Origin of the sequence: Janthinobacterium sp. PSRC1-1 (assembly GCF_049897525.1) — a bacterium.
In the GTDB taxonomy this organism is placed as follows: Bacteria; Pseudomonadota; Gammaproteobacteria; order Burkholderiales; family Burkholderiaceae_D; genus Janthinobacterium; species Janthinobacterium tructae.
This window is the reverse complement of sequence record NZ_JAFCWK010000012.1, coordinates 114416-169537: the sequence shown is the minus strand read 5'-3', so window position 1 is coordinate 169537 and position 55122 is coordinate 114416. Positions and strand designations below refer to the sequence as shown.

Below are 55122 nucleotides of genomic sequence, written 5' to 3'. Positions count from 1 at the left end.
ACAAATTGATCGCGCGCGTGCGTGAACTTGGCGCCAACGTGCAATGGATATTGGAAACCCATGTTCATGCCGACCATCTGACGGCGGCACCTTATCTGAAGGAACAACTCGGCGGCCAGATTGGCATCGGCATGCACATCACGACGGTGCAGCAAGTGTTCGGCAAACTGTTCAATGCCGGTGCCGACATGGCGCGCGATGGCAGCCAATTCGATCACTTGTTCGCGGACAATGAAACGTTTGCGATCGGCTCCTTAGAATGCCGCACGCTGCACACGCCAGGCCATACGCCGGCCTGCATGACCTATGTCGTAGGCGATGACTCAATGGCGTTTGTCGGCGATACCCTGTTCATGCCCGACTACGGCACCGCGCGCTGCGATTTCCCCGGTGGCGATGCGCATACGCTGTTTCACTCGATTAACAAGGTACTGAGCTTGCCGTCTGACACCTTGCTGTACATGTGTCACGACTACCTGCCCGGCGGGCGCGAAGTGCAATTCGTCAGCAGCGTTGCCGACGAGCGCGCCCACAACATTCACGTACGCAACGGCATTAGCGAAGCCGGGTTCGTGGCGATGCGCAAAAAGCGTGACGCGACACTTGACATGCCGACGCTGATCCTGCCGGCGGTGCAGGTGAACATGCGCGCCGGCCACTTGCCCGAACCGGAAGACAACGGCGTGCGCTATCTGAAAATTCCGCTCAACGCAGCCTGAACCATCCTATAAAAAATACACGGAGACAACATGGATATTCGCCCACTCGTGCCGGGACTGGCGGTCGCACCGCAGATCGCCGCAGCCGAACTCATAGAATTAAAGCAGGCAGGCTATCGCGCCATCATCTGCAATCGCCCCGACGGCGAAGGCGCCGATCAGCCGCTCTTTGCCGAGATTGCTTATGCGGCGAAAGCCGTCGGCATCGAAGCGCATTATCTGCCGGCCGAATCGGGCAAGGTGAGCGATGAGCAAGGTGTCGCGTTTGGGCAATTGTTCGACAGTTTGCCCAAGCCGGTGCTGGCGTACTGTCGCACCGGTATGCGCTCGACGACGATGTGGGCTCTGTCGCAAGCCAATTCGCAAGCGTTGCCGGCCCTCCTGGAGTCGGCGAAAAATGCCGGCTTCGACCTGAAGGGCGTGATCCGCCGCATCGTCAATCTTGGCCGCACGCCGGTCGAAGTCGCCGAAGCAAAGCATGTGGTGGTAATCATCGGCGGCGGCGCTGCCGGCATCGCGGCCGCAGCCAGCCTGCTGGCGCGCTGGCCCGGGCTCGACATCGCCATCATCGATCCGGCCGACATCCATTACTATCAGCCCGGCTGGACGCTGGTGGGCGCCGGCGTGTTCGATGCCGCCAGCACGGCGCGCACGATGGCGTCCCTGATTCCGCGCGGCGTGCATTGGATCAAGTCTGCCGTGGCCGCGTTCGAACCGGAACGCAATGCCGTGATCCTTGACGGTTGCCGCGTCGTCAAATACCAGCAACTGGTGGTGTGTCCTGGCCTGAAGCTGAACTGGAGTGCGATCGAAGGCTTGTCAGAGACGTTGGGACGCAATGGCGTCACATCGAACTATCTGTACCATCTGGCGCCATACACGTGGGAACTGGTGCAACAATTGAAAGGCGGGCACGCAATTTTTACGCAGCCGCCTATGCCGATCAAATGCGCCGGTGCGCCGCAAAAGGCCATGTATCTGTCAGCTGACCATTGGAAGCGCAGCGGCGTGCTGGAGCAGATCGAGATCGAGTTTTACAACGCCGGCGCGGTGCTGTTCGGCGTCCCCGCCTATGTGCCGGCGCTGATGGAATACGTGCGCGGCTATGACATCAAGCTCAATTTTGGCCACACATTGACCAGTGTCGATGGCGCGCGCAAGACCGCCACCTTCAGCCGCGCCACCCCTGATGGCAGCAAGGAGGTCGTGACGCGCGAATTCGACCTGCTGCATGTGGTACCGCAACAGGTCGCGCCGGATTTCATTCGCGTCAGTCCCCTGGCCGATGCCGCCGGTTGGATCGATATCGATCCGGCCACGCTGCGCCACAAGGTCTACGAGAATATCCACGCGCTGGGCGATGCCGGCAACTCCAGCAATGCCAAGACCGCCGCAGCGGCGCGCAAGCAAGCGCCGGTGGTGGCGCACAATGTGCTCGCTGCGCTGGGCAAGATCAAGGGTAGCGCGCAGTACGACGGCTATGGCTCGTGCCCGCTCACGGTGGAGCGCGGCAAGATTGTGCTGGCCGAATTCACTTATGGCGGCAAGGTCGCACCCAGCTTTCCCTCCTGGCTCATCGATGGCACCAAGCCATCGCGTCTGGCGTGGCTGCTGAAGGAGCGTATTCTGCCGCCGCTGTACTGGAAAGCCATGCTCAAGGGACGCGAGTGGATGGCCAAGCCGGAACTGGAGGATCTGTAGTCATGACAACGATACTGCTGCTAGGTTTTACCGTCGGTATCATTCTGGCACTAACTGGCGCCGGCGGCGGCATTCTTGCCGTACCGCTGCTGGTGTTCGGCGCAGGTCTCAGTATGGCAGAGGCCGGACCTATCGGCCTTCTGGCCGTTGGCCTGGCGGCGCTGCTTGGCGCCATCATGGGATTGAAGGCCGGCACCGTGCGTTACAAGGCGGCGCTGCTGATCTCGGTGACGGGAATACTGTTTTCTCCGCTGGGGCTATGGCTGGCCCAACGCATGCCTAACCGGCCTTTGACCATAGTGTTTGCCTTCGTGCTGCTGTTCGTCGCTTGGCGCGTGTTTCAGAAATCGATGCCAAGCACCGGACAAGATCAAACAGCCCAACGTATTCCTCCATGTCAGATCGATTCGAGCAAAGGCAAGTTGATCTGGACTGCTCCGTGCGCGCGCGCGCTAGCCCTGGCCGGCGTGGCCGCAGGTGGTCTGTCAGGCCTGTTGGGTGTCGGCGGCGGCTTCGTCATGGTGCCGGCGCTGCAGCGCTACACGAACCTGGCGACCCAATCGATACTGGCCACGTCTCTGGCGGTCATCGCGCTCGTGTCAATGTCAGGGGTCGTGGCCAGCACGCTGTCTGGTCACTTGCAATGGACGATCGCACTGCCCTTTTCGGGCGGCGCACTGGCGGGCATGATCGCCGGTCGCCTGGTCGCGGCAAGGCTGTCCGGTTCGCTCTTGCAAAAGGGCTTCGCAATCGTCTCGGCACTGGTCGCGGTAGCGCTGCTGATCAAGGCCCTGCGTTGAGCCGCGGAGGGCGGCGCTGGCGCCCCGGGCGTTCCAACTATTCCCTCCTCAATGTAATCAGAAAGGTTCGCATGACTTACACAAAAAAATTCCAGCAGCTCGCCGATTCCGCACGTGAACGGGCTATTGAAGTATCGCCGTGTGATGTCGATAAACTGATGGCTAACGGTGCCATTGCACTTGATATACGCGACAAGGAAGAGCACGACATCGACCATATTGCGGGCTCGCTCAACATCAGCCGGGGCAAGCTCGAAATGAACATCGAGCAGGCAATACCTGATCTTGATGCCGTCATCCTTTGTTATTGCAATGCTTACAATCGGGGAGCATTGTCCGCAGATACACTGCGCGCCATGGGTTACCGCAATGTACGCCTCATTGCAGGCGGGTTGAAGGCTTATCGCGCCAGGGATTGATATTGCAGGCTATCTATCGTTGAACAGCGTTACCACGCATGGCGCGCGAGTGCGTGGCAACGCATTTCAACCGATTTTAGCTACGCGCATCCTTAGGTTTGTCGCCTTTTGGCCAGTCCTTGGCCTTGCCTGGATAGACCGGGCGCACTTGCTTGGTGAAGTACTCGCTGACATCGAGCGCTTCCTGATCGCTCAGGCTGCCGCCCTGCCCTAATGGCATGTTGTACTTGACGAAGGCTGCGGCGGTATAGGTGCGGGCCATGCCGGCGCCATCGTTGAACGAGTCCTTGCCCCACACCGGTGGAAAGACATAGCCGCCAGCGCCATTCGGCAGGCCCTGTCCCTCGGCACCATGGCAGCTGGCGCACTTGGCGGCATACACTTGCTTGCCTTGCGCGCCATCGGGCTTGAGCTTCTGGTCGAACGAACCGAAGCCGCGCCCCTTTACATTGACGCCGGTTGGCACCCCCGTCGATATCCACTGCATGTAGGCGAGGATATCGTTCATCTCGTTCGAGGCGATCGGCAGCGGCTTGCCATTCAACGAACGCTCGAAGCAATCATTGACGCGCTCTTGCAGCGAAATGAGCTTGCCGCTGCGCGCGCGGTATTCCGGAAAAACACCCCAGATGCCGACCCACGGCGAGGCGTTCGGTGTGGCGCCGCCAGCCAGATGGCAACTGGTACAATTGAGACCGTTGCCGACATTGTTCGGCAGGCGCTGACGTGTCTCTGTCAGCAGCAGTTTGCCGTGCTTGATAGCATCCCCCTTGGGGCCAGACGGGATGCTGGCATCGAGCGGCGGATTGAAATCGGCGCCTTGCGCATGAGAGTTGCCGATGACAAAAACCGCGGCGCAGATTGTTGCAAGGATTTGCGCCCCCCACAGCGGCCGGTCAACCTTGCTCGACATGTATTTTTTTGACATCACTATCTCCTGTATTTTTTTAATTCTTGTGAACTGCCTGCTCGCAATGTTTACGCCGCCGAGAATTCCTCGAAGGCGGCCAAGGCGTTTGCCGAATTCATCGCGGATGGACCTCCGCCCATGTAGATTGCCATTCCCAAAGCCTCTTCGAGTTCAGCCTTTGTGGTGCCAAGCCTGACAAGTGCCTGCACATGAAAGCCAGTGCAGGCGTCGCAATGGGCTGCCACGCCCAAAGTCAATGCAATGAGCTCTTTGGTTTTCCGGGAGAGGGCACCGTCACGCGACGCCGCCCTCGCCAATTCGCCAAAACCCTTCATCACATCAGGAATATCGTTGCGCAATGTGCTCAGTTGTTTCGATATGGCAGTAGTCAGTTCACCGTAGGCGTTCGGATTTGTTGTCATTTTATGTACCTTGTTGGTGGGGTTATCGTTTGATCCCGTAAGTGCTTATCCCGAACGGTAAATATGCAGGGCAAAATCGGAAGATTCCGGTAGCCAAAGGGATGACACCGATCCATCCCCATGGGCCAATCAGGCCCAACAACACTGCGGCGATCAGGGACAGGCCCGCCACAATGCGAATTGTGCGATCAACACTTCCAATGTTTCTTTTCACGATAGTTCCTTCTGAGTAGGTAAATTGGGCGAGTGAGAAAATCGCTGAATACTGCACACGGTAGTAATGTTCACGTAAGCGGTTTGCGCGCAACCATGCCGAGTAAAGCCGAGCGGCCTACGTGCTGGATACCTTCCTTGAGTTCTTCTTCGTATTCGCACAATTCCACGATTTGGAGGATGGAGAACGCTACACGCATCATGTCGGCGGTATATAAGTGATCGAGTAGGCCCGGGCCGCCGGTTTTGTATTCCAGCTGCTTTGGCGTATAGCCCTGGATGATCAGGTAACCGCCGGGCTTGAGCGTGCCGATCATGTTGGCAAACATGCGGCGCCGCATTTCTGGCCCTGCAAATTGCACAAATATTGCGGCAACCACATCGTATGCCTCATGCTGCCAATCCCACGCGTCACAATCGGAGACGCGCAGATTAACGGTGACGTCGTGATGACGCGCAAGCTCCGCAGCCTTCGACACGCCTACTGGAGAGACATCGAAGGCATCGACTTGCAGGCCTTGTTTGGCCAGCCAGATGCTGTTCCGACCTTCACCATCGGCGACTGCCAGTGCCGTTTTACCCGCTTCCAGCAAACAGCGATGCGCCGCCAGGTAGGCGCTCGGCTCAGTGCCAAATAGGAAATCGGCACGGCGAAAGCGCTTGTCCCAGATTTGTGCTGCATCATTGAAAGAATTGTCATCCGTCATGTGGACATCCCTAAATTTCGTTCACGGGTACGGCAAGGTCAATCGGCTGCAGTTCAGCCCCCCCCCCCCCCGTTCGCGTCGACACGGTCACAACGGTGCTGGCGCAAAGCGCGGAAGAGATGCAATGTCATCTTTTGCTCAAGCAGTTTGCTTTCGGCGGGTTGGCAGGCGCTCCAGCAATTCAAATACCACCATGCCAGCAAGCATTGCGGCGAAAAAAATGAGGGGCTTGGCGCCACCGCTGAGCAGTGACGCCAGCGCCGGTCCAGGGCAATAGCCTGCCAGTCCCCAGCCGGCGCCGAAGGCGAGGCCGCCCCATATCAGACGGCGGTCGATGTGCGACGCCGTCGGTACGCGCATGATGGCGCCGGTCAGTGCCCGTGTGCGCCCTTCTGCCCAGCGAAACGCCACCAGCCCGACAACGATGGCGCCGCCCATGACCAGAGCCAGCGAAGGATCCCAGCGTCCTGCCAGGTCGAGAAAGCCGACGACCTTGGCTGGATTGGTCATGCCGGAGAGAATCAAACCGAAGCCAAAAACGATCCCTGCAATAAGTGCCGTGATGCTATGCATAGTGCGCTCCTTATCCAATGACGTGACGAACGATGAAAACGGTGAGGAAGCCGGCCACCATGAAGGCTCCGGTCGCTACCAGAGAGCGCGGCGACCTTCGCGACAGGCCACAAACCCCGTGGCCGCTGGTGCAACCTGAGCCATAACGCGTACCGATGCCGACCAATAAACCGGCCGCGACCAGTGTTATGGCTCCCGCGTCCACTTGAACCGTGGGCAGCGGCGCAAAGAGGCCATACACTAGTGGTGCGCCAACCAGACCGAGCAGAAATGCGATGCGCCACGCCAGGTCGCCAGTCGGCCATTGCAGCAAACCGCCGAGGATGCCGCTGATCCCGGCAATACGGCCGTTGAAAAGTAAAAACATTGCTGCTGCCAAGCCGATCAGCATGCCGCCGGCCAGGGAGGTCCAAGGCGTGAAATTGACCCAATCGATCATCATGATGTTGCTCCCGTTGCTTTTTCACAATAGAGTTGATATAGCACCTGCATGACAGCCTTTGCCTCGCTACTGGCAATGCTGTAGAAAATCTGTTTCCCTTCGCGCTGCGTGGTCACCAGCGCTTCATCGCGCAACACGCCAAGCTGCTGAGAAAGGGTTGGCTGTTGTATACCGAGGACATTTTCAAGCTCACGTACACAGTGAGGCCCCTGCGTCAGCTGGCAGAGGAGAAGCAGCCGGTCCGGATTCGCGAGGACCTTCAGTATGCCGCATGCCTGAGTTGCCGCCGCACGCATAGCTTGCAAATCAAACCCATTTTCCAAGTCGCTCATAGATTAAATATAGAAATTAGACAGAACTTATATTATATGAAAAAATATAATATGTATAGTTATATTATTTGTCGCCTTAAACTAGTAATCGTGCCGTTGAAGATATAGCTTCAGAATCAACTTTTAGGGTAGGCCGGCTACCCTGGAGGAGCAGCCCAATGTCGTAAAGTTGCGCGAGCTGTCCCAGTGGTCGGAAGGCCAAGTCTGGTGCAGCTCTAAGCATGGCGCAGGCGGGCTCGATCGGCTTGCTGGCGGTCGGCCTGGCGGCGGCCCTGGGCGCGTTGATGGGCCTGAAGTCCGGGACGGTACGCTACAAGGCGGCGATGCTTATTGCCGGCGCGGGCACCATCTGCTCCCCTTCTGGCCTGTGGATGGCGCAGCGCAGTCCGAATCGGCCGATACTGCGGCGTCCGGCAAACGCGCGCCGCCCTGCCAGCTCGACGCCAGGCGCGGAAAATTGCATTGGACGGCCCCTTGCGCCAGGGCGCTGGCGCTGTCTATCAAGGCCATCTGATGGCGCCCATCAGAATACCTAGCGCTCAGCCGCTGCGACCGACATGGTCAATTGCTCTAGGTGGGCGACGCCCACAGGATCGTCCATGTGGTTAAATAGGTGCCTCCCAGCAACTAACCAATTTTTAACTTCGTGCCGTGCTACAGTTCGATAGCAGGACAGAAACGCGCGTAGATGATCCATCTGTCCTTCTAGGCACGTGCAATGGTTTCGGTCACAGCAACGATAGCTACATAGAGTATTTAGAATCGATATGAGTTGAAGTGACGGAGATTTCGACAATTCTGGCGTACAACCTAGCGCCAGAGGCTTAACCCGATTTTCCGTTACACTGCGCCTCAGACCCCAGATTGCGAGGATGCGTAATTTCAGCCCATGCCCGCCCTTTTTTAGCCGTAGTCATGAATGATCGTGCCGATGATGAATGTCGGGATAATGGGGATGCACATGGCGCAAAGGCAAATGTCGATGGGCGTGCACATGCGGCTCCTTGCCGTCCCAACTGTCGTCATGTGTGTGCTGGTGATGGGCATCGTGGCTGTGCGCATGGGTGTGGGACATCGGCTCATGCTCATGATCGTGCTCGTGATTTTCCGTTAAATGCAGCCAAATACCTGCTGCCATCAGCGCGGCGGCTAGCCAGAACAGCAGTCCGGGAATATCGCCCAGCATGAACAAGGAGATGACCGCGCCGACAAATGGCGCTGCGGAGAAGTAAGCACCCGTGCGTGCCGTCCCCAGATACCGTAGAGCCAGCACAAACATGACAAGACTCAATCCATAGCCGCAAAAACCGACCAATCCTGCGCTCAAAGTGACAGCAGCGCTGGGCAAGTTATAACCCAGGGCCAGAGCGATGGCCAGGTTGACGGAACCGGCTACCAAGCCCTTCAAGGCGGCAATCTGCAAAGCGTCGCTGGCCGACACCTTGCGCGTCAGGTTATTGTCGATGCCCCAGCACAGGCAGGCGCCGACAATGGCGATCGCGCCCCAAGGCACACCAAGCTTGGGCACTTGCTCCCACGACAGCAGGATGCCGGCGGAGACAATCAGCAGCATGCCTATGAAAATGCGGCGGTCGAAATTTTCCTTGAAGACGAACCAGGCAAGCATCGCCGTGAGCACGCCCTCGATATTGAGCAGTAACGATGCCGATGAGGCAGGCGTGAGCGTCAGGCCAAACATCAGCAAGACCGGCCCCGCAATCCCGCCGAAGGCGATCGCCCCCGCAAGCCAGGGTAGATCCGCTCCCGTGAGCGTGGCGGGTTTGTCCTGATTGTTGCGGGTGAGCACCGCGCGCACCAGGAAGCAGGCCAGCAGGCCCAGTCCGCTGCCCAGATACAGTATGCCGGCCAGGGTCACCGGGGCGACCTGCCCTACCAGCGTTTTGGCAAATGGCGTGCTGGCGCCAAACAGGGCTGCCGCCAGTAAGGCGTACACGACGCCCTGATGCACACCCGCCCCAGGTGAAGATGATGAAGATGCCATGCCATGCTTTCATAACGTATTTTTTAACTTGGGTGCCAGTATGCACGATCTGGCACACGCTGCCAGCGCGCCCCTCATTGCGGCCCGGTGAGGGGCCGCATGGTCGTTTACTTGGCGACCAGCTCGGCCTTGACTGTGTTCTTGTCCGCGAAGGTGATGCTGGCCTGGGCTCGGGTGCCCGCGGCCAACGGCGCCGCCGTCTTGCCAACCATTGTATTGTCGGCGCCAGGCTGCAAGACAACGTCGGTCTTGGTACCACCCGAGATAATCGTCAACACACCCGTCGCGCCGGCCGTCGCATAGTTCTTTCCCGCGCTTTTGGCATACACCGTGGCTCCCGTCTTACCGCCCTTTAGTTCGAGCTTGATCTGCGCTGGCGCCTCATCATGGTCGTGGTCGGTGTGCGCCCACGCACCAGATGCGGCGGAAACGAGCAACAAGGCAGCCAACGTCAACATAACTTTTTTCATGCAATTCTCCATGGATGCGGCGATTTTGGTCGGCCTCGCCGCGACAAGCCGTCGTACATGTACGCGGCTCCGTGTTTTCAGCGCTGCGCACAGGAAACAAGCGGTACTACTTACTTTTTGTAAATGTCCGCGTAGAAACCGCTGGAGCGCAGCACAAGGGTCACCGGCTCGGCCGATTTGTTTTTCCAGTACCAGCCGTGTACGCCCGTAAATGGTGCGATCAGCGAGCCACTGGAACTGCTTACACCTTTATCGGCGATAAAGCTCTCGAACTCGTCCTCGCGCGCGTTGACTGGCTCGCCATGGAAATCATGATTGACCACGGCGCCACCCTTCGTTTCCCAGGAATAAATCAGCGTTGCTCCCTTGGCCAGGTGAGTTTTGACTTCTAGTCCCTTGCCGGGCGCCAGCGTAATTTCTTGCTCGTCCGAGCGATATGGCACCGTTTGCTTGGCGGCAATCGTGAGTGCGCGTTCCTCGCCGGGCGCAGATACTTGCGATCCTTGTGGCGCGGGTGCGCTATCGGCGGCCGCCGTTGCCGGGCGATGCAAGCTGGTCAAGCCCAGCGCCTTGCCGATTCCTGTCGGATCGATGCCATATTCGGCAGGCAGGACCGCGACGGTCAAAATGAGGCCGGCGACGAGGGCCGCCAGTCCGGTACCGCGCAGCAGTTCTTTTTTAGCTACCGAAATGCCGCCGTTCATTGGGATGGATGTCATGGGTAGTGTTCCTATTTGCTGAGAAAGCCGGTGAATTGAAAGCCAGCCAGAATGAATCCGGCCGTCATCAGGACGAAATTGCCGGTGGCGGCATGCCGTACAAAGCTGGTGGTGCTGCGCCAGTAGCGCATGGCGATCAGGATCATGCTCAGAGCGAGCAACTGGCCGATCTCCACACCGACATTGAAGGCAATCATGTTCGGCACCAGGCCATCGGCGGACAGGGCAAAGTCCTGCAGCTTGGTGGCTAGGCCGAGACCATGGAAGAAACCGAAGATCAGCACAGCCGCCCGCTTGTTCGGCTGCACCCCAACGACGCTCTTGAAACCGCCCAGGTTATCGAAAGCGCGGTACACGATGGACAAGCCGATAATTGCATCGACAAAATAAGCATTGATGTGCCAGCCGTTGATCACGCCCAGCAGCAAGGTAGTGCTGTGGCCAATGGCAAACAGCGTCACGTACAGGCCAATATCCTTCATGCGATACAAGAAGAAGATTACGCCGCACAAAAACAGCAAATGATCGTAGCCGGTGACCATGTGCTTGGCCCCCAGATAGATGTAAGGCAGGATTTGCATGCCACTGCTGGCCTGCAGAAAACCTTTGTCCGACTCGGAAACACCGTGCGCCGCCGCGATGGCGGCGCACAGCCACAGCAAGGTGCCGGTCAGCCAGCTCCACCGGGCGCCAAGGCCCGGCTTGTTCGTCATCAATTTCACGTAGTGCTCCTGTTAAAAGCCATGGCGTCGGGCGACGCCTGGAAAAATGCCTTATTCATGCTCCATATCCCAGACTACATGCGCATCGACCAAGACCCCGTAATACGCACGCGCCGCAGCGATACGCGCTGCCAGGGCATTTTGCTCGGCAGTGGTTGCCTGGCGCCGCGCCGTCAATAGCGTAGGCAAATCGGTCTCGCCCAAGGTGTAGGCGCGTTGCAGCAGTCGAGCGTTGTCGCGCATGTCCGCCGCGCCCGCTTCGGCCACCTGCCAGCCTTCCTGTGCGCCTTGCGCGGAAGCCATCGCCACGGCGATGAGCCCGTCAAGAGCACGTCGCTTCAGCGCGACTTCATGCTGGGACACCGCCATCGCTTGGGCGGCTCGCCCATCGCGCCCGGCCCGCTGCGCTCCAGGCAAGGGGATGCTGAACATGATGCCGGTGATGCGCTCACGTCCACCCACTTCCGATGCCGTGTACAGGCCAACGGTTGGGTCTGGCGTGCGTTCGGCGCGCATGCGCGCGCTGACGGCTTGTGCCTTGAGCAATTGCGCCTCGGTAATTTTGAGTTCATCACTCTGTGCCAGGATCCGTTCACGCCAGAACGTAGGCGACTCGGCAAGCGGCAGCGAGGATGGCAAGGTGGCTAACACGCGGGGGAAGCCCGGAAAACGCGCATGCAGGCGCGCCCACGCAACAGCAGCCGCCGTTTTGGCTTCAATACCGAGGCGTTGCTGGTCGGCCAGGTCGCCACGCGCCAGGCCGGCATCGAGTGCGGCGGCATCGCCAGCCTTGACGCGCTTGTTAACTGCTGCCAAATTGTCGCTGGCCGCCTGCTGGTGCTCAGCTGCCAATACCAGTGCCTGCTCCGCGTGCGCCCAGTCCAACCACAGCCCCAGCAGTTCTCGGGCGGTCTCGTGCAAGGCCTCGCCATAGCGTGCGTCACCCTCGTCCAGCAGCGCCTGGCTGATGCGACGATCGGCACTGGCCTTGGCCGGCAGGCGCAGCGTGCGTTCTATGCCCGCATTCCACTCCTTATAATGGGGGCCGGCTTCCACGGTACGCCGCTGGGCCGTGACCTTGGCGGTCCACTCATAAGGCGAGTCTTGCGCAAGCGCGGCATCCTGGCGTAACATCTCGCGCCCGGCACGGGCGGCGGCCACCTCCGGATCCTGATCCAGCAAGGGACGGACTATCGCTGTTGGCGGCAATCCGGGCGCAGGCGGGAGAGGAGCGGCTTGGACCGCACCAGTTGCCAGCGCAATGAGTAATCCATACTTCATAGCAGCTCCCCCGCTTCGGTAATGGGGGTGAGCCAATAGCGCACACCGCCGCCCTGCAAGACTTGGCGCAGCATAGTCAGCACCTTTTCCCGATGCGCTTCCGGCAAAAGTGCATCGATGCGCGTCATTTTGGCTAGGCCAAGCACTTGCTCGGTGGCGCTGAGCCGGTCGTGCGCCAGGCCGTGCGCGGCGGCCGCCGTACTGGTAAAAAGCGAAATTTCACTGCTCATCAGCAGCGTGTCGAGCACGCGCTCTTCCAGCGCCGGAGAACACAGCAAGGTTAAACACAGTTCAGTCATGGGGTTTCTCCTGCTTCGCCACGGCGAAGCGCAAATAAAGAATGGGCAACAACAGCAGAGTCAAGGCAGTCGCCGTGATCAAGCCGCCTATCACCACAATGGCCAAGGGGCGCTGGATTTCCGAGCCCGGCCCGCTGGCGAACAGCAGCGGGATCAGACCAAAGGCCGTAATCGAGGCGGTCATCATCACGGGGCGCAGGCGGCGGCGCGCCCCCTGCACCACAAGCTCTGCCATGGCCATGCCTTCGGCACGCAGCTGATTGAAGTAACTGACCAGAACGATTCCATTGAGCACCGTAATACCCAGCAAGGCGATAAAGCCCACCGATGCCGGCACGGACAGATACTCACCCGTGGCCCACAAGGCAACGATGCCGCCCACCAAGGCGAACGGGATGATCGACAGAATCAGCAGCGCCTGGCGTACCGAGCGGAAGGTGGAAAACAACACGATAAAGATCAGTCCCAAGGCCACCGGAACGACCACGCCCAGGCGCGCGGCCGCACGCTGCTGGTTCTCGAACTGGCCGCCCCAGGTGATGCGGTAGCCGGTCGGCAAGGCAAGGGTCTTGGCGACGCTGGCCTTGGCCTCGTTGACGAAGCCCACCAGGTCGCGCCCGCTGACATTGGCAATCACCACGCTGTAGCGGCTGCCCATCTCGCGGTCGATCTTGACCGGTCCTTCGGCGCGTTCCAGCTTCGCCACAGTGCTGAGCGGCACGCTGCTGCCATCCTTGGCGGTGATGCGTACGGCGGCGAAATCCGTCGGCGACAGGCGGATGGACTCGTCGGCGCGCAAGACGATCGGTGTTCGGCGGTTGCCCTCGACCGCATGCCCGGCCTGCTGGCCTTCGATCTGCACCCGCAACGCATCCTGGATTTCCTCGACGCTCAAGCCCAGCCGGCCCGCCTGCAGGCGGTCGACCGCCACCCGCAGGTATTGCACGCCATCGTTTTGCACCGTGTACACATCCTGATTGCCCGGTATGGTTTTCAGCACGCTTTCCACCTGCGACGCGAATTGGTTTAGTTGCGCCAGGTCGGGACCGAAGATTTTCACGGCGATATCGCCGCGCACGCCAATAATCATCTCGCTCACGCGCATTTCGATCGGTTGCGTAAAACTGTATTTAATGCCCGGCAGCTGGTCGAGTACCTTGCGGATCTCGTCCATCAGCGCTTCCTTGCCCTTCATCCGCCATTCGCCGCGTGGCTTGAGCAAGAGATAGGTGTCGGTTTGATTCAAACCCATCGGGTCGAGGCCGATCTCGTCAGAGCCCGCACGCGCCACCACGCCCGTCACTTCCGGCAGCGCCTGCATCAGGGCCTGATGAATCTTGAGGTCCAGTGCAGCGCTTTGCTCCAGGCTGACGGAAGGCAGCTTTTCGATGCCGACAATCAGGTCGCCCTCATCCATGGTTGGCATGAACGTCTTGCCCACCTGTGTGTAGAGCAAGCCCGCGCCGAGTAGCATGACTGCGGCGCCGATAGCAACCACCCGTTGCCGGCGCATGCTCCAGGCCAGCACGGGTTCGTACCAGATCAGCAGCTTGCGCGGCAACCAGGGTTCCTGATGCGCTACGTCGCGTAGCAGATACGAGGCCAGCACGGGAATGACGGTCAACGACAGCAGCAGCGAGCCTGCCAGTGCAAAGACGATGGCCAGGGCGACCGGGGCAAAGAATTTGCCTTCCAGATCCTGCAAGGTCAGCAGCGGCAAAAAGACCGTGATAATGATGACGATGCCGGAAGTGACCGGGACGGCCACTTCGCGCACCGCCCGGTATATCGTATGCAGGCGCGGCAACTTGCCCGCCGTCGGGTCGTGCGCCAGCCTTTGGACGATGTTTTCCACCACCACCACAGCCGCATCGACCAGCATGCCGATGGCAATGGCCAAGCCGCCCAGACTCATCAGATTGGCCGACATATTGAAGCCGCGCATGAGAATGAAGGTGATCAGCGCCGCCAGCGGCAAGACCAGTGCTACTGTGAGAGCCGCGCGCATGTTTCCGAGGAACAGGACCAGGAGGACGACGACAATCACCGTTGCCTCCAGCAGCGCCGACGAGACGGCGCCCACGGCTTTCGAAACGAGCTCGGCCCGGTCATAGAAAACATTCAGGGTGACGCCCTTGGGCAAGGTCGGCTGGATCTCGCCGAGCTTCTTGCGCACACCCTCAACCACTTGCTGCGCATTGGCGCCGGCAAGACCCAGCACCAGTCCCTGCACCGCCTCCCCTTTGCCGCTCTGGGTGACGACGCCATAGCGTGTCAGCGAGCCGATACGCACGTCGGCCAGTGCGCCCACGCGTAGCGGCGCCCCGTTTTGCACCGTGACGACGACCGCGCGCAGATCATCGAGGCTGGTGATGCTGCCCTCGCTACGCACGAGTAGTACTTCATCGCCTTCACCCAGGCGTCCGGCACCGTCGTTGCGGTTGTTGGCACGGATGGCCTCGCTCAACTGCGCCAGGGTGACACCGCCTGCCGCCATGGCCAGTGGATTGGGCACGACCTCGAAGGCGCGCACGACACCGCCCAGGGCATTCACATCGGCCACGCCGGGCACCGTGCGCAAGGCGGGCCGGATCACCCAGTCGAGCAAGCTGCGGCGCTCGGCCAGGGAAAGACCGCCGCCCTCGATGGTAAACATGAACATTTCCCCGAGCGGCGTGGTAACCGGCGCCATGCCGCCGCTGATGCCACTCGGCAAGCTGTCCGTGATGCCGGCCAGCCGCTCACTGACTTGCTGGCGTGCCCAGAAGATATCGGTGCCGTCCTGAAAGTCGATGGTTACGTCGGCTAGGCCGTATTTCGTCACCGACCGCAGGACCTTGGTCTTCGGAATGCCCAGCATTTCAACTTCAACCGGCACCGCAATACGGCTTTCCACCTCTTCCGGCGTCATGCCGGGGGCTTTCATGATGATCTTGACCTGTGTACTGGAAACATCAGGAAAGGCATCGATGGGCAGCTGCTTGAACGCATACCACCCGGCGCCGCCCAGCATCAGCGCTGCGAGCAGGACAAACAGGCGTTGCGAGAGGCATGCCTGGATCAGGCGGGCGAGCATCAGCTGCCCCCTTTCTCGCCCAGCCAGGAGCCTTTCAGGGCCACAACACCGGAGACGGCAATTTTCTCACCGGCCTTGAGCATGCCGGACACCCGCACGCGCTGCCCTGCGCTACTGACGACGGCGACCGGACGCGCTTCAAAACCGTCCTTGGAGTGCACAAATACATAGGCTTGCTTGCCGTCGTGCGCCAGCGCGGCCAGTGGCACGTCCCAGGCGGCCGTATTGGCGCCCAGTGGCAATTGCACTGTGACCATTTCGCCGGGCCGCAAGCCGCTGGTGCCGGCATCGAGTTCCGCGCGGATGGCGACCGTCTGGCTGCCTGGCGCGACGACGGGGCTGATACTGACGATGCGTGCCTTGCTGTTGCGCCCCTCGACCTGCAGGGTACCGCCTACGCGCCAGGCCGCAGATTGCGCTGCGGGCGCCTGGATTTCCAGTGCCAGGCGATCGAGTTGCGTCAGATGCAGCAAGGCTGTGGCAGGATCGATGCGCTGGCCTGGTTTGACTTCGATCTGGGTCACGATGCCGGCCTGGGTGGCCGTCAGCGTCACTCCATCCTCCAGCTTGCCGCTGGCAATAATGCGCTCAATTGCCTGCGCCGGCAGACCGGCCAGGCGCAGCGCAGCTTTAGCCTGCCGCAATGTCGCTTCGCTGTCCTGCAGCGCCGTCTGCGCTTCCTGTACGCGGCGCTGGGCGATGATGCCTTCATCGAACAAGGCGCGTTCGCGCTGCGCAGTCTGGCGGGCCAGGCCGGCCCGGCTCGCAGCTTGCAGCAATTGCAATTGCAAAGGCCCGAGTTCCTGGCTCACCAGGCGCAGCAATGGTGCGCCGCGCTTGACTACCTGGTTCGGTTGTACGTACAACTGCACCGCCAGGCCCGTCACAGGCGAGCTGACAATCTGTTCGCCACTGGCGGGCAACGTGACTTGTGCAGGCAGGCTCAGCACGACCAACTCGGCATCGCGCTGCAATGCCCGCACTTGAATATCGAGGGCTTTCATCTGCTGTTCCGTGACAGCAAATTTGGCCGAACGCTCCGCAGCGGACGACGGAAGGCACAATGCCAGCGCAAGCGCCAGACATAGGGGCGAGAGTATTTCTCTTGTTTTCATGATTCTTTCCTGAATGAGACAGACAGGGCTACCGGGTAATCGAGGCCATGGCCCGCAGGCCAGGCACGCCAACGCTCCCCAGACGCGCCAGAGTGGCGGCTGTGAAGGAAGGCAGCAAAAGGTAAAAGATGCAACGAGGACAGAGACGCACGGCGCATCAGGGCGCGCGTCTACTCCGGCAGATGCTGGATGGGGAGCGCAGGCTCCCCGTCTTGCAGACGGAGTTAGGCTGTCAGCGCGTCGCTACAAGGCGGGCGGAACGGTGGGTCGTACGACGGCAGCGGCAAACGCAGGGTGACAAATTGCGGCGGGACATTGGCGTCCGCAGCCAGCATGGAAAAACCACCGAAGGCGGTATCCGGGAAAAACTGAAGGTGGTCGACGGCGTGCAAGGCCTGGTGTCCGGACTTGCTGGGCACCTCATTGTTGCGATTATCATGATCGCCGTCGTCGCTGTGGCCCAGGTGAGCGTGCTCATGCTCACCGGCATCCTGGTCAAGTTGGCCGATATGCGCCATCTCATGTGCCAGGCGAACGCTGCTCCCCGTCCATGCGCCACTATTCGTCATGAACATGACGAACAGAAAAAAAGCGAGGTAATGGGAGAGTGACTTGCGCATGCCGCGAATGTATCACGCCTGCGACGACTTTGCGAGGCCTACTTATCGGTGAAAAAGTTCACCAAAAGTATTAAGGAAGCGTCCCAGAAGATGGGAAATAATCACCCTAAGCTATTTTAGAGCGACTCAGTGCCAGCTAAGTCAGCGTACGTAGTCTCTCCATTGCGCAAATACCTGCGTTCTTTTTGGAGAAGCACTATGCATCGCTACAGCAAACTTTCCCTACTGGTTGCCACCATAACCACTGCGGGCACCGTCGCCTATGGTGCCCAAGGTGGTATGGAAAACGAAGCAATGGCCATTACAAAGGCCAAAATCCCGCTTGCACAAGCTGTCACCACTGCCGAGCAACACGCCAACGGCAAGGCTACACGCGCCGAGTATGAGAACTCGAAGCAAGGATGGGTCTATGACGTGGAAGTCGTCAGTGGGGCCAAGGTCTTTGATGTCAAGGTCGACGCTGACAAGGGCACGGTCATTTCGTCCGCTGAAGACAAAGCGGATCGCGATGACGATCACGACAAACAAGACTGACTACACGCCAGTACGATCGGGGCATCCCCGTGTGGAGATCCGACCACGGGGATGCTATCGGAGACTGCAATTACGCACTATTTCTCTAGCCGAATGCCCCAGAACACCCAAGCACGCTGCTGCTAACCTTAGCCACCTTTTTCGCTGAGTATGCCATTTGAGGGCTACCGGCCATCATCGGGTTCGGTGGATACGTAAATGATTGCATCTATGACTGAGCTAAGTTTGTCTGGCAATACTTGTATCAAAACCCATACGCTTTGGACGGAGATAACTCTATGAATGCGCTGGCTACACATCCCACATCAAATTGGCTAAACAAAGTCCCCGACGTTACCCTCACGTTCTGGATCATCAAGATTATGTCCACGACGGTCGGAGAAACCGGAGCCGACTTTCTGGCCGTCAACGCAGGCTTCGGCCAAGGCGTAACCCACGCAATAATGGGTGCACTGTTGGCTATTGCCCTATTCATGCAGTTACGCACGCGCCGCTACACACCCTGGATTTACTGGCTCACAGTTGTTCTGGTCAGTGTAGTTGGTACCCTGATTACTGACCTGCTCACCGATGGACTAGGCGTGAGCCTGTATGTCAGCACGTCAGCATTTGCCGTGGCGCTGGCAGGGATTTTTGCGGTTTGGTTTTGGGTGGAACGTACTTTGTCCATCCATGAAATTTTCACACGGCGCAGGGAGTTGTTTTACTGGTCTGCCATCCTCTGCACGTTTGCACTGGGTACGGCGGCAGGTGACTTGGCGACCGAAGCGCTCGGTCTGGGCTTCACATGGGGGGCGATGTCATTCGGCATATTGATCGCTATCACCTATGCGGTATGGCGAATGGGCGGCAACGCCGTTCTGACCTTCTGGATAGGCTACATCCTGACTCGCCCCTTCGGTGCCGCACTTGGCGACCTGCTGACGCAGGCCAAGGCCTATGGGGGCCTCGGCATGGGTGCCATGTGGACCAGTGCTCTATTCCTGACCGTGATCGTGATACTGGTGGTCGTCGCGCAGTTTAGCGTTGGCAATCGCATGAATACACAAGCCGTCGAATAAAGTCTATCTAATAACTCAAGGAAAAAACATGCGCCATTTGCATTCGATGACTCACTCCGTTGCCACTCTATCTGCCATCGCCCTCTTGGCCCTTGCTAATGGCTGCTCAAAGTCCACCAGCACCGGTACGGCAGGCCCTGTTTCATTTAAAACAAGTCAGGCTACTTCTGCACCGCAGGCAAAGACTGCATCCAAGCTGGGGAATCTGTCAGCGTTTCGAACCATCGCCGCAGAGGTTGTGGCCAACGTCGATAAAGGCGATCTGCCAGCTGCTAAAACGCGGATCAAGGAGTTGGAGGTCGCATGGGACTCGGCGGAAGCAGGCTTGAAGCCACGTGCAGCGGCTGACTGGCATATGCTCGACAAAGCCATTGACCGCGCCCTTGGCGCCCTACGTGCAGATGCGCCCAGTCAAATTGACTGCAAAAAGGCTTTAGCTGACCTGTCGACCATTTTTGATTCCCTCCAAGCCAAGCCCTAACTAGCAAAAAGGAATTGATGTGAATATTTCAACAGAAAAAGCACTAGGCAAAGTCCCAGAAGTGACGCTCGCTTTCTGGATCATCAAGATTGCAGCCACCACGCTCGGCGAAACAGGTGGAGATGCTGTTTCGATGTCAATGAATTTGGGCTACTTGATTGGTACGGCTATTTTCTCAGTCATATTTCTGGCGGCGGTCTTTGCGCAAATTAAGGCCAAGACCTTTCAGCCCTTTCTTTACTGGACCACTATCATTGCAACTACCACAGTCGGCACGACGCTGGCTGATTTTGCAGACCGATCCCTCGGTATTGGGTATGCTGGTGGCTCTACCTTGCTTATAGCTTTATTGTTCGGTTCCCTGTCTATATGGCATCGAACGCTAGGCTCAGTTTCGGTCAGCACGGTCAGCTCACCGAAGGCCGAGATGTTCTATTGGGTAACTATCATGTTTTCTCAGACCCTGGGAACGGCACTGGGCGATTGGACAGCGGATTCAGCAGGCTTGGGCTACACCGGCGCCGCCATAGTGTTCAGCGCGTTGTTGGCCCTAGTCGTTGCAGCTTACTATTGGACAAATGTGTCGCGGACCGTGCTTTTTTGGGCAGCATTCATTTTGACCCGCCCTCTCGGAGCCGTAGTGGGGGATTTTCTGGATAAGCCGCTCAGTGCAGGCGGTCTGGCCCTGAGTCGTTACTCAGCATCAGCAGCACTATTCGCCTTCATTTTGGCTAGCATTTTGCTATTCAAGCAAAGGGCTGCCAGAACGGCGCATTGAATTATCGGTATCAGTAGGAGAAATAATGCGAGTATTGCTGGTCGAAGACGACACCATGATTGGTGAAGCTATCCAAGGGGCGCTAAAAGACGCCTCCTATGCGGCCGACTGGGTAAAAAACGGTCAAACTGCTCTTACGACACTGGGTTGTCAGCACTATGACCTGGTGCTACTCGACCTTGGACTGCCCGGCAAGGATGGGCTGGAGGTGTTGTCCAACATCCGCGCCAAGGACAACCCCGTTCCACTGCTCATCATCACCGCCCGTGACGGCCTTGACGATCGACTGCGCGGTTTGGATGGCGGGGCCGATGACTATGTGCTCAAGCCCTTTGAAATGGCCGAACTACTAGCCCGCATGCGCGCCGTGCTACGACGCAAAGGAGGAAGCGCAACACCTCTGCTAAGCAACGGTGTTGTCTCGCTCGATCCGGCCACGCGAGAGGCTGCAGTCACCGATAGTGCACCTGTGCAACTATCCAACCGTGAGTTCTCCTTGTTGCAAGCCTTGCTGGCACGTCCCGGTGCAATTCTTTCCCGCAGTGATCTGGAAGATCGTATCTACGGATGGGGTGACGAGGTGGAAAGCAACGCCGTCGAATTCCTGATCCATGCACTGCGGCGCAAGCTGGGTGGCGAAATCATCAAAAATGTCAGGGGGGTAGGATGGATGGTTTCAAAAAACGCTTGAACGAGTCAGTCCAGTTCAAGCTGTCGTTTTCGCTGTCGCTGGCCATTTTGCTCATCGCATTGGTAGCAGGCATATTTTCTTTCCTATCAGCATTCGACGAAGCCCACGAGTTGCAAGACGACATGCTGCACCAGGTTGCGGCGCTGTTTGATCGACAACACCTACCGCCTGTACATCTTGGAGACAACGGACGTGCCAAAGACAGCGATGAAGAATCCCGCGTTATCGTCCAATATTTAGTAGATGACAGCAAGGCGGCCGAAAAAGGAGCGGAGAGAGCACCGCTGCCACTACCAATCACGCTACGCGATGGTCTGCATACCATTGAAGTCAATGGCGAGCCGTTCCGTGTGTTGGTTAAAACAACGTCCAACGGCAGGCGACTCAGCGTGGCGCAAGAAACCGGCGTTAGAGATGAAATTGCGCGCGACAGCGCCTTGCGTACCTTAATGCCGTTACTGATTTTGGTTCCAATCCTGCTTTTGATCGTAGCTGATCTTGTGCGCAAAATGTTCCGACCGATCGCTTCTTTGTCGGTGGAAATCGACCAACGCGCCGAACAGGAGTTGCACCCAATCGAAGAAAAGCATCTTCCTGCTGAAGTGCGCCCGTTTGTGGTGGCGATCAACCGTCTACTTGCCCGCGTTGAGCAATCAATGGAAAGCCAGCGCCGGTTTGTCGCGGATGCGGCGCATGAGCTTCGGTCCCCGTTGACAGCCTTGTCGCTGCAAGCGGAGCGACTGGATCAGGCGGATATGTCTGACCTCGCGCGTGAACGTCTCATTACACTGCGTCGAGGTATAGAGCGCGGACGGAATCTACTGGATCAGCTTCTCACCTTGGCCAAAGCTCAGGCTGCGCTCGACCGACCCAAGTCGTCTGTATCGGTGAAGCAGATCTATCGCCGCGTGCTGGAAGACCTCATGCCTCTGGCTGAGGACAAGCACATCGACATTGGCGTGGAAGGAGAGCAAGACGCCCAACTCTGGGTGAACGAACTGGATGTAATTGCCGTAGTCAAGAATTTGGTCGATAACGCCATTCGCTACACGCCGGATGGAGGCAAGGTAGATCTTTCTGTCACCACGGAGGAAGGTCATGCAATACTGAGAATCAAAGACTCAGGGCCAGGTATTCAAGTCGCCGAACGGGAGCGGGTGTTTGACCCGTTCTATCGCACTCTTGGGAGCGATCAAGTCGGGTCAGGTCTGGGCCTTTCCATCGTCAAGGCAGTCGCGGACCGGATTGGCGCTGAGATTCAGCTGGGGTTCTCAGACGAAGTGAGGCATTCCGGTCTTTGTGTCTGTGTGCTCGTGCCGCTGGCTAAACCACTTTAAGGAAATGTATGGTGACATCAACCGGCTGGTTCTATTGGGCAATTCTGTCCGCCGTTTTTGCGGCACTGACTGCCATTTTTGCCAAGATCGGCATTCAGAACGTCGATTCTGATCTGGCCACATTAATCCGAACGGCAATCATTATGGTCGTACTGTCGGTGTTCGTGGCTTACACGGGCAAGTGGTCCAACCCCTTCGAGCTTTCGTCGAAGACCTGGTTGTTCCTTGGGTTGTCCGGCCTAGCCACTGGCGCATCTTGGGTATGTTACTTCCGGGCACTCAAGATAGGAGATGCATCCAAGGTCGCGCCGGTAGACAAGCTCAGCCTTGTTCTAGTGGCGGTGTTCGCGTTCACGTTCTTGGGAGAGCGACCATCGCTGCGCGAGTGGTCGGGTATAGCGATGGTCGCCGGTGGCGTTCTCTTGTTGGCCTTCAAGCGTTGATGCGTCAGATTGAGCTATACCCTAACCTGATGTCAGACGACCCCAGCGCAAGCCGTCAGGATAGGGTTGGTATTGCAATTACCTGACATATACATTGAACGGTCATAGAGTCTTTCCTGACACATCTTGTTAAGGAGGCACATTTGCGAGGTCAACGCATCGGTTATATCCGGGTCAGCAGTTTCGACCAGAATCCAGAGCGTCAGCTCGATCAGGTTCAAGTTGACAAGCTGTTCAACGACAAGGCCTCGGGCAAGGACACCCAGCGCACGCAGCTTGACGCCTTGCTTTCGTTCGCCCGCGAAGGCGACACGGTAGTCGTGCATAGCATGGATCGTCTGGCGCGCAACCTGGACGATCTCCGCCGGCTGGTGCAGACGTTGACCAAGCGCGGGATACGAATCGAGTTCGTCAAGGAATGCCTGAGCTTCACCGGCGAAGACTCGCCGATGGCGAACCTGCTGCTGTCGGTCATGGGAGCGTTCGCGGAGCTCGAGCGGGCCTTGATCGGCGAGCGGCAGCGCGAAGGGATCGCATTGGCCAAGCAGCGCGGCGTCTACCGAGGTCGCAAGAAAGCGTTGGTGGACAACTAGGTTATCGATCTGCGTCGCCGTGCCGGTGCCGGCGAGCAGAAATCAACGCTTGCGCGTGAGTTCGGCATCAGTCGGGAAACCCTGTATCAGTGCTTGAAGGTGACGCCAACTCCTTAACCCGGTTTTTCGTTCCACTGCACCTAAAACCCCGGATACCTCAGCGAAAAAATGCCCCGCACACCAGAACGCACAACTCGTCCCGAACCAAGTGTTGATGGCGACGGCGCAGGCGATATGTGTGCATCCCCCAAAAAGTGTAACACTGCCCAGTTGAGCTCGGATAGCCGCATTGGGCACTCATCGTAATGGCACTCCATGCTTCGCGACCACTCAATCTCTTCGGTGCTGTCCAGTGGGTCATCAAGACCATCCTTGAGGATCCCCTTGATCTTTAGTAACGGGTTCATCGTGAATAGTCTAGTAATCATGACTAGATTGCAGAAAAGGGCGTTCAGCACCTTTTGGGACACTAACAGGACAAGCAGCAGCCTGCTCCGGCAGAAGTCGCATGTTAGAGAGAACTCAACGTCTAACCCACACTATAGACAGAGATAGGCGCCATTAGAGTCTGCCATTAAAGCACAAGCAGCCGCAAGGCATTCCCATCGTATTACCGCAGTGTCTTTACCCCCCACTATTGGATGAACAGCCAGTGATCGTACCTGCCGGGTACATCGCTTTCATTGGCTTGCTTCCACTTCGCTTTACTTCCTTCCCATTGACCAATCTTTTGACCTCAGTGCGCTGATTTAGCCGCTGGGAATAAATCCCGGTGCTAGACAAGCCAGACGACTGTTTTAGCCGCCAGGTTCACGCTTGACTCCGGCACCAGTGCTTGGATTACTGCGCCATTGACATCGGCCAGGGATTTAACACATGGAAAACCCACCAGAGGAATGCAGGTCGATTGTTCAGCATGATGTGTTGAGAGCTTGCACGGACAGCAAGTCGTGACAGTAGTTTTGAGTTGTACGCAGCCTGCGCAACCGCACAGGTAGTCGTGTGCGACGCCGGCCAAGTGATCAAGCCGAGGGCGGACGGCGAAGAAATATAAAACCAGTAGCTGTAATAAGCGTATGGCCCATTTTTTAACCTTTAGGAGAAGTCTATGACGCACAAATCGAAACCATCCGCGCTCGCAATTGCCCTGGCAAATGCGCCCGCCCTGCTGAACTGGTACAAGGCTTTTAAGGACTTGACGGAGCAATTCGTTGCGTCTGAAATTGGCAGACAGCTGCTTACTGCCGCTGCACTTCAAGTCCATCCCATCTACACCTGGGACATTTGGCCTATCCTGGGAAAAAGCCTTTTCGGAGGTTGAAGGGAAGTTTGAGCTGTACTGTCAAGAGTGTCCGCTATTGACAGTACAGCTCATTCCGTACCGCTACAAGATTGAGTAGGCAGGCGCGGCCGGCGTACCCAAGCATGTTGTTGCAGGCAATATCTGCAGCGAATGCGGCTGCTAATTTTCCAATCGGGGAATTCGAAATCAGACGGATGGCAAAAAATCGTGCCTTCGTCACATCGTTCGAACCGCTCACTTGCTCATAATTAAACTTGCTTTGCTATTTGGAAATTATTACCCTATGCTATGGATCAATTTAGCGGACGTGAGAGGGCTTTTGAATGGGCGGTGAAACTGGACCTACAGCTGAAATAGCAGCGCAAGTTTCAAATAAATTGCTGAAGTGGTTCCGCTGGGAGCGATTTCCCTTGAAGGATCGAAACTTCGACTGCTTGAAAACGGATAAGCACGCGCGGGCTAACAAAAAACAGAAGCACACGCATCCGACGGACGTAGTCTTTTTCTACCGTGACCCCTACCTAAACCGCCGGATTCTCTTTAATACCGACCTCAAGAGCTACGCTAAAAGCTCCATTACTGGACCGAATGTCCGATCCGCCCTGCGGTCGCTAGCCCAGACAATCGATTGCGCACGCGCAAGTAGTGTATGGAAGGTTAGGTACGACGTGGAGGAGTCGGATGAAATTAGAGGACTACTCTTCGTCTACAACCACGACGCAGATTTCGACGACGGATTCGAGCGCTATTTTGCTCCATCAAAACGAAAACCGCCAAGTGTGGAGGACGCGTCATCAGACGTCGGAGGAATTCCGCTTGAACCCGGCCAGCTAATACATATTATCCAGCCGCGGACTATCGCCTACATGCAGACCATCCTCAACGATGTCAATGCGATGCATATGGACGGAACATTTCCCAGGGCAAATTACTTCTTTTATTATCCAGACCAAAAACTTCACAAAGTTAGACTGGAGCGGCAGCATCGGCCGGCAACCATTGAAGCGTTGAGCGGACCGTATTTCATCGTTTCTCATGATGCTGTGGTTACGCGCGACGAGACCTCCGGAGAAAGCAGTCAAACGTTTGGAGAAGGGGCTGTCGTCTACTACAACCGTCCTGGGAAAACGCACTCCGAGTTCATGTATCTTTTCGACGTGCTCTCTAGCTGCCAGCTGTTAGACGGGGAAAAGCAAATTCGTATTCGAGTTGCACATCACAATCCTGACCCTGCTATCAAAAGTCACTATAGGCGAGCAATAAAGGCGTTTGTACATGATTGGGGGTTCGATGATTACATTCAATCAAAGCTGGACGCCATTAGTTTTGAAGTTCTGGACATTCAAAAGCAATCGTTTTCATTGACTAAATTGGGATGGGATCAATAATGGCATCGGGATCAATCTACAGTGCGAGTGACAAAGCGCTCTTCGATGCGATCAATCAAAGCTCTGTGACGGCGTCCGATCTTAGGGAATTGTTTCTCCGGCACGGGATGGTGATTGCTACGGGGACGCCTCGTAGGCAGCTTGCAATGCATTTTGCACGCCTGTCTCATGACTACGATGATTTCGAAACACTCGCACGTATTTTCGAGTCGCCCAAACGCCGTGAGCGTATGGCCCCGACGCGCATTACAGGAGAGGCAAATCTGCAGGACATTGAGGCAGCGGCACATGCTGTGGTGGCCACCCTTATCGATCAGAACGACGCCGCGACTGTGACCGTAAATCCCGATGGAACAGTGCAAATTAACGTCAGGTATAAACAACTGCACTTTAACAAAAGTGAGTTCCGACAAGTCGAGAATAAGGAAGCTGTCATAACTATCGAGCAGGAAGGCGGAACACTCGTCCTCCGGGGGCCTCAGAACGAAAAAGTCGATGAAGTCTCTGATGGGCTGGTTGACTATCTTACAAACGTCCTTAAGGTGGATGTCGAGACTGAACGCATCGATCTCAAAAGCGTTCCATCAAGCAAGGACAGGATTCAGTTTTTCCGCGCACTGATCGATGGCATTCCAGGCTACCAACGGAGCGATGTGACCGATTTATATTTGTTTAACCCGGACAAGAGGCGCACGGGCACTGCCATAGCGAATGAAGAAGACAGTTCAGAAATTGCGGGTGACGAAGAAATAGATCTTGGGATTCACATCAAGAGCGCGAGTATGAAGGGAGGTAATGTGCTGGAGTCGCCTCAACTTCGCGGGTTCTTTTCCCAGGGTTTTTATGTATCGAAAATAGTTTGGCAGTGCCGCGAAAAGGGAGCGTTCGACTCCGATATTGTCGAGTTCGAAGCGCAATTCGGCGAACCTGGATTTTGTACGAACTTTTCCTATCTCGTCCGCGGTTACTATGAATATCAAGAAAATGGCGAACACAGCAAGAGTCGAAAGCAGTTCGGCACTGAAGGTGATCGCGAGGTAGGTAAACTGATCGAGTCTGCTGCGCGTGCAGCGGTACGTCAACTTCTCGAAAACGCACGAGGGAAAAATGATACGGCTTAAATGGCTCGAAATTTTCACTGATTACACAACAGCGAACCTTGCGCAGCTTCTAAGCGAACATAGCTTCAGCGAGAGTTCCTTATTCGGTTTCGAATTAATAGATGTTGCCCGGCGAAAGATTGTCGCTCGTTTTGTTCAACAAGAAACCATAACTGAGACCTCGCAGAACCCGTTTGGCGAACATGTGGCGACCACATATGTCCGATACACTCGTTTTGACTTCAGGATACTCAAGAATAGCTCACGGCACGTGCTGTGCATCCACTCTCCCCCACGTTCTTTGCGAAATTTCTTGAGTGCGTTGAACCGGGCTCTAAATGGGGACTGCGCTGTTGGCGAGTTGAACGTAGATATTTGTGAATTTATTAAATTGGCGCGAAGTAATCTCGGCTCAAAAGGAGTGAAAGTTATCCAGGCAGTCTACTTCGATGTTCCCCTTACGAACGAAAGTACATGCAAAGTGCAGATCGCATCCGAGCGCGACGCCATAAGCGATTTCGAGGCCAAACTTGTATCAGGGCGTTTAGAACGAGCTACGATTCAAGTCGGAACTCCGCATGCGAGTACTGTCCAGTTTGATATAGGACGCCGGGGAACTCTTCGTTTTGATGAATCGCAATGGGAAGATCTCAGTGCCCTTGATGAGTTGGTCTTGAGTGCTGGACTTTAGCCTGCGATCGATTGTGATGCCCCAGATGCGATCTGAGAAATGGCTGGCAGATGAGCTACATGGCAAGACCCGACTTTATTATTCATCGACAGCGGCGTGCCACCTCCCCTTTCATTTAATTGGTACAAGGTCGTTTCGATAAAGCATGCCTGCAGCCTCCGCCAGACGCTTCTCGCGCGCCCTAACATACACCGCCGTGGTACCCGCGCTGGCGTGGCCGAGGATTTCTTGCACCACGTACAGTTCCACACCGCCCTCCACCGCCAACATGCCGAACGTGTGCCGGAAGGCGTGCGGCGTGGCCTCGATCAGGGAAAACATGTCCTCTGGTGACAGTTCCGCTTCGGCACCCAGGGCCTGCAGGCCGTCGTGCACGCGCCGCAAGGCCCCTGTGACAACATCGTACAGCGCTCCTGCCGTGTACCCACGGTGGCCCGCCGTTCCATCACCATGGCGTGCCAGCGCTGCCGGCGTGGCTGGTATGACCAAGGGCGATAACAGCGGGCGATCAGCGCCGGCCTGGTCAAAATCCGCACCCAGATCAGCCCAGTGCGCGCGCAGCGCGTCAATGGTGCGGGGACTGACGGGCAACACTCGCTTCTTCCGCCCTTTGCCCAGCACCTTCAGCATCCATATGCCTGGCACATGCCGACTGGGTGTGAGCGAGTTGCGGCGGGCCGATACGGCTTCCGCGCGGCGCAAACCCGAATCGCCCATCAGCAGCAGCATCGCAAGGGCGATCCGGTCCCGCCCGCCGTCGGCTTGCTGCGCACGTCGCTCAAGCGCCGCGATCAAGACTTCCCAGGCCTCGGCCGTCAACGCCTTCTCCACCTGGATCGGGTCGGTCTCGATATTGACGACAGGATCTTTGACCGCCAGCCAGGGATTGCCACCCAGGTAGCGCACGCGCGCCAGATACTCGAACGCGGCGCGGAGGATTTGCACCGTCTGCTTCTGTGAGGCCGACGACATCGCCAGGTCGGAGAACGGACGCCAACGACGGCTGGTGCGCGGCGCGCGCGGACCGCAGAAGCTCGCCGCCGGCATGGCCAGGAACCGCACATAGGCCTGGCATTCATCGACTAGCAACGACGAGATCGGCTTGCAGGCGATCAGCGCGCTCCACAGCACGAGGCGCTCCAGCTCGCGCCGGTACGCGCGCAGCGTATGCGGCTGCCCCTCATACCGCGCAAGGTAGCACTCGATCGCCTCCAGGTCGTTGGTGGCGCTGATGAAGCAAAACCGCTCGGCGCGATTGATGCCACGGCTGCCGTCGTAAAGCGCGGGAAGCGTGAATGTCCCAAGGGGTGGCAGCGTGTCATTGGCAGCATCAAGCACAGGTAGATCGTTGCGCATTACAAGCGCGCGCGTATCCGTATCAATGGCGCCAAGCGTTTCGGCATGGCGTTGCAGCCAGCGCGCCAGCACTTCGGCGCGGCCGAACCCGACGCGCGGGACCGCCCGCCACCAGGCCGGCCCGCGCACCCGCATCATCGCCATCAGTTCGCCGAGCGTGCGCACGTCCTCACCGCGCAGCGCGGCTGTCAGCCGCGGCCGGAACCATCGGCCAATCGCGTCATCCGGCATGGGGACCGGTTCCGGCAGGTCCGCCGCCTGTACCAAGATGGCGAGCGCCTTGACAGAGATCGTGCCGCCGCGGCGTGCATTTTGAAGGATGTCCGCGAACGCCGGATTATGTCCGATCGCGCGTTCAACCAGCTCGTCGCGCATGTGGATCAGGAATCGTTCGAGTCCCTGTTGCACCTGAGGGCTATCGTCTTGGTAGTACAGGTCGGCGATACGTTGAATAGGCACTTTTTGAACGAAAGCGCGCAGTGCCGTGTAATCGGTCCGGTTGTAGGCGATCGGCGGGATCACGACCTGGGTATTTTGCGCCATTTATTCGCCTGCGTTCGCCGAGTGGTCGGTGGCCGTTGAATCAGCGGTTCCGGCCGGGCGCTCCATTGCGGCGCACTGCTCCAGCACTAGGCGCAGCACCAGCCACCAGAGATAGATGCCATATGGTCCCTTGACCAGGCTCTCGTCGGCCAAGCCGTGGGCCACCATATTGCGCAGATTCGGTCCTGCCGGATCGCACATCAGCGCGCGTATCGTAAAGGTCAGGTCAACATCGAATGCATCACGCATTTCAGGACGCTCGATCAGATTGGACAGGCCAATCTCGGTATCAAGACCAGCCGCGTCATGGGTCGTGGTCAGCGCGCCGGCGGCTTTCAGCTTCATGCGGACGATATGTTCGAACTGCGGCACGAGAATATGCACCGCCTGTACGAAATCACCACACCAGCCAGCGTGCAGCCCCTGGGCGACCAGCGCAGCGCGCTCGTTTGGCACCAGCGGTGCCCTGCTGGCCAGCGCCTCGAACGTTCCGAGGTCAACATGCATTTCCCGCCACATGGTCTCCAGTGCCGGCAGTATCATACCGATTACCGTGGTGGTACACAGCAAATGGCATGCCTGAGTGGCCTCGGCCAGCACCTGGGCATCGCGAGCCGCACGATCCACACCGGAACCCTGCCGCCGGGCGACGGCCCGGCCGTCATTGGCCAGTACCACCGAATCGAACAGTCTGCTGATACGCCCTGTTGGCAGTGGCCACTCAGCTGCCGCAATCAACTGTGCACGGTTCGGTAGCGCATGAATCCGGGTCAGTGCCCATAGCGCGCCGAATGGCGACCGGCCTTGCACCCGATCCCGGGCCTTTGCGGCAAAAGGCGACAGGTCGATTACATGCTCGAACGATTCCATTTCGTTCAGGGCCTCACGCCCGGCCGCATCCTGCTGCGCGCGCACTGCAGCAATCATCGTATGAACCTGATGCTCTTCCCGGTACGCGCCCGGCACTGCGCGATACATCTCGATCGCTTTCGCATACCAATATTTTCGAGTGATCGCGGCGCCGGCGGCGTCGCCGATCGCCGCCATGATTTGGCCGACCAGGACCAGCATGGCAGCTTCGCGCGAGGCACCGGCGGGCGCTCGCGTGAACCACCGTGCCGCCGCTTCGGCATATTCCAGTGCATCGGCATGCTGGCCCTCCCGCTGTCGGGCTTCGGCCTGCGCCGCCAAGCGCTCACCAATGTCCTCCGCGTGGGCGCGCCCGGCATCTTCCGCCCACATTGGACCGAGATACGACAAAGCAATACGATCAGGTGCAGCGACGGCATCGCGAAATGCGTGCAACAAGCTGGCCTCGATAGACGCCACGCGCCCGGCATCGCGAATGGCACGCGCCAGCTGCAGCGCGCGCCGCCATCCGTCTCGCCCCGATAGCAACCAGCTGTCGCCGTCTAGCGGAAGCTGGCAGTAGGTGTCGATGGCCATGTGGGCAAACGCGATGCCGCGGCGCCGCTCACGCAGCCAGACGATATCGGCTACGCGCGCCTTTAACAGGGTGTTCTCCACACCCTCGGCGAACCACGACAAGGTTGCGATCTCGTCAGATGTCAGGTCTTCAGGCATGAATCCACATCGGCCGTCAGGCGCTTTCCACTCCGGCATAAATGGCGCCCTCTTGTTGTCCGGTTCCAGCTGCAGCGAGCAGATCCTGGCGAGCAGAATCAGCGCGCGCTCACGGGTGCAATGCCCCTCCCGTTGCGCCGTGCCGATCTCCAGGTTCAGTTCCGTCGACATCCCAAGGTACCAAGGCTCAGGATCGCGCGCGAAGGCCTGCTGATAGCCGCAACTGGCCAGGTCGTCGGCCGTGAGCGGCGGCTCGGACGATGTGGAAGGGGTAGTAGTCATGGCGGCGTTGCTCCTGGGCGACCGGGACCGTGGGACGGCGCCCGGCATGGTGTGTAATGGGTGGCCTCATCAAAATGGGGGGTTTACCCGGCCATCATACCCGTTTCACGCGCAAAAAGAGCAATAATCCTTCCGTGATAATATGGATTATCACGGAAGGGCAGGCGCATGCGATACGTTGTTTTACGTTCTACAGCGGCTTGCCGAGCGCCGGGGCGGTATGGTGGACCCCGACCTGGTGCTCGCCCCGTCCGCCTTTGGCGACGAGCGCCCTCCTCTGCCGCTGGCCATCCACCGCCGGCTTGTCCCCGCGCTATCGTTCCCCCCCCCGGTATCTGCCCGACATGCCGGCACTTCCCGCCCGGTGCTATAGCCTTCTGCAGGTGCCAGGTCCGCCGCCACTTCCCCGCCGCTGATCGAACTAACGGTTTCAATCCATTTTTTGCTTGAACAATGTACCGACGGCTACCGGCTGGCCGCCATCCACGCCGGCCAGCGCCTGCAACCGTGCCGCGTCGGCCATCGCGCATTTGACCGGCATCTCCTTCACGCCGTGAGTCAGCAGCCAGATGGTGCGGGTGACCCCGTCGGTGTACGAGAGGACCGGGTGCTCGGTCACGTCGACGCGCACCAGCACCTTCCACAGCAACCAGCGACGCCACACCGGCGTTTCCAAGCGTCGCAGCTCACAGCTGACGGTGGCCAGCGGCACCGGGTGTGTACGTGAAACCACTAGGGCGCTACGACGATTATATGGTGGCCTTCTCATCCCTCATTTCAGTCGCAGCGAAACGCTAAGCCTAGTTGCCTGCTATTAGCGGAACTCGGGGGCAATGCGACCCCGAGGACGCATAGGAAGTTCTAGAAAAGTTAAGGATCAACACCAAATGCTCCACCGGCGTAGGTGCAGTCCGGCTTAGCCACCCACTCGAACACGTGAGCCATGTTCTGTGAGTCAGGTTGATCCGCAATTTGGAAGCTAAACGCCGGCGAAGTGCATTCTGTTCCAAAGAAAACAGTGAATTTTCCGGCTTTTACACACGCGCTGTAGCTATCAAGATCGCAGTTATGCGGAATACTAGGGATGTCCCACCACTTCCCCCACTCGCCTTGATTATTTTTCGTCCTCACCATCACAAACACGAGCGGCGTTCGATTTACTAGAGCTAGCCCCCATCCTTTTTGCAATGCAGGCGATATGCCTTTGCCTTGACTGATGTCAAGTTTTTCTTTCCTCACTTGGTTCACGGTGACTGCGGTGGTAACTTCAAATACGGGCTTATTCATACAATATCCTCTGCAAGAATAGTTCACTTTAGGAATTAACGCCCTTCCGGATCAGTTCATGATCTGAGTTTTGCACATAAATGCTGCGCCAAAATCCGATCATCGCTGGTGAACGTGTCGGCGTTCATACTGTACTGACGCCACGCTTACTCCGTAAATATACACTTGGTTCGCAGTACTTAAATTAAAAGCGTATGTTATTTTTTTGATATAGATTAAATTCAGCATTTTCTTTCGATGGGTACGAAAATGATCGGTTACGTACAGTGCAGCAAACATTGGACGCGGCGGCGCGGCGATCGTGCGCCGCCGGCTTTTCCGAGGACGTGAGGAAACATGCGGTGGTACACTAGAAAAAGAGCCTCAACGGTTCTCACTCTGAATGCAGCACATTTCGACACCTATTCAGAGGATCAATATGGCACAAGCCACCGTCTTACGTCCGGGCCAGTACCGGCACTTACTCCGCGTCACAGCAGCCATCAGTCGCGATCCCGAACGCGATACTCTCGTCCTGTTGTTAGGGATCATGTGCGGTATGAGGGTGAGCGAAATCGCACAAATCGAGGTTCAGGACGTATTGTTTCCGTCCGGGGCGATCCGGCAAGAAGTCTCGCTTCGGGCAGCTATCACGAAGGGATGCCGCCAGCGATGCATCTATCCCACGAACCGGGCGCTCATCGAGGCGTTGGAATCCTACCTAACCTACCGAATAGAACGGCGTTGGCGCATGAGTGACGACCCCCTGCGTTATCGCGGCCTACGACCCGATAGCGCCTTGGTGCTGACCTTCAAGGGCTTCAAATACAGTATGAATCGAAAGCGCCGGATCAACCAAGCGGGCGAGCAAGTCGACTACGCAGCCTGTGACGCCTTGCAAGCCCATGTGACTAAGTTGTACCGGGACGCGGGCATTAAAGGAGGCAGCAGCCATTCTGGCCGGCGCACGATGGCATCCCGATTACTCGGACAGGGACATTCACTGGAAACGCTTCAGCTCTTGCTGGGGCATGCCGATCTGGACCATGTTGATCCATATCTTGAAGTAGATAACAAAAAGCTGCGGCAGGCTTTCATAGACGTGCTACCATAATTTTATGGAGTACAAAAATTGCTCTACTCTCCCAAATTTATGGAGTACATTATTAATTATGGAATTTGTTCCAAAAAAGCCCGGTCGTCCACCGATTGCACCTGAAAAACGCCGTAGCGCGAGATTGCAGCTAAGGGTTTTTCCAGATATCGCCGAGAAAGCGGCACGGGTTGGAACCGCTGCCGTTGAGGAAGCGATCCGTAAGATAAAAGAGCCAAAATAGGAAACGACATGCAGATATTCAACGCGACCCCACCAGCCGACTTCCCGGCCCAAGTCATCGTGGCGCACGACGCAAAATTCGCAGCAAGTCACCCGAATGACGTGTACTGGTTGCGCGTTAAAGGCGACGGCGCGGATGTTCGCGCTCACCAATTGACCGGCGCCATCGGACCTGGCCACGCGCGTCAAATTGCCCGCACGATGGGTTTTGAACCGACGCACTGGACGCTGCCAGGTGATGGCCGCGCCTATTTGTTCTGATTAAGGAAGCCGCACCATGGCCATCGAAGCAGGCAAAACCTACTTTTTTACGAAATCCGGCAACCAGGTTCGCGCCATTGCACCGACCACGCCGTATCGCGGCGTGGCGATGTGGGAAGTCGAGCGCACGGCTGGCGCCAGCGCCGGTAAGCGCATGGACGTTCCAGCACGTTCCCTGGTAACGCAATTGGACTGACAAGGATAATCATGACTCGCACAATTCAATTTAGGCTCGGACGAGTTGAAAACATTGTTCAGCGTAGCAGAGAGATCGGAAGCAATGAGGAAGTCGTCGTCGGTGTCCGTGAAGCCGAAGTCATCTGTGCTTGCGGGCACAAGTGGGTTGCCACGGAGGGAAAGGATTTACAGAACGTCTTCGGGGGCATCCACCTCACTTGCCCTGCTTGTAAGGCAAGCGAAGTAACACACGCCCGCCTGTTACGGGCGCCATAAAGGAAATCGACGACCATGTTGGACGAACTGCAATTTGACCTGCTAGAACTGATCGACCTGGTGCGCCAGGCCGAGAACTACGACGCGACGATGGCCGCCGCCGCGCTGGCAGGGGCTTCGATCACCGTCGATGCTGACGCTGCGGCAGAACGTCAACGCAAGCGCCTGTGCTGTAAGCTTCGCGAAATTGCGGAGAAGATATTTGGGCCAGCGCGTCATGATTGGACACTTGGTACGGTTCGAATCGCCGATTTCGGGCCGTGCACAATTTACATCCCCGAAGGGCGCTTCATAGACATTCAATTGAGTCCTCGCGCCGAGAACGATTTACTGCAAACGCTTTATCAGCTGGCGCACGAAGTTTGTCACACGTTGCATCCGTCGCGGGACGGTAACTCACTAATTGCTGATATCACGTCTGTTCTAAATGAAGGGATTTCCACCTGGTTTTCCTGCTATATCTGTGACCAGTTCGTTTATGGTGAGGCTGTTCGAGCCAGTACCGCTCAAACGGCATACGGCCGTCCCATGGACTTGGTGGGAGCAATGCTTGAGATTGATGGTGACAGTGTCAAGAAATTGCGAGTCTATCAGCCGCATATTGATCGTTTGAGTCCATCCGATTTCCACATTGCGGGTGTGGAGATACCGGACGAGTTGGCGCAGTCACTGACGCGCTCGTTCAGGCCATAAAGGGCAAGGAAAAGAGCAACATCATGGACGAAGTCATTTTGCAAATATGGAAGGCGGCAAGCGGTCAATGGGCTGGCCGAATTCTTCGTGGCGATGTTGAGGACGGCCGGGTGGCTGGCTGCACGTTGAAGGACGATGTAGAACATTAGGTGCTTGAAGCCGGGATCGAGTTTGACCGCGTCGAAATGCTTGGCTCGATGCCACCAGTACAGGGATAGGAAACCGAACATGCCACGAACCGTAGAAACCATCGTCGCAAATCATCAAGCAGCCGCTGCGCTTCGCGCTGCCGGCAAGCCGATCTGGCCGCGCAAGGTCAACATCAAGACCATCCTGCGCGAAGATCAGTCCAGCGAAGACCCAGCGGTCATTGCTGATAAGGCTAACCGCATCGCGAAGCTGCTACGCGCACAGGCGCCTGCCCGTTTGTTCGACTGCACCGACCCTGACTGTGACTACGATTTCGTGGACGCCGTGGAGATGATGGAAGAGTGCACGGTAGCCTCGCTCGCGGTCGACCTCGAGAACGGTGTCGAAGCGGTAGATATGATGAATGGCTGGCTGGAGGCTGTGTATGACTGGGCCGACGCTAACCGCGTCTGGCTGGGCAACTAACAGATGAAAAGTCGACCATGCTGGTAAGCGATATCGAGGAAGGCAAAAGTTACGTTGACGGCGCTCCTTGGACGTACTGTCGGACAGTCGAGATGATCGTGGCTGCGTCGAAGCGTCCGGGCGGCAAGGTAGTCGCCTGGAGCACTGAAGGTTTCTCTGTACGTGGCCGCGTTAAGAAAATGCACGGTAAGTGCGGAATCAAGACTTTCGCCACCTGGGCGATGTCAGAAGCTAAATAGGACGGAAAATTATGGAAAAAAGTCAATCCGGACATTGGGTGAAAATTGAATGGAAGATGGCGCTTCCAGAGTCTGGAGATGTTCCAGTTTGGGTGTCTGTCGTCAAGCTAGAGCATGAATGGCAGCGCAGTACGAATGAATATATTCGAGCTGGCGGCGATAATGGAATGCCTGGCAAGTACGAAAATTTTGCAAAATGGATAATGTCAGCGAGGCCTGTGGAGATGCCTGAAGTTTGTATCGTCGACGGCTTTGTGCGGTTTAATAACGGTCGACATCGCTTTGCTTGGCTGCGCGATCACGGTATGGCTGCATTGCAGGTCAATGTTCAACCCATCGATGTGACTACTTTTGAGACGAAGTTCGGCTCCCAAGAGCAAACGTCTCAATGGCTCAAAAGCTAGCAAGGAAAACGCGCGCTGGTGGCGCCCGGTTGCTGGCCGCTGGCGTCATGGATTGAATAAGGGCCGGACGCAATGTGTGGCAGACGAGGGAAAAATCTTGATTAATCCATTTCGTTTCGTGCAGCTTAGTCTGTTCCTTGGTGGGGGTGTTGCATTTCGATTGATCGGTGCTGTAGACATTCCAATGAACTCAGCTTTGGCGAATGAACGCTTGGATTCAAAAACATGTTTTTCGGTCGTGAAAACGCAGGGTCACCTAGTAGGATATGAATTGAGTGACATGCTAGTGTCGTCCGGTGGACGGCTTGAAGTGCTTCCTGCAACTGGCAGTTTCGATGTTGGCGACGGAAAGCGTCGCACATATACCAATGGAAAAATTACTGTTGCGATTACACCGATCAGCATAAAGAGACATGATATCGAAAAAGACGTAGTGTTTGAGATTATCGAGAAAGCAGAGGCGGTCATCAGCGAAGGCAAACGGCGTCAGCGGTTAAAACTACACGTAAGACTGCATTGTTCACCGTAGATATACGAATGCTGTGGTTCTTCGCCCGTAAAGGTGAATAAGGCAGGGGAAAATCGGTATAAACCATCTTTAAATTAACGTATCGAGTAACGGGAAAAATCAATGAACCAAAGAACTGAAACTGTACAGTCGCAGGCTGGTGTTGAACTCAAAAAAATATCCCTTTATAACGGCGCTGCAGTAGTCTCAGAGAGCTTTACGGTATCCAGTTCGCGCACTCCCGAAGTAAAAGTATTCGGCCGCGATCTATCGGCCGCGATGAAATTTTTTGATGAAGAAGTCAGCCTTTGCAGCTAAAGGAAAATAGCCCCCGCCCCGTGGGCGCCCACCAGCCGGCCGGCCGCCGGCGACATCGAATAAAGGCAGAACAATGACTCTGAAGATATTGGAAGCACAACGGACGCGCTCGCCTTATACCCCAATTGCTAACGGCAGGACCGCAATGTTGCTCGGGGGCCTTGAAAACGCGAAATTTGAATGTGGATGCGGTCACGTCTTTACCGCTTTCACTAGCCAGTCACGCCTAAATGGCGGATTCTTCTTCCAGAGTAGCTCCGGGGTCACAGTTGAGTGTCCGTCGTGCAAAACTATGGGGAATCTTGCAACCGAGGACTACGACGACGTGCTTTGAACACCCTCGATCTGAAAGGAAAGCAATGACCAACGAAGTAACGTTCCATGAGCATCAAGAAGGCTGGACGCACGAGTATGCGCGATGAACGATGCGAATGTACAAACTGGCAGCATCGAACCACACATTGTGCAGATGGAGCCGGGGGTGAAGGAATCTGCCACAATATTATCTGCACAGCTTATCGATCTTCACATTATATGGACGCAATACTGCCAACTATACGAAGATGCTGGAAGTGTTGAGGTTCTTAATCGAAGTGCTGGGTTGTTCTTCAAGATCGTCCAAGATGTGCTGTGGGACAGGGTTTTGCTCGGGATTTGCCGCTTCATTGATCCGGCCGAGGCTAAAGGAGGCAAGAATAAGAATCTTACTTTACGTTCATTGGCTCCGTTGATTGCCGACATTGAGCTCAAAGGTAAAGTTCAGGATGCCTGCAATGCGGCTCTCTCTTCCGCAGAGTTTGCGCTAAATCATCGTAATAAGCGGATTGCTCATCAGGACCACTACTATGCGACCGCCCCTGAACTGTTTGAGATGAGTCCCGTCAGTCGCCGAAGCGTTGAGGAAATGCTTGAAAATCTCCGTGCCGTGATGCGACTTATCGACAGCCACTACAACGATACAGATGTGCTTTACGACAAAACCGTGTTGGTTAGCGGGGCTGACAGGGTTGTAGTGAAATTGAAGAAGCTAGAGAAACTAGTCGGCCCGTCCATCTAAGTAAAAAAGGAAAAATATTGGACACGAAAAGTGAGCTGACTGTCGATGTCGAAGCTAGCATTGCCAAGGCATATAACACGGCATTGCCTATGAAAGAACAAGAGGCAGTACGAGAACATCTTGCCTATATCCTACCCAAGCTCCGGGGACCCAACACGTTGATAGAGCAGATCCAAGCAGCGCTGGGAGCATTGCAAAGCCGAACGCCGGGGAAGCCCTGGCATGAGCATGTTGTAGTCCGAGTGATGGGCGGCATCGTCCTCGCTTTAGTGATTGCGGGCCTAACGAAACTGCTTGGCTGGAATTGAGCAGGGAAAACGCGCCACCTGGCGCCATGTACCGGCCGATTGCCGGGATCACACGGAGAGGTATTAATGATGAGCGGTTTTCAAACAGAAGTGCGACCAGATATGCGGACACCAGCGGAGGTCGCTGCTGATACGCCAGTGGAAATCACGGTGAACATGCATCCGGCGGTTGCGTACCAGCTGGCGCAGTTCGCAAAGCGCTCGACATACAGCATGTTCTACGAATTCACCGAAGCGCATCTGTCGGAAGAGGAGCGCATGACCCTCGCTTACCAGATGCTCAACGGTATTACTGCAGTAGGTGCCGCCTTGGCCGATGCTGGCTATGCTCCACGCTAAATAGGTCGGAAAAGAGCTACATCATGGAGGAAGTTATTTTGCAAATATGGAAGACGGCAAGCGGTCAATGGGCTGGCCGAATTCTTCGTGGCGATGTTGAGGGCGGGCGGGTGGCTGGCTGCACGTCGAAGGACGATGTAGAACATCAGGCGCTTGAAGCCGGGATCGAGTTTGACCGCATCGAAATGCTTGGCTCGATGCCACCAGTACAGGGATAGGAAACCACCGCCATGACAGTTGATGCAGAAATCGTCGTACTTTTTACTACGGCTCAACCTGGTGAGGTTAGTGCGCCTGGTGTAATGGGCCTTTCAATGATCGAGGACGCAGACTTGCACTGTTGGGTTTCTCCTACTGGTCAACTTGAATATTGTTCGGATGCGCGGTCATCGCCGTTGCTCGGAGAGTCCAGCCTTGAGGGGCGTATGTGGAAAAGGACGTTGGGGCGCCATTGGACTCCGGATTATCCAGAACATGGTGGCCACCCAAGTACCTATGCCGACGCCATCCGCACGCTGGCGGCTATACCTGGTATTCAGTATGTTTGGTATGGCGTGCTAACGGATGCCAGTGGGTGTCGCGATGTTCCAGCAGTTACCGATGACTGGATCACGTCATATTTTGGCGCGGCTCCGGCTGCGTAACGGTCGAGGAAAACGCCCAGCACTACCCTAAGGTCCGCGAGACGGGCCTGGTGCATTGAGAAGGCCAGCGCTCTGCTGGACAATGAGGAAAATAATGAGCACTTTGCAAACCATTCAATCCAACATCCCGCTTCCGTCCCCTCTTGAGCAACTGGTCGGCATGGTGAATTCCGAGGCCATTGAGTACGCCGGCCGGGACGACGATACACGCCAACTGCAGAAGTGGCTCGATGCCGGTGACTTCCGCATGGTCGAGCACTCGGCAAGGTCAATAATCGAGCGTCAAAGACAATTCCGCCAAGCGCAACAGCATGGTTTGCCGCCAGCGCTACAGCAGCTGGTCGACCTGGTGAATTCCGAGGCCATAGAGTATGCCGGCCGGGACGACGATACACGCCAACTGCAGAAGTGGCTCGATGCCGGTGACTTCCGCATGGTCGAACATTCGGCAAAGTCAATAATCGAGCGCCAAAGGCAATTCCGCCAAGCGCAACAGCATGGTTTGCCGCCAGCGCTACAGCAGCTGGTCGACCTGGTGAATTCCGAGGCCATCGAGTACGCCGGCCGGGACGACGATACACGCCAACTGCAGAAGTGGCTCGATGCCGGTGACTTCCGCATGGTCGAGCACTCGGCAAGGTCGATCATAGAACGTCAATCCAACATTCGAGGATTGTCGCGCAATAAGGTCTAGGAAAACGCGAACTGATCGCTCCCGACAGTCCGGCCGGTCGCTGGCGTCAACTAGTTTTTAACCTGGGAGAATTGCTATGCCATTACCATCCGCTGCTGATCTAAAAACCGTAAATTTTGTCATACATTTTTGCATCACAAATTTGGGCGCGTACCAACTTGAGAAAATAATTTTGTTCGGAAGCCGGGCCAATGGTGAACCAAGGTCAAACAGCGACCACGACTTTATGGCTATTGTGGCTGACTCTGCTCCTGATGAGATCAGAACTGGCGGAACACTACACGCAAAGATGTTCTCAAAACTCGAATCCGAGCGGCGGGCCCAAGGCTTTGGCCCAATTGACCTACTTGTGACTCGCTCGCGGCGGTTTTATGAAGCTGAGTCTGGTACGCATGCATTCGAAGCACGAACAAAAGGCGTGCAGGTGTTTCCTCTCTAAGGTGAAAGGAAATCTGCATATGAAGTCTACCTGCGCTCCAATTGATCCGGCAACCATCCGTGAGGCGGACAAGGTCAAGCTGATCGCACTCTACGGTCGGGTGTGCCCAAGCGACGTACTTGCCAACGACGATCCGCGCCGTGACTGCATCGCTGCCGAGATGCTGGATATCGGCTTGGCTGATTCGCCCGATTCGGCATTGCAAGTTATCGCCTGGTGGGACCCTTTGGTCGAGAACTTGAAGCCGATAGTGGCCAGCGTGCGTCGCTCTTTCCGGCATTTGAAACTTGAAGGCCATTACGGCGCTTGCGCCTGAGAGGAAAATTATGCGGAAGATCTATATCGGAGTAATCGTAGTACTGCTGGTAGCCGTCGTTGGCTACCTCGCAATGGATCGCCGGGACAAGCAGGTTGCGTCAGAGCGCGACCAAGCGTTTGATCAAAAATTTGCAAAGTAGGAAAATCGGCACCGGATGGCGCCCGTCAGCTGGATGGATGCGACCTAGCGATTCGGCCATGGTGCTGAATCAGCACTGCCTGCGCAAGACCCAGACTAACCATCCGGGCCATTCGCGGTACCTCCCGGGTACCTTACGCCGGCAATATTTTGAAGGAAATCAACGTTGTTCTACTTGAACACCTAATAAAATCAAAGACTTACTATTCTTTGTCTGCCTGCATAAGCATAGCTCAGCGATTCGATTTTCAAAAAAATCGCGTAATAGAATGCAAATTGCAGCCAAGCACGCAATTACTACTGGTCAACGCTAATAACTGAGACCAATCGCAGCTGCAAACAAGATTGTTCTACTAGAACACCCAATAAAATCAAAGACTTACAATTTTATATGCAGTCGCATAAGCACAATTGGCCGACGCATGACGTTTGAAATTTACCAAACATCTAAGTAACCGTTGGAATAAAAAGCCGACTCAATGAAAGTTGCGACTGCGTGTATCCAGATCCCCAAGCAGATGGGTAAGATCCACCAACCGCTTCGCCACCAGGTGCCTGACATTGTTCGCACACTGCCATTGACCATACACGCCCAAAAGTCGCGCACTCATCACTTCACGACGTTGCTGCTCCAAAAGGCTCGGCCAAACGATGACGTTCACGTTTCCTGTTTCGTCTTCGATCGTCAAGAACACGACGCCCTTCGCAGTCTCCGGGCGCTGCCGCACGGTTACGAGACCGCAGCCACGTGCAAGGCGCGCATCGTCATACAAATTCAGAATTTCCGCAGGCATAAAGCGCATCGCGTGCAGACGCTCGCGTAATAGCGCAAGCGGATGACGGCCCAGCGTCAATCCCATATGGAGATAGTCCGCCACCAGCTCCTGCCCTTCTGTGGCCGGTGCAATCGTCAACTCTTCCTCAACGATGTGGGCCTCCCGCAATAATCCGCGGTCAGGCACGCTCCCCGCCGCATTCCATATCGCCTGGCGCCGATTGCCGCTGATCTCCAACAGCGCGTTTGCACTGGCCAGCAACTTCAGTTGCGCCGCATCGAGCGCCGCGCGTACACCCAAATCATGCAGATCCTTGAACGGCCGCACCGCCCTGGCCTCCTCGATCCGCCAGGCGGCTTCACGCTCCATACCCCGGATCAGGTTGAGTCCCAGGCGTACCGCTGGTTGGGTACCACTTGCAGCTTCCAGTGTGGCCTCCCAGCCGCTGATATTGATGTCTACGCCACGTACCTCGACGCCATGTCGCACGGCGTCCTGTACCAGTTGCGACGGACTGTAGAAACCCATTGGTTGGCTGTTCAGCAGGGCGGCCAAAAACGCGGCCGGCTCATGGCGTTTCATCCAGCTCGACGCGTAGGCGAGCAGGGCAAAACTAGCAGCATGCGACTCAGGAAAACCATACTCGGCGAATCCCCGGATCTGCCCGATAATGCCGTTAGCGAAATCCTCGCTATAGCCGCGCGCCGCCATGCCCGTTTTGAGCTTGTCCTCGAACTGCTCCAGGCCGCCTTTCCGCTTCCATGCGGCCATGGCACGGCGCAGCTGATCTGCCTCGCCAGCCGTGAAACCGGCAGCGACCATCGCGATCTGCATCACTTGTTCCTGAAAGATTGGGATACCCAGTGTGCGCGACAACACCGCCTCCATTTCCGGACTGGGATAGGACACAGGATCGGTCCCCTCGCGCCGGCGCAGGTAGGGATGGATCATCCCCCCTTGAATCGGGCCTGGGCGGATAATGGCCACCTCGATCACCAGGTCGTAAAACGTCTTAGGCTTCAGCCGCGGCAGCATCGACATCTGGGCACGGCTCTCGATCTGAAACACGCCGACTGTGTCGGCCTGGCAGATCATCTCGTACGTCGCCGCGTCCTCTTTCGGAATGTCTGCCAACTCGAACCGCTCGCCGCGCCTGGCTGATACCAGATCCAACGTGCGACGCATGGCACTTAACATGCCGAGCGCCAAGATATCAATCTTTAACAAGCCGACCGCATCCAGATCATCCTTATCCCATTGCACGATGGTACGGTTCTCCATACTGGCATTTTCCACCGGCACTAGACGCGACAGCTTGCTGTGTGAAATGACGAAACCGCCAGGATGCTGCGACATGTGACGCGGAAAGCGCATCATGTGCTCAGCCAGGAAAGCCCACTTCCGGGCGACGTCGGACTCAGGATCCAGTCCGCAGCTGTGCATGCGCTCCGCCAGTTCGGCCAGCCCTCCCCATCCGTGGTTGGCTTTGGCCACCTTGTCGACAATGGAAAGATCAACGCCGAGCGCGGTACCGACATCACGCAACACGCTCTTCGGGCGATAGCTGATGACAACGGCCGTAAGTGCTGCGCGGGTGCGGCCATATTTTTGATAGATATACTGGATCACCTCCTCGCGACGCTGGTGCTCGAAGTCCACGTCGATGTCGGGAGGTTCGTTGCGTTCCTTAGAAATAAATCGCTCGAACAACAGGGTGCCACGCGATGGATCAACCTCGGTCACGCCCAGGCAGTAGCACACGGCACTGTTGGCCGCCGAACCGCGTCCCTGGCACAGAATCTTGTTAGCCCGTGCGAAGCGCACGATATCGTAGACCGTGAGAAAGTAGCTTTCGTAGGACATCTCAGCAATCAATTCGAGCTCCCGCTCGATGAGTGACTGGACGTTGGCCGGCACGCCGGCGGGATACCGCCAGTGCGCACCAAGGTAGGCCTGCTGCCGCAAATACCCGCTTGGCGTCATCCCCTCAGGCACAATCTCCACCGGGTACTCGTAACGCAACTCGTCCAGGGAAAATGTACACAGATTTGCGACGCGGACCGTCTCGTCGAGCACGGCTCGCGAATAAACGTTGCCCAGCCTAACCCTTGAGCGAAGATGCTGCTCGGCGTTCGACGCCAACCGATAGCCACAGCGTGCGACCGGCACGCCATGACGGATAGCTGTCATGGTGTCCTGCAGGGGCTTGGCGGAACGTACATGCATCACAACGTCGCCAGTGGCCACCACGGGCAAGTCGAACTGGGCGCCCACGGCAGTGACGATATCCTTGTGCTCCTGGTCACGCGATCGGAAGTGCAAGGTCAGCGCGATCCGCGCACGACCGGCCGCACACTGCAACAGCCAGGCCCCCTGCCGTTCGATGACTTCGAGCTCCGCGCCATAGCGCGGCAGCAAAATCAACTGACAATCGGGCATACCACGCAACGCCGCCAGATCAGGCGGCGGCGCCGCGATATCGCGAGGGCGCGCAAGATACTCGCCCTTTTTCGCGCGCCGGCGCGCAACGGTGATCAGCTCGCACAAATTGCCATAGCCGTTCCGGTTCATGGCCAGGATAAGCAGCGAGAAGGGCGGTGTACCGTCCTCCGGCGTCACCAGCATCTGGCTCCCAATCAGCAACTTTAGGCCGGCCTCTTTGGCGGCAAGATGTGCCTTCACCACACCTGCCACAGTGCATTCGTCGGTAATCGCCAGAGCGTGATAGCCAAGACCAGCGGCACGCTGCACCAGCTGCTCGGGAGCGGACGATCCATGTAAAAACGTAAAATGACTCACGCACTGCAATTCGGCGTAGGAGGGGAGGGCGGTCGCCATGGCTCGCATCCGTCAGGCGTACAGTCCATGCAGAAACCAGCGACTATCCACGATGCGCTCAAGGTAAATCCAGTAGCACGTCGCATCGGTACCTTGCGCAACATAGTAGTCGCGCGCGACCGACTTCGCATCCCACCAGCCGGCCTCAAGTCGCTCAGGTCCGCGTATCAATCTGAGAGGACTCAAATAAAACGGCCGTTCGTCGCGCGTCAGCAGCTGTATCGGCTTGGGCAGCACAAAACACGGACGATCCAATACCAATTCATCTTCAGTGGAAGAGGTCATTTTTGCCGTGGCCGGCCCCCAGCTGTTGCACTGCTCGGGCCGATGGTCAGGAGACAGCACCGGCACCAAAACGTTCTCCGGACCTAGTCTGGCGGACAACAGTTCCAACAGGCGAGTGAAATCAGCCGGCGAACCGCCGGGCTCCGGAAACAGCTGATCGGTTAGCGCCTGCCTCGATTCCAACTGCACCACTTCCAGCCGTAAACCGATAACCGGTGCGCTCAATTCTGTCCTGGCCAGGCGCTCCTTCAACAGCCGCAACAAATGCGCTTCTTTCCACGCCGGCTCGGCCAACGTAATTTCGACAGGCGTCGGCGGCACCGCAGAACGGCCGCGCTCGTGCTCCAGAAGCAGTCTAAAAGTGATCACAGCCAGCTGGCGAGCAGCAAGCCAGCCAATGAGCTGCAGGATCAAGGTCGTGGCGCCATGCATCAACGCTTCCGCATGCTCGATTCGATCGAAGGTTTCGATATGAGCGGAGAATTGCGCTGGCACTGATATCCAACGATGCATTTCTTCGATATCACCATACGCACGGTCGAGGGCATGCAACAGCTGCTTGCTCGTCCGTCGCAGTAACCCGGCTCTCGGCAATTTCCGCACATCGCTCAGCGTACTGGCGCCGATACCATCGAACCAGGTAAGAAATGGCGCAGCCGATGGCACAAGTGAACAGGGTAACCCGTCGAGACGGAAAGCCAGAGTTGCGGATTGCAGGCACCTTCTACGCGGAGAATGACGTCCACTCTTTACGTGAGCAAGCAGCCAGGCACCTTCCGCCGTCGGCGCCGCACCCAACCGCCCGGTAAATCCGAGGCGGCGGATGCTATCGCGTACCCGCCGACACAATGAAAGCGCACCACCAAACAACGAAAGACTCGCACCGACATTGAGCAACAGGCTGAAATCATCGGTGAACGCAACCTCGGGCGTGAACTGCAACATCACCATCGCAATGGAATCGAGCGCACGCGATTCCTTTTCTATATCGCGATCCAAAATGATCGCACCAGGTGCAATGGTCTCCACCCCGCCAGACCGCATGCCAATTCGCACACCGGCATCGATCGCCTCTGTCGAAGCGACCAGCACTTTTCCACCATCCACAACCACATAAGAGCCTGCCTCAGACCAAGACGGGCGGAGCGTTTCGAGCGGTAACAGCGGCAGGTATAAAGTTAACAGCAGGGGCGTTTTCATGATGCACGGGGTGACGGCCAGTAGGCATATCAGCAAGCGGAATAAATAGGGTTTTATCGGAAACAGGACCACGTCGCTTCAAGACCTCAACGTGGACACCGCCCATCGCTGGCCGAACTCGAGGGTCGGCCGGGATTGTGGTTTTTTTCGCGAAAAGCTAACTAAGCTATTGATTACATGGAAAGAAATAGTAAATCGACACAATTCTCTATCCCCCGTGGATACAATAGCCTCCCATTGATGTTTTTTTATAAACGGATAGACTTCTATGTCGTGGGTCCTGTGGTCTATCCAATCTACATGTGCGCCGACAGCATTTTGAGCACTCCCGCTGTGCTACTTAATCAACTCCTGCCCTTGCGCCAAGCCGGCTGTCACTCCAATGATTGCTCTTGCAGGCGTAGACGCTGATAGATGGCTATCTTGTGCCCGGACAGAGGAGCACGCTCTACGTCCTCATGCCAGTCAATCATGGATACTTCTTCCGATGTCACATCGTTTGTCCAAAGAAGATCAGCCAGTTCAGTGGCATCAGAGTGCGATAAACGAAGGCCGCTTTCGCAGTCCGCAACTAATGCATCATCGACAAGATAGATTCTCGCTCTCACAAAAGTCCTTTTAAGAAAACGCCAAGTGATCCGCACCCAACTTTTGTTTCGAAGGTCCTTATCATATGATGGCATTATGGTAGTACAGCTCGGCCTCAACGGCTTTTCGTGTCTGGGCTATAAGGGTTTGCATTTCAGTCGTCGATCAGCGCCTGAATGATTGGGCACCATTCGTCCCGTTCCTCGTTGTCGCACCGAGCAACCATGCCTGTGAGAGCGATTTTCATCGCCTGCAGATCGGCCAATTTGGACTCCACCATGGCAAGCTTCCTGGCAGCCAGATCGCGCGTGCCGATGCAGGCCAGCGAACCTTCCAGTTTGAGCAAGCTCGTAATTTCATCGAGCGTGAAGCCAAGTAGCTGCGCGCGCTTGATGAACCGAATCCGACGGATGTCTTCTTCTCCATAGGTCCGGTAGCCTCCGTGCGGCCGCGCCGGTTCGTCGATTAGCCCGCTACGCTGGTAAAACCGGATTGTTTCCACGTTCACGCCGGCGGCGCTGGCCAAACGGCCGATGGTCATTTTCTCGATCATGCACTTGACTCCGTATCTATGTACGGAGTTTATCCTATTCTCGTGTAAAACCAATTGGAATCACTATGACGATCGGAACGAAAGGCACTCTGGCCGCTGGGGTATTGGCGGCGCTTGGCGCATCCGCATGCTGCGCCGGCCCGCTCGTCCTGCTGATGCTTGGCGTCGGCGGTGGTTGGGCGTCGCGCCTTATCGCATTTGAGCTGTACAGTCCTTATTTCACCGGCCTGACGCTGCTGCTTCTCGGCCTGGCCTTCTACAATCTCTATGTGCGTCGACGCGCTTGCGCGCCGGGTGACGCGTGCGCTGCAGATCGAGTCATCAGGAACCAACGCATCCTGTACTGGCTCGTTACGTTGCCAGTGATACTGCTGCTGGCATTTCCCTTGTATGCCCCGCTGTTCTATTGAAAGGATATTCTATGCGCATCCCCACCTTCATTTTCTCGCTGCTACTGGCTGGATCGGTTTTCGCCAGTTCGCCGAAAACCGTCACCCTCCATGTCCAGAATATGACTTGTCCGGCATGCCCGATCACCGTCAAAAAAGCGCTGGAGCAGGTTCCAGGTGTGAATGATGTGAAGATCGATTTCGAGCACAAGACCGCAACGGTGCATCTGGATGCGGACAAGGCCAATATCGCGCTGCTGACCAAGTCAACCACCGATGCGGGCTTCCCGTCCACGGTCGGGAAGTAACGCCATGGCCGAGGCAATTCTCACATCGACCCTGTCCTGCCCGCACTGCGGACTAAGCAAGCAGGAAGTCATGCCTACCGATGCGTGCCAGTTCTATTATGAATGTACGGGCTGCGCCATCGTGTTGAGGCCGAAGGCCGGCGACTGTTGCGTCTTCTGTTCATACGGCACAGTGAAATGTCCGCCAATCCAACTGCAGCGTGGGTGCTGCGGCTAACCAGCCGCTGAATGGACTGCTACTGATCGACATAAACACGCAAAAACAATTAATTTGACTCAAAAACGATTACAAAACGGTCATTTTCTCAAAAAACGATTATATAATTGTCATTCTGGCATTTCTCATAGGCGGATGCTCAGTGGGTCTGTCTTTGAGGTTGCTGGGGTGGCTGCGATCTTGTCGAGGTAGGCCCGCAAGTGCTCGTCGATTTGCTCCTGGGCCTGAACCTTGGCGTTGGCCTGCGCGAGCATGAACTCCAGCTCGCTGATCTGCGCCTTCAGCGGCGCCATACCGTTGTTGGCGTCCCTCAGCTGTTCAGCCAGCAATTCCGACTCGGCAATTTTTCTGGCAAGTCGGCGCTCGGTATCGAGGGTCGGCCGGGATTCCTGTAAAAATTCCCAAAATTTGATCTAAGTTTCTGTTTTTAAAGAATATTAATTCTGATTTTTGTTGCAATATCTCTTCATTTAGACTGGCGGCCGGCTGTCCAGACCAATCTCTACCTCTACTCTGAGGCGGGTGGTCGGTCCAGTGAATGCAGATAACCCCGCAATTCCTCACTGATGCCTTGGCTCGCTTCGGCTCTAGCGTTAGCTTGGACCAAGGACAATTCGAGTTCACGGAATCGGGTTTTCAGTCCCCCCATCTCCATGCCCAATTCTGCCACCTGTCCCAGCAATACCTCATTCTCAGTCACTTTGGCGGCAAGTTGTCGTTCCAGGTCTTTGGCGTGCTGCTGCCCCGCATGAAGCTGCTCGATCTTTTGATCTTGCCGGCGGCCGAGCGCTTGTTGCTCGTAAAGCGCCTGTTTGTAGTGTGACAGCTCGGCAACCAACTTAGCGCCTTCCTGGTTCAATCGAGTCGCTTCTTCCTGTTTGAGCACCACGGCTTGTTGCTGTTGCCGTAGCTCTGCTTGCAGTTGCTGTATCTGCTGTTCATGGCGCCGCTGGTCCTGATCGCGCTGTTCCTTGACTGACTGACGATAGTGCTCCAGGGAGTCGCGCGCATGGGCATGCTTTTCCTCCAGCGACCGCCGGTGCGCCTCATTTTCGACCAGGCGCTCTTGCAAATCGGCCACCTGCTGCTGCGTTGTGTGGCGCAAGATGGTCTCATTTTGCAGACTGGAACGAGTTTGGGTATGCGTCCGTATTTCCTCGATGCCGTCATCCCTGGCCTGGCGCAATTGCTGTTGTAGCGCCGCCAGTTCTTTCTCATAGTTGTTCACGGCCGCGGCATGGTCGCGCTCCTGCTCGGCGTTCCGAGACTCGATAGCCGAGGTCCGTTCGTCGGCTTCTTCATGCAGTCGCGCGGCCAGTCGAACCACAATATCATGCAAGGCATCGCTGATCGGCGCCTTGCGCCCGTCGCCAGAGCCTTCTTCCGTCTCCAGTTCTTTCAGATATTTGTGGATGGTGGTCTTGGACCCCGTGTTGCCTAAGGCAACGCGGACAGCGTCGACCGAGGGGTAGCGCCCTTGGGCCAGCAACGCATCGCGCGCTTTTTTGATATCAGATTGATACAGTCCGGCGCGGGCCATGGCGTCTCCACGAAATAAGATGATGGATTACATACCATGTAATTACATACCATTTTTCGAGAAATTCAAGCTCAAATTTTCCTTGAAATTGAAGCAGGATAATATAAGGTTATCCTGTGTCAGACCTGCTTTCGTGCCATTTTGGCCGCGTGTGTTGTACATTTGCCGATAGCGCCAGACATAATTGGTTACGCCGCTCGCTACGATCTACACGCCGGCGTTACCCGCCCGCTTTTTCTCCCTTGTCATGCCATGTCTAATATCGACCTCTTTCTGCAGGCCGCCACGCGCGAGAACACGCGAAAAAGCTATCAAAGCGCGATCCGCGACTTTGAAGTGGAATGGGGTGGTTTTTTGCCGGCGACGTCCGATAGCGTGGCACGCTACCTGGCCGATCGTGCCGGCAAACATGTCGTCAACACCCTGCGTCAGCGATTGGCCGCATTAGCTCAGTGGCATCTCGACCAAGGCTTTCCAGACCCAACCAAAGCTCCGGTAGTACGCCAGGTCTTGCGCGGTATCCAGACGCTGCATCCAGCCGAGGAAAAGCGGGCAAAACCATTTCTGATCGATCAACTCATGCTGGTCGAGCACTGGTTGACGGCCAACGTCGACGCCGCGCAATCCCAGGGAGAAATGGGCACCGAGCTGCGGTACCGCCGCAACAAAGCGTTGTTTCTGCTTGGTTTCTGGCGCGGGTTTCGCGGCGACGAGTTGACGCGCCTGCAAATTGAGCATGTTCACATCACGCAAGGTGAAGGGATGACTTGCTTCTTGCCGCGCACCAAAGGTGATCGCCAGTTCAAGGGCGGCAACTTCAAGGTGCCGTTGCTATCGCGCCTGTGCCCGGTCAGCGCTTATGAGGAATGGATCGCTGCGGCGAGATTGACGGCTGGACCGGTGTTTCGTGCCATTGATCGCTGGGGCAACATCAGCGATAACGGACTAAACATCGATAGCCTGGTACCGCTCCTGCGTAATATCCTGCAGGAAGCCGGCGTTGATGCGCCTGAGTTGTACAGCGCTCACTCGCTGCGGCGCGGCTTTGCCAGCTGGGCAACAGCCAATGGATGGGATCTCAAAACGCTAATGGAGCACGTGGGCTGGAAAAACGCCCAGTCCGCCATCCGCTACATCGACAGTGAAGATCCCTTTAACCGGCACCGCATCGAGCAAAATCTGCGTCCTCCTGAGAGCAAGTGATCGCACATCTGCGGCTGTACCGAAGGCGCGTATCCACTGAGCACCTTATGCAGGGCCGATTCGAATGAAGTGATGGGTTTGGTAAAGGCCATCAGCCTGAGCCTCGATCTGATGCGTAAACCTGCCGCCCACGACCGATACTGCTCAGTCAGTTCGGCTATCCGCACCGAGTTATTGCCCATATGGGGGGTATCTCAGAAAACGAAAAATTAAGCACGTGAAGCCCTGGCTTGCTCAGATGGCTGACTGTTCGGCACTTACAACATGGCAATTGCAATTGCCCAACCCTTGCAAAATGCCGCATGCCTGCACAGGGCGAGCACCTGAACACTGTTCGCGCAGAACAAGCAGGTATTGCCTCAACTGCAACAACGCTTCCACACGTACTTCCACTTGCTGGATATGGGTGTCCAGTAGCACATTAACCTCGCCACAATCCTGCGTTGGGTTGTCTCTCAGACCTAACAACGCCCGAATCTCGCTCAACGTCATGTCGAGCGAGCGGCAATGACGAATGAATTGCAAGCGCTCAATGTGAGCATCGCCGTACAGCCGGAAGTTACCACCGCTTCGCGCCGGCTTCGGCAGCAGCCCTTCCTTTTCGTAGTAGCGGATGGTCACAGCCACGCACCCAGAGCGCTTGGCGAGATCGCCAATTCTGATTTCCATGCCTCAATCTCCATTTATTACTTGACTCTATAGTGACTATAGGGATTTTAATTGAGATTGTATAGAACATTTGAAGGAGTTATCCATGAGCGAATGCGCTTCAAAGGGGTGTGGCTGCACAACTGAGCCGATCATCCAACCCACGACACAAGTCCCGCAGACAACCGAATCGGCTCAAGCGGTGTATCGCATCGAGAACATGGATTGCCCCACGGAAGAGGCGTTGATTCGAGGCAAGCTGGGCGGGCTGCCCGGCGTAGTCGGACTCGACTTCAACTTGATGCAGCGCACTTTAGCCGTGCGGCACGAATTGCCCTCGCTATCTTCCGTTGAGCAAGCGCTGACGGCCATCGGTATGCAAGCCGTGCGCATGGATCAGGCATCGACCGAAAAAAAGACCAAGCTGTCCATCGCCAAGATGGATTGCCCGACCGAAGAAGCGTTGATCCGCAACAAGCTCGGCACCGTGGCTGGGGTTGCCGATCTCGATTTCAACCTGATGCAGCGCACGCTGTCGGTACGCCATGCTGACCAAGCTCTACCTGACGTGCTCGCGGCTCTGCAAACGCTTGGATTTGAGGCGCAGGTGATGGACACGACCGAGGCCGCACCATCCACTTCTCCTTTGACCGCGCCAACCAACTGGTGGCCGCTGGGCATCTCGTTGGTAACTGCATCGGCGGCCGAGGCGGTCTACTGGTTCCACAATGGCAATCATTGGTCGGTCGTCGCTTTGGCCCTGGTCGCAGTCTTCACGGGCGGCCTCTCCACCTACAAGAAGGGTTGGATTGCGCTCAAGAACCGTAACCTCAACATGAACGCTCTGATGTCGATTGCCGTCACGGGTGCCATGTTGATCGGTCACTGGCCCGAAGCGGCTATGGTGATGGTGCTCTTCGCGCTGGCCGAAGTGATCGAAGCCAAGTCATTGGATCGCGCCCGCAACGCAATCCGTGGCCTGCTCGACCTGACCCCGGAACTGGCCACGGTGCAACAGATTGACGGTACATGGAGGGAGGTGAGTGCAAAGCAAATTGCCATTGAAAGCCGCGTCCGGGTCAAGCCGGGTGAGCGCATCGCCCTTGATGGTGAGGTGCTGGAAGGCCGCTCTGCCGTAAACCAAGCCCCGATCACGGGTGAAAGCCTCCCGGTCGAAAAGGCCCCCGGTGATTCGGTGTTCGCTGGCACCATAAACGAATCCGGTTCATTCGAGTACCGCGTCACCGCTGTAGCCAGCCACTCCACACTAGCCCGCATCATTCACGCGGTTGAGGCTGCTCAGGGGAGCCGTGCACCAACCCAACGTTTTGTCGATCAGTTCGCCCGCTGGTACACACCCATTGTGTTTGGCGTTGCCATCGCCGTTGCGTTGTTGCCGCCGCTGTTCATGGGTGCGGCATGGCTCGACTGGATCTACCGTGCATTGGTTCTGTTGGTGGTCGCCTGCCCATGCGCACTAGTAATCTCTACACCGGTCAGCATTGTCAGCGGCTTGGCCGCTGCCGCCCGCCACGGCATTCTCATCAAGGGCGGCGTCTATCTGGAAGAAGGCCGCAAGCTGCGCTGGCTGGCTTTGGACAAGACCGGCACGATCACACACGGCAAGCCCGCACAGACCGATTTCGTCGCATGGGGCAATACACTCGCCTTGGACAGCCGCAGCATCGCTGCCAGTCTGGCTGCCCGCTCCGACCATCCTGTATCCAAAGCGGTGGCACAGGCCGCGCAGACTGATGCAGTTGCCCTATTCGACGTAGCCGAGTTCAGCGCGTTGCCCGGTCGGGGTGTGCAAGGTAAAATCAACGGGGAGACCTACCATCTTGGCAACCACCGGATGCTCGAAGAGCTGGGACAGAGCACTCCAGAGCTGGGACAGCGCATCGCTGCGCTGGAAACCGCGGGCAAGACCGTCGTGATGTTGGTAGGCGCAAAGGAGGTACATGCCTTATTCGCCGTAGCGGACACCATCAAGGACAGCAGCAGGAACGCCATTGCAGAGCTGCATGCACTGGGCATCAAAACCATGATGCTGACCGGCGATAACCCCCATACGGCACAGGCCATTGCCGCACAAGCCGGAATCGACCGTGCGCAAGGCAACCTGCTCCCAGACGACAAACTGCGCGAAGTTGAGAAACTTGCCAGAAACGGCAAGGTTGGCATGGTCGGTGATGGCATCAATGATGCCCCGGCCTTGGCACGAGCGGACATCGGCTTTGCAATGGGGGCTGCTGGCACGGATACCGCAATCGAGACCGCCGATGTGGCTCTGATGGACGACAACCTGCGCAAGATTCCGACGTTCGTGCGCCTGTCGCGTGCGACGGCGCAGGTGCTGATGCAAAACATTGTACTGGCCCTTGGCATCAAGGCAGTGTTTCTGGTGCTTACCTTCACGGGTCACGCGACCATGTGGATGGCTGTGTTTGCTGATATGGGGGCTAGCTTGCTCGTCGTTGGCAATGGCCTGAGGCTGTTGCGCAGATGAGCTGGAAATTCTTTCTCTATGACTGGGGTGGCCTGAACATCGCGTTGTTTCAAGCCATCAACACGGGTACACCAGCCACGCTGGGGCAGCTAGCGTGGTTCTTCAGCCTCGTGGGGAGTTACTGGACAGCGCCGCTGATGATGCTGGGTTTGTGGCGGTGGTCGAAGTTGGCCATCAACCCGGCGCGTGGCGCGGTCGTTCTGCGCCGCCTTATTGGATTTAGCGCGGCCGTCTTGCTGGCTTTCCTGGTCACCACCGTCTTGAAGCTATGGCTTGACTTTCCACGCCCGCCTGCCGTTCTCGGCGACCTGGTACGCGTCATCGGTGAGA

Annotated in this window: 64 protein-coding genes and 1 pseudogene (2 of these 65 only partly in view); 39 read left to right on the top strand and 26 right to left on the bottom strand. The window is 56.9% G+C overall.

What is annotated here, in order from left to right; all coding sequences use genetic code 11:
• From ACP7DW_RS23075 to ACP7DW_RS23060, 4 genes are all read left to right on the top strand, one after another.
• Nucleotides 1–719 carry the 3' portion of an MBL fold metallo-hydrolase gene (locus ACP7DW_RS23075; protein ID WP_071080451.1) on the top strand. The gene continues 160 nt to the left of window position 1, outside the view, so the window shows 719 of its 879 coding nt (coding positions 161–879); its start codon lies beyond the left edge, outside the window; the stop codon is at nt 717–719.
• A 30-nt stretch (nt 720–749) separates the two neighbouring features.
• The gene (locus tag ACP7DW_RS23070; protein WP_071080454.1) at nt 750–2420 is read left to right on the top strand and encodes a bifunctional protein tyrosine phosphatase family protein/NAD(P)/FAD-dependent oxidoreductase; all 1671 of its coding nucleotides are present in this window, start codon (nt 750–752) and stop codon (nt 2418–2420) included.
• 2 nt (nt 2421–2422) lie between these two features.
• The gene (locus ACP7DW_RS23065; RefSeq protein WP_071080459.1) at nt 2423–3220 is read left to right on the top strand and encodes a sulfite exporter TauE/SafE family protein; all 798 of its coding nucleotides are present in this window, start codon (nt 2423–2425) and stop codon (nt 3218–3220) included.
• A gap of 71 nt (nt 3221–3291) precedes the next feature.
• Complete coding sequence (locus ACP7DW_RS23060) at nt 3292–3639, top strand: rhodanese-like domain-containing protein (protein ID WP_071080462.1); 348 nt, start codon at nt 3292–3294, stop codon at nt 3637–3639.
• 76 nt (nt 3640–3715) lie between these two features.
• Here the strand turns inward: ACP7DW_RS23060 and ACP7DW_RS23055 are convergent, their stop codons facing one another.
• From ACP7DW_RS23055 to ACP7DW_RS22980, 16 genes are all read right to left on the bottom strand, one after another.
• The gene (locus tag ACP7DW_RS23055) at nt 3716–4567 is read right to left on the bottom strand and encodes a c-type cytochrome (RefSeq protein WP_242428566.1); all 852 of its coding nucleotides are present in this window, start codon (nt 4565–4567) and stop codon (nt 3716–3718) included.
• Nucleotides 4568–4617: 50 nt separating this feature from the next.
• A complete protein-coding gene (locus ACP7DW_RS23050) occupies nt 4618–4971 on the bottom strand; it encodes a carboxymuconolactone decarboxylase family protein (RefSeq protein ID WP_071080465.1) in 354 nt (117 codons plus the stop codon).
• A 22-nt stretch (nt 4972–4993) separates the two neighbouring features.
• On the bottom strand, nt 4994–5185 hold the full coding sequence (locus ACP7DW_RS23045) for a YgaP family membrane protein (RefSeq protein WP_081345020.1): 192 nt from the start codon (nt 5183–5185) through the stop codon (nt 4994–4996).
• A gap of 70 nt (nt 5186–5255) precedes the next feature.
• On the bottom strand, nt 5256–5891 hold the full coding sequence (locus ACP7DW_RS23040; protein WP_071080468.1) for a class I SAM-dependent methyltransferase: 636 nt from the start codon (nt 5889–5891) through the stop codon (nt 5256–5258).
• 138 nt (nt 5892–6029) lie between these two features.
• Nucleotides 6030–6464: a YeeE/YedE family protein gene (locus ACP7DW_RS23035; protein WP_071080471.1), complete on the bottom strand. Its 435-nt coding sequence runs from the start codon at nt 6462–6464 to the stop codon at nt 6030–6032.
• A 10-nt stretch (nt 6465–6474) separates the two neighbouring features.
• Nucleotides 6475–6906 (bottom strand): YeeE/YedE family protein, encoded by a 432-nt coding sequence (locus ACP7DW_RS23030; RefSeq protein ID WP_071080474.1) that lies wholly within the window; start codon nt 6904–6906, stop codon nt 6475–6477.
• Entirely contained in the window at nt 6903–7238 is a 336-nt protein-coding gene (locus ACP7DW_RS23025) for an ArsR/SmtB family transcription factor (protein WP_071080477.1), read from the bottom strand. The genes ACP7DW_RS23030 and ACP7DW_RS23025 overlap by 4 nt, the downstream gene beginning before the upstream one ends.
• Before the next feature lie 913 nt (nt 7239–8151).
• Nucleotides 8152–9240, bottom strand: coding sequence for a DMT family transporter (locus tag ACP7DW_RS23020; protein ID WP_071080479.1), 1089 nt, complete (start codon nt 9238–9240; stop codon nt 8152–8154).
• 107 nt (nt 9241–9347) lie between these two features.
• On the bottom strand, nt 9348–9710 hold the full coding sequence (locus ACP7DW_RS23015) for a hypothetical protein (protein ID WP_071080481.1): 363 nt from the start codon (nt 9708–9710) through the stop codon (nt 9348–9350).
• Between the two features lie 110 nt (nt 9711–9820).
• Nucleotides 9821–10429, bottom strand: a complete 609-nt coding sequence (locus tag ACP7DW_RS23010) for a hypothetical protein (RefSeq protein ID WP_071080487.1) — start codon at nt 10427–10429, stop codon at nt 9821–9823.
• Nucleotides 10430–10440: 11 nt separating this feature from the next.
• Entirely contained in the window at nt 10441–11142 is a 702-nt protein-coding gene (locus ACP7DW_RS23005; protein ID WP_071080571.1) for a HupE/UreJ family protein, read from the bottom strand.
• A gap of 60 nt (nt 11143–11202) precedes the next feature.
• Nucleotides 11203–12432 (bottom strand): TolC family protein, encoded by a 1230-nt coding sequence (locus ACP7DW_RS23000; protein WP_071080490.1) that lies wholly within the window; start codon nt 12430–12432, stop codon nt 11203–11205.
• Nucleotides 12429–12731, bottom strand: coding sequence for a DUF3240 family protein (locus tag ACP7DW_RS22995; protein ID WP_071080492.1), 303 nt, complete (start codon nt 12729–12731; stop codon nt 12429–12431). The genes ACP7DW_RS23000 and ACP7DW_RS22995 overlap by 4 nt, the downstream gene beginning before the upstream one ends.
• Nucleotides 12724–15807 carry an efflux RND transporter permease subunit gene (locus ACP7DW_RS22990; RefSeq protein ID WP_071080494.1) on the bottom strand — a complete coding sequence of 1028 codons (3084 nt, stop codon included), beginning with the start codon at nt 15805–15807 and terminating at the stop codon, nt 12724–12726. Before ACP7DW_RS22990 ends, ACP7DW_RS22995 begins: the two co-directional genes overlap by 8 nt.
• Nucleotides 15807–16922, bottom strand: coding sequence for an efflux RND transporter periplasmic adaptor subunit (locus tag ACP7DW_RS22985; RefSeq protein ID WP_071080496.1), 1116 nt, complete (start codon nt 16920–16922; stop codon nt 15807–15809). Before ACP7DW_RS22985 ends, ACP7DW_RS22990 begins: the two co-directional genes overlap by 1 nt.
• Before the next feature lie 224 nt (nt 16923–17146).
• A complete protein-coding gene (locus tag ACP7DW_RS22980; protein WP_139174893.1) occupies nt 17147–17542 on the bottom strand; it encodes a hypothetical protein in 396 nt (131 codons plus the stop codon).
• A 198-nt stretch (nt 17543–17740) separates the two neighbouring features.
• On the opposite strand from ACP7DW_RS22980, the gene ACP7DW_RS22975 reads away from it, so the two are divergent.
• The 12 genes and pseudogenes from ACP7DW_RS22975 to ACP7DW_RS22920 all read left to right on the top strand — a co-directional run bounded on the left by ACP7DW_RS22975 (nt 17741) and on the right by ACP7DW_RS22920 (nt 27942).
• Nucleotides 17741–18076 carry a PepSY domain-containing protein gene (locus ACP7DW_RS22975; protein ID WP_071080500.1) on the top strand — a complete coding sequence of 112 codons (336 nt, stop codon included), beginning with the start codon at nt 17741–17743 and terminating at the stop codon, nt 18074–18076.
• A 278-nt stretch (nt 18077–18354) separates the two neighbouring features.
• Nucleotides 18355–19137 carry a COG4705 family protein gene (locus ACP7DW_RS22970; RefSeq protein ID WP_071080502.1) on the top strand — a complete coding sequence of 261 codons (783 nt, stop codon included), beginning with the start codon at nt 18355–18357 and terminating at the stop codon, nt 19135–19137.
• 28 nt (nt 19138–19165) lie between these two features.
• Nucleotides 19166–19618, top strand: coding sequence for a hypothetical protein (locus ACP7DW_RS22965; protein ID WP_071080503.1), 453 nt, complete (start codon nt 19166–19168; stop codon nt 19616–19618).
• 19 nt (nt 19619–19637) lie between these two features.
• On the top strand, nt 19638–20396 hold the full coding sequence (locus tag ACP7DW_RS22960) for a COG4705 family protein (protein ID WP_071080505.1): 759 nt from the start codon (nt 19638–19640) through the stop codon (nt 20394–20396).
• Between the two features lie 25 nt (nt 20397–20421).
• Nucleotides 20422–21087 (top strand): response regulator, encoded by a 666-nt coding sequence (locus ACP7DW_RS22955; RefSeq protein WP_071080506.1) that lies wholly within the window; start codon nt 20422–20424, stop codon nt 21085–21087.
• On the top strand, nt 21063–22424 hold the full coding sequence (locus tag ACP7DW_RS22950) for a sensor histidine kinase (protein WP_426056792.1): 1362 nt from the start codon (nt 21063–21065) through the stop codon (nt 22422–22424). The genes ACP7DW_RS22955 and ACP7DW_RS22950 overlap by 25 nt, the downstream gene beginning before the upstream one ends.
• Nucleotides 22425–22432: 8 nt before the next feature.
• Complete coding sequence (locus ACP7DW_RS22945) at nt 22433–22867, top strand: EamA family transporter (protein ID WP_071080509.1); 435 nt, start codon at nt 22433–22435, stop codon at nt 22865–22867.
• Between the two features lie 143 nt (nt 22868–23010).
• Nucleotides 23011–23577, top strand: a pseudogene (locus ACP7DW_RS22940) (recombinase family protein).
• A gap of 991 nt (nt 23578–24568) precedes the next feature.
• Complete coding sequence (locus ACP7DW_RS22935; protein WP_071080511.1) at nt 24569–24781, top strand: hypothetical protein; 213 nt, start codon at nt 24569–24571, stop codon at nt 24779–24781.
• Nucleotides 24782–25086: 305 nt separating this feature from the next.
• Nucleotides 25087–26151 carry a hypothetical protein gene (locus tag ACP7DW_RS22930; RefSeq protein ID WP_071080513.1) on the top strand — a complete coding sequence of 355 codons (1065 nt, stop codon included), beginning with the start codon at nt 25087–25089 and terminating at the stop codon, nt 26149–26151.
• The gene (locus tag ACP7DW_RS22925) at nt 26151–27272 is read left to right on the top strand and encodes a hypothetical protein (RefSeq protein ID WP_071080515.1); all 1122 of its coding nucleotides are present in this window, start codon (nt 26151–26153) and stop codon (nt 27270–27272) included. The genes ACP7DW_RS22930 and ACP7DW_RS22925 overlap by 1 nt, the downstream gene beginning before the upstream one ends.
• The gene (locus tag ACP7DW_RS22920) at nt 27259–27942 is read left to right on the top strand and encodes a hypothetical protein (RefSeq protein ID WP_139174895.1); all 684 of its coding nucleotides are present in this window, start codon (nt 27259–27261) and stop codon (nt 27940–27942) included. Before ACP7DW_RS22925 ends, ACP7DW_RS22920 begins: the two co-directional genes overlap by 14 nt.
• A gap of 111 nt (nt 27943–28053) precedes the next feature.
• Here ACP7DW_RS22920 and ACP7DW_RS22915 read toward each other — a convergent pair whose 3' ends face one another.
• The 4 genes from ACP7DW_RS22915 to ACP7DW_RS22900 form a co-directional block, all read right to left on the bottom strand.
• Nucleotides 28054–29841, bottom strand: coding sequence for a site-specific integrase (locus ACP7DW_RS22915; RefSeq protein WP_071080516.1), 1788 nt, complete (start codon nt 29839–29841; stop codon nt 28054–28056).
• On the bottom strand, nt 29842–31707 hold the full coding sequence (locus ACP7DW_RS22910) for a DUF4209 domain-containing protein (RefSeq protein WP_071080518.1): 1866 nt from the start codon (nt 31705–31707) through the stop codon (nt 29842–29844).
• Nucleotides 31708–32137: 430 nt separating this feature from the next.
• Nucleotides 32138–32476 (bottom strand): plasmid fertility inhibition factor family protein, encoded by a 339-nt coding sequence (locus ACP7DW_RS22905; protein ID WP_426056788.1) that lies wholly within the window; start codon nt 32474–32476, stop codon nt 32138–32140.
• A gap of 101 nt (nt 32477–32577) precedes the next feature.
• Complete coding sequence (locus ACP7DW_RS22900) at nt 32578–32994, bottom strand: hypothetical protein (RefSeq protein ID WP_139174899.1); 417 nt, start codon at nt 32992–32994, stop codon at nt 32578–32580.
• Between the two features lie 418 nt (nt 32995–33412).
• Between ACP7DW_RS22900 and ACP7DW_RS22895 the strand changes: the two genes are divergently transcribed.
• From ACP7DW_RS22895 to ACP7DW_RS22815, 17 genes are all read left to right on the top strand, one after another.
• The gene (locus ACP7DW_RS22895) at nt 33413–34087 is read left to right on the top strand and encodes a tyrosine-type recombinase/integrase (RefSeq protein ID WP_071080520.1); all 675 of its coding nucleotides are present in this window, start codon (nt 33413–33415) and stop codon (nt 34085–34087) included.
• A 231-nt stretch (nt 34088–34318) separates the two neighbouring features.
• A complete protein-coding gene (locus tag ACP7DW_RS22890; RefSeq protein WP_071080521.1) occupies nt 34319–34570 on the top strand; it encodes a hypothetical protein in 252 nt (83 codons plus the stop codon).
• Between the two features lie 16 nt (nt 34571–34586).
• Nucleotides 34587–34766, top strand: coding sequence for a hypothetical protein (locus ACP7DW_RS22885; protein ID WP_071080523.1), 180 nt, complete (start codon nt 34587–34589; stop codon nt 34764–34766).
• A gap of 272 nt (nt 34767–35038) precedes the next feature.
• Nucleotides 35039–35716, top strand: a complete 678-nt coding sequence (locus ACP7DW_RS22880; protein ID WP_071080525.1) for a hypothetical protein — start codon at nt 35039–35041, stop codon at nt 35714–35716.
• 23 nt (nt 35717–35739) lie between these two features.
• Complete coding sequence (locus ACP7DW_RS22875; RefSeq protein WP_277922169.1) at nt 35740–35865, top strand: hypothetical protein; 126 nt, start codon at nt 35740–35742, stop codon at nt 35863–35865.
• 79 nt (nt 35866–35944) lie between these two features.
• The gene (locus ACP7DW_RS22870) at nt 35945–36331 is read left to right on the top strand and encodes a hypothetical protein (RefSeq protein WP_071080527.1); all 387 of its coding nucleotides are present in this window, start codon (nt 35945–35947) and stop codon (nt 36329–36331) included.
• A gap of 250 nt (nt 36332–36581) precedes the next feature.
• Nucleotides 36582–36974 (top strand): hypothetical protein, encoded by a 393-nt coding sequence (locus ACP7DW_RS22865; protein ID WP_139174901.1) that lies wholly within the window; start codon nt 36582–36584, stop codon nt 36972–36974.
• Nucleotides 36975–37071: 97 nt separating this feature from the next.
• Nucleotides 37072–37503 (top strand): hypothetical protein, encoded by a 432-nt coding sequence (locus ACP7DW_RS22860; RefSeq protein ID WP_139174903.1) that lies wholly within the window; start codon nt 37072–37074, stop codon nt 37501–37503.
• A gap of 102 nt (nt 37504–37605) precedes the next feature.
• Nucleotides 37606–37800, top strand: coding sequence for a hypothetical protein (locus tag ACP7DW_RS22855; protein WP_139174905.1), 195 nt, complete (start codon nt 37606–37608; stop codon nt 37798–37800).
• A 418-nt stretch (nt 37801–38218) separates the two neighbouring features.
• A complete protein-coding gene (locus ACP7DW_RS22850; protein ID WP_071080534.1) occupies nt 38219–38857 on the top strand; it encodes a hypothetical protein in 639 nt (212 codons plus the stop codon).
• Between the two features lie 17 nt (nt 38858–38874).
• Entirely contained in the window at nt 38875–39165 is a 291-nt protein-coding gene (locus ACP7DW_RS22845) for a hypothetical protein (RefSeq protein ID WP_071080536.1), read from the top strand.
• A 66-nt stretch (nt 39166–39231) separates the two neighbouring features.
• A complete protein-coding gene (locus ACP7DW_RS22840) occupies nt 39232–39504 on the top strand; it encodes a DUF7706 family protein (RefSeq protein ID WP_139174907.1) in 273 nt (90 codons plus the stop codon).
• A 23-nt stretch (nt 39505–39527) separates the two neighbouring features.
• The gene (locus ACP7DW_RS22835; protein WP_071080538.1) at nt 39528–39722 is read left to right on the top strand and encodes a hypothetical protein; all 195 of its coding nucleotides are present in this window, start codon (nt 39528–39530) and stop codon (nt 39720–39722) included.
• 12 nt (nt 39723–39734) lie between these two features.
• Complete coding sequence (locus tag ACP7DW_RS22830; RefSeq protein WP_139174909.1) at nt 39735–40148, top strand: hypothetical protein; 414 nt, start codon at nt 39735–39737, stop codon at nt 40146–40148.
• A 94-nt stretch (nt 40149–40242) separates the two neighbouring features.
• A complete protein-coding gene (locus ACP7DW_RS22825) occupies nt 40243–40842 on the top strand; it encodes a hypothetical protein (RefSeq protein ID WP_426085234.1) in 600 nt (199 codons plus the stop codon).
• 76 nt (nt 40843–40918) lie between these two features.
• Complete coding sequence (locus ACP7DW_RS22820) at nt 40919–41281, top strand: nucleotidyltransferase domain-containing protein (RefSeq protein WP_139174849.1); 363 nt, start codon at nt 40919–40921, stop codon at nt 41279–41281.
• 19 nt (nt 41282–41300) lie between these two features.
• Complete coding sequence (locus tag ACP7DW_RS22815) at nt 41301–41597, top strand: hypothetical protein (protein WP_071080207.1); 297 nt, start codon at nt 41301–41303, stop codon at nt 41595–41597.
• A gap of 617 nt (nt 41598–42214) precedes the next feature.
• Here the strand turns inward: ACP7DW_RS22815 and ACP7DW_RS22810 are convergent.
• The 3 genes from ACP7DW_RS22810 to merR all read right to left on the bottom strand — a co-directional run bounded on the left by ACP7DW_RS22810 (nt 42215) and on the right by merR (nt 47978).
• Nucleotides 42215–45361, bottom strand: a complete 3147-nt coding sequence (locus tag ACP7DW_RS22810) for an error-prone DNA polymerase (RefSeq protein WP_071080208.1) — start codon at nt 45359–45361, stop codon at nt 42215–42217.
• A 3-nt stretch (nt 45362–45364) separates the two neighbouring features.
• Nucleotides 45365–46837 (bottom strand): Y-family DNA polymerase, encoded by a 1473-nt coding sequence (locus ACP7DW_RS22805; RefSeq protein ID WP_071080540.1) that lies wholly within the window; start codon nt 46835–46837, stop codon nt 45365–45367.
• Between the two features lie 742 nt (nt 46838–47579).
• Nucleotides 47580–47978 (bottom strand): Hg(II)-responsive transcriptional regulator, encoded by a 399-nt coding sequence (gene merR, locus ACP7DW_RS22800; protein ID WP_071080209.1) that lies wholly within the window; start codon nt 47976–47978, stop codon nt 47580–47582.
• A 65-nt stretch (nt 47979–48043) separates the two neighbouring features.
• Here merR and ACP7DW_RS22795 point away from each other — a divergent pair, with 65 nt between their 5' ends.
• The 3 genes from ACP7DW_RS22795 to ACP7DW_RS22785 are packed head-to-tail and all read left to right on the top strand — an operon-like array spanning nt 48044 to nt 48892.
• Nucleotides 48044–48388: a mercuric transporter MerT family protein gene (locus ACP7DW_RS22795; RefSeq protein WP_101481276.1), complete on the top strand. Its 345-nt coding sequence runs from the start codon at nt 48044–48046 to the stop codon at nt 48386–48388.
• Between the two features lie 11 nt (nt 48389–48399).
• The gene (merP, locus tag ACP7DW_RS22790; RefSeq protein ID WP_071080211.1) at nt 48400–48675 is read left to right on the top strand and encodes a mercury resistance system periplasmic binding protein MerP; all 276 of its coding nucleotides are present in this window, start codon (nt 48400–48402) and stop codon (nt 48673–48675) included.
• Between the two features lie 4 nt (nt 48676–48679).
• Entirely contained in the window at nt 48680–48892 is a 213-nt protein-coding gene (locus tag ACP7DW_RS22785) for a GDCCVxC domain-containing (seleno)protein (protein ID WP_081344990.1), read from the top strand.
• 125 nt (nt 48893–49017) lie between these two features.
• On the opposite strand, the gene ACP7DW_RS22780 is transcribed toward ACP7DW_RS22785, so the two are convergent.
• Nucleotides 49018–49221: a hypothetical protein gene (locus tag ACP7DW_RS22780; protein WP_071080212.1), complete on the bottom strand. Its 204-nt coding sequence runs from the start codon at nt 49219–49221 to the stop codon at nt 49018–49020.
• Nucleotides 49222–49400: 179 nt separating this feature from the next.
• Nucleotides 49401–50432, bottom strand: coding sequence for a DNA-binding protein (locus ACP7DW_RS22775; protein WP_071080213.1), 1032 nt, complete (start codon nt 50430–50432; stop codon nt 49401–49403).
• A 252-nt stretch (nt 50433–50684) separates the two neighbouring features.
• Between ACP7DW_RS22775 and ACP7DW_RS22770 the strand changes: the two genes are divergently transcribed.
• Nucleotides 50685–51635, top strand: a complete 951-nt coding sequence (locus ACP7DW_RS22770; protein WP_071080214.1) for a site-specific integrase — start codon at nt 50685–50687, stop codon at nt 51633–51635.
• A gap of 234 nt (nt 51636–51869) precedes the next feature.
• On the opposite strand, the gene cadR is transcribed toward ACP7DW_RS22770, so the two are convergent.
• Nucleotides 51870–52304 carry a Cd(II)/Pb(II)-responsive transcriptional regulator gene (cadR, locus tag ACP7DW_RS22765; protein ID WP_071080215.1) on the bottom strand — a complete coding sequence of 145 codons (435 nt, stop codon included), beginning with the start codon at nt 52302–52304 and terminating at the stop codon, nt 51870–51872.
• 85 nt (nt 52305–52389) lie between these two features.
• Between cadR and ACP7DW_RS22760 the strand changes: the two genes are divergently transcribed.
• Together ACP7DW_RS22760 and lspA are read left to right on the top strand one after the other, a co-directional pair.
• Complete coding sequence (locus tag ACP7DW_RS22760; RefSeq protein WP_071080216.1) at nt 52390–54792, top strand: heavy metal translocating P-type ATPase; 2403 nt, start codon at nt 52390–52392, stop codon at nt 54790–54792.
• Nucleotides 54789–55122, top strand: the 5' end (the start) of a protein-coding gene (lspA, locus tag ACP7DW_RS22755; protein ID WP_071080217.1) for a signal peptidase II. It continues 743 nt past the right edge of the window; only the first 334 of its 1077 coding nucleotides appear in the window; the start codon lies at nt 54789–54791; its stop codon lies off the right edge, out of view. The genes ACP7DW_RS22760 and lspA overlap by 4 nt, the downstream gene beginning before the upstream one ends.

Excerpts from the sequence above, each read along its gene's own strand:
- ACP7DW_RS22875 (WP_277922169.1), top strand. The coding sequence starts at position 35,740 with ATGGACGAAGTCATTTTGCAAATATGGAAGGCGGCAAGCGGTCAATGG.
- ACP7DW_RS23035 (WP_071080471.1), bottom strand. The coding sequence starts at position 6,464 with ATGCATAGCATCACGGCACTTATTGCAGGGATCGTTTTTGGCTTCGGT.
- ACP7DW_RS23010 (WP_071080487.1), bottom strand. The coding sequence starts at position 10,429 with ATGACATCCATCCCAATGAACGGCGGCATTTCGGTAGCTAAAAAAGAA.
- ACP7DW_RS22950 (WP_426056792.1), top strand. The coding sequence starts at position 21,063 with ATGGATGGTTTCAAAAAACGCTTGAACGAGTCAGTCCAGTTCAAGCTG.
- ACP7DW_RS23070 (WP_071080454.1), top strand. The coding sequence starts at position 750 with ATGGATATTCGCCCACTCGTGCCGGGACTGGCGGTCGCACCGCAGATC.
- ACP7DW_RS22945 (WP_071080509.1), top strand. The coding sequence starts at position 22,433 with ATGGTGACATCAACCGGCTGGTTCTATTGGGCAATTCTGTCCGCCGTT.
- ACP7DW_RS22850 (WP_071080534.1), top strand. The coding sequence starts at position 38,219 with ATGAACGATGCGAATGTACAAACTGGCAGCATCGAACCACACATTGTG.
- ACP7DW_RS23060 (WP_071080462.1), top strand. The coding sequence starts at position 3,292 with ATGACTTACACAAAAAAATTCCAGCAGCTCGCCGATTCCGCACGTGAA.
- ACP7DW_RS23025 (WP_071080477.1), bottom strand. The coding sequence starts at position 7,238 with ATGAGCGACTTGGAAAATGGGTTTGATTTGCAAGCTATGCGTGCGGCG.
- ACP7DW_RS22815 (WP_071080207.1), top strand. The coding sequence starts at position 41,301 with ATGAAGTCTACCTGCGCTCCAATTGATCCGGCAACCATCCGTGAGGCG.
- ACP7DW_RS22880 (WP_071080525.1), top strand. The coding sequence starts at position 35,039 with ATGTTGGACGAACTGCAATTTGACCTGCTAGAACTGATCGACCTGGTG.
- ACP7DW_RS22955 (WP_071080506.1), top strand. The coding sequence starts at position 20,422 with ATGCGAGTATTGCTGGTCGAAGACGACACCATGATTGGTGAAGCTATC.
- ACP7DW_RS22835 (WP_071080538.1), top strand. The coding sequence starts at position 39,528 with ATGGAGGAAGTTATTTTGCAAATATGGAAGACGGCAAGCGGTCAATGG.
- ACP7DW_RS22785 (WP_081344990.1), top strand. The coding sequence starts at position 48,680 with ATGGCCGAGGCAATTCTCACATCGACCCTGTCCTGCCCGCACTGCGGA.
- ACP7DW_RS23065 (WP_071080459.1), top strand. The coding sequence starts at position 2,423 with ATGACAACGATACTGCTGCTAGGTTTTACCGTCGGTATCATTCTGGCA.
- ACP7DW_RS22890 (WP_071080521.1), top strand. The coding sequence starts at position 34,319 with ATGCAGATATTCAACGCGACCCCACCAGCCGACTTCCCGGCCCAAGTC.
- ACP7DW_RS22965 (WP_071080503.1), top strand. The coding sequence starts at position 19,166 with ATGCGCCATTTGCATTCGATGACTCACTCCGTTGCCACTCTATCTGCC.
- ACP7DW_RS23020 (WP_071080479.1), bottom strand. The coding sequence starts at position 9,240 with ATGGCATCTTCATCATCTTCACCTGGGGCGGGTGTGCATCAGGGCGTC.
- ACP7DW_RS22920 (WP_139174895.1), top strand. The coding sequence starts at position 27,259 with ATGATACGGCTTAAATGGCTCGAAATTTTCACTGATTACACAACAGCG.
- ACP7DW_RS22925 (WP_071080515.1), top strand. The coding sequence starts at position 26,151 with ATGGCATCGGGATCAATCTACAGTGCGAGTGACAAAGCGCTCTTCGAT.
- ACP7DW_RS22935 (WP_071080511.1), top strand. The coding sequence starts at position 24,569 with ATGACGCACAAATCGAAACCATCCGCGCTCGCAATTGCCCTGGCAAAT.
- ACP7DW_RS22820 (WP_139174849.1), top strand. The coding sequence starts at position 40,919 with ATGCCATTACCATCCGCTGCTGATCTAAAAACCGTAAATTTTGTCATA.
- ACP7DW_RS22970 (WP_071080502.1), top strand. The coding sequence starts at position 18,355 with ATGAATGCGCTGGCTACACATCCCACATCAAATTGGCTAAACAAAGTC.
- ACP7DW_RS23015 (WP_071080481.1), bottom strand. The coding sequence starts at position 9,710 with ATGAAAAAAGTTATGTTGACGTTGGCTGCCTTGTTGCTCGTTTCCGCC.
- ACP7DW_RS22905 (WP_426056788.1), bottom strand. The coding sequence starts at position 32,476 with ATGAGAAGGCCACCATATAATCGTCGTAGCGCCCTAGTGGTTTCACGT.
- ACP7DW_RS23040 (WP_071080468.1), bottom strand. The coding sequence starts at position 5,891 with ATGACGGATGACAATTCTTTCAATGATGCAGCACAAATCTGGGACAAG.
- ACP7DW_RS22900 (WP_139174899.1), bottom strand. The coding sequence starts at position 32,994 with ATGAATAAGCCCGTATTTGAAGTTACCACCGCAGTCACCGTGAACCAA.
- ACP7DW_RS22840 (WP_139174907.1), top strand. The coding sequence starts at position 39,232 with ATGATGAGCGGTTTTCAAACAGAAGTGCGACCAGATATGCGGACACCA.
- ACP7DW_RS23030 (WP_071080474.1), bottom strand. The coding sequence starts at position 6,906 with ATGATGATCGATTGGGTCAATTTCACGCCTTGGACCTCCCTGGCCGGC.
- merP (WP_071080211.1), top strand. The coding sequence starts at position 48,400 with ATGCGCATCCCCACCTTCATTTTCTCGCTGCTACTGGCTGGATCGGTT.
- ACP7DW_RS22885 (WP_071080523.1), top strand. The coding sequence starts at position 34,587 with ATGGCCATCGAAGCAGGCAAAACCTACTTTTTTACGAAATCCGGCAAC.
- ACP7DW_RS22855 (WP_139174905.1), top strand. The coding sequence starts at position 37,606 with ATGAACCAAAGAACTGAAACTGTACAGTCGCAGGCTGGTGTTGAACTC.
- ACP7DW_RS22810 (WP_071080208.1), bottom strand. The coding sequence starts at position 45,361 with ATGCGAGCCATGGCGACCGCCCTCCCCTCCTACGCCGAATTGCAGTGC.
- ACP7DW_RS22870 (WP_071080527.1), top strand. The coding sequence starts at position 35,945 with ATGCCACGAACCGTAGAAACCATCGTCGCAAATCATCAAGCAGCCGCT.
- ACP7DW_RS22760 (WP_071080216.1), top strand. The coding sequence starts at position 52,390 with ATGAGCGAATGCGCTTCAAAGGGGTGTGGCTGCACAACTGAGCCGATC.
- ACP7DW_RS22910 (WP_071080518.1), bottom strand. The coding sequence starts at position 31,707 with ATGACTACTACCCCTTCCACATCGTCCGAGCCGCCGCTCACGGCCGAC.
- ACP7DW_RS22775 (WP_071080213.1), bottom strand. The coding sequence starts at position 50,432 with ATGGCCCGCGCCGGACTGTATCAATCTGATATCAAAAAAGCGCGCGAT.
- ACP7DW_RS22930 (WP_071080513.1), top strand. The coding sequence starts at position 25,087 with ATGGGCGGTGAAACTGGACCTACAGCTGAAATAGCAGCGCAAGTTTCA.
- ACP7DW_RS22985 (WP_071080496.1), bottom strand. The coding sequence starts at position 16,922 with ATGAAAACAAGAGAAATACTCTCGCCCCTATGTCTGGCGCTTGCGCTG.
- ACP7DW_RS22830 (WP_139174909.1), top strand. The coding sequence starts at position 39,735 with ATGACAGTTGATGCAGAAATCGTCGTACTTTTTACTACGGCTCAACCT.
- ACP7DW_RS23005 (WP_071080571.1), bottom strand. The coding sequence starts at position 11,142 with ATGACGAACAAGCCGGGCCTTGGCGCCCGGTGGAGCTGGCTGACCGGC.
- merR (WP_071080209.1), bottom strand. The coding sequence starts at position 47,978 with ATGATCGAGAAAATGACCATCGGCCGTTTGGCCAGCGCCGCCGGCGTG.
- ACP7DW_RS22975 (WP_071080500.1), top strand. The coding sequence starts at position 17,741 with ATGCATCGCTACAGCAAACTTTCCCTACTGGTTGCCACCATAACCACT.
- ACP7DW_RS22825 (WP_426085234.1), top strand. The coding sequence starts at position 40,243 with ATGAGCACTTTGCAAACCATTCAATCCAACATCCCGCTTCCGTCCCCT.
- ACP7DW_RS23050 (WP_071080465.1), bottom strand. The coding sequence starts at position 4,971 with ATGACAACAAATCCGAACGCCTACGGTGAACTGACTACTGCCATATCG.
- ACP7DW_RS22895 (WP_071080520.1), top strand. The coding sequence starts at position 33,413 with ATGGCACAAGCCACCGTCTTACGTCCGGGCCAGTACCGGCACTTACTC.
- ACP7DW_RS23000 (WP_071080490.1), bottom strand. The coding sequence starts at position 12,432 with ATGAAGTATGGATTACTCATTGCGCTGGCAACTGGTGCGGTCCAAGCC.
- cadR (WP_071080215.1), bottom strand. The coding sequence starts at position 52,304 with ATGGAAATCAGAATTGGCGATCTCGCCAAGCGCTCTGGGTGCGTGGCT.
- ACP7DW_RS22915 (WP_071080516.1), bottom strand. The coding sequence starts at position 29,841 with ATGGCGCAAAATACCCAGGTCGTGATCCCGCCGATCGCCTACAACCGG.
- ACP7DW_RS22990 (WP_071080494.1), bottom strand. The coding sequence starts at position 15,807 with ATGCTCGCCCGCCTGATCCAGGCATGCCTCTCGCAACGCCTGTTTGTC.
- ACP7DW_RS22795 (WP_101481276.1), top strand. The coding sequence starts at position 48,044 with ATGACGATCGGAACGAAAGGCACTCTGGCCGCTGGGGTATTGGCGGCG.
- ACP7DW_RS22770 (WP_071080214.1), top strand. The coding sequence starts at position 50,685 with ATGTCTAATATCGACCTCTTTCTGCAGGCCGCCACGCGCGAGAACACG.
- ACP7DW_RS22995 (WP_071080492.1), bottom strand. The coding sequence starts at position 12,731 with ATGACTGAACTGTGTTTAACCTTGCTGTGTTCTCCGGCGCTGGAAGAG.
- ACP7DW_RS22980 (WP_139174893.1), bottom strand. The coding sequence starts at position 17,542 with ATGCGCAAGTCACTCTCCCATTACCTCGCTTTTTTTCTGTTCGTCATG.
- ACP7DW_RS22805 (WP_071080540.1), bottom strand. The coding sequence starts at position 46,837 with ATGAAAACGCCCCTGCTGTTAACTTTATACCTGCCGCTGTTACCGCTC.
- ACP7DW_RS23055 (WP_242428566.1), bottom strand. The coding sequence starts at position 4,567 with ATGTCAAAAAAATACATGTCGAGCAAGGTTGACCGGCCGCTGTGGGGG.
- ACP7DW_RS22865 (WP_139174901.1), top strand. The coding sequence starts at position 36,582 with ATGGAAAAAAGTCAATCCGGACATTGGGTGAAAATTGAATGGAAGATG.